Annotated in this window: 48 protein-coding genes (1 of these 48 running past the window's edge); 20 read left to right on the top strand and 28 right to left on the bottom strand. The window is 71.9% G+C overall.

The window, feature by feature from the left end; translation table 11 throughout:
* A protein-coding gene (locus tag NYZ98_RS21150) for an NAD-dependent epimerase/dehydratase family protein (protein WP_262844571.1) crosses the window boundary here: on the top strand, positions 1–907 show its 3' portion. 107 nt of this gene lie to the left of the window's left edge; 907 of the gene's 1,014 nt are visible here — the last part of the coding sequence; the start codon falls outside the window, past its left edge; its stop codon occupies positions 905–907.
* Positions 908–971: 64 nt separating this feature from the next.
* Here the strand turns inward: NYZ98_RS21150 and NYZ98_RS21145 are convergent, their stop codons facing one another.
* Positions 972–1,703: a class I SAM-dependent methyltransferase gene (locus NYZ98_RS21145; RefSeq protein ID WP_262844570.1), complete on the bottom strand. Its 732-nt coding sequence runs from the start codon at positions 1,701–1,703 to the stop codon at positions 972–974.
* Between the two features lie 238 nt (positions 1,704–1,941).
* Here NYZ98_RS21145 and NYZ98_RS21140 point away from each other — a divergent pair, with 238 nt between their 5' ends.
* The 4 genes from NYZ98_RS21140 (at position 1,942) to NYZ98_RS21125 (ending at position 6,936) form a co-directional block, all read left to right on the top strand.
* The gene (locus tag NYZ98_RS21140; RefSeq protein ID WP_316249584.1) at positions 1,942–3,354 is read left to right on the top strand and encodes an activator-dependent family glycosyltransferase; all 1,413 of its coding nucleotides are present in this window, start codon (positions 1,942–1,944) and stop codon (positions 3,352–3,354) included.
* Positions 3,355–3,406: 52 nt separating this feature from the next.
* A complete protein-coding gene (gene rfbA / locus NYZ98_RS21135; RefSeq protein WP_262844568.1) occupies positions 3,407–4,279 on the top strand; it encodes a glucose-1-phosphate thymidylyltransferase RfbA in 873 nt (290 codons plus the stop codon).
* An 84-nt stretch (positions 4,280–4,363) separates the two neighbouring features.
* Positions 4,364–5,440: an NADH:flavin oxidoreductase/NADH oxidase gene (locus NYZ98_RS21130; RefSeq protein WP_262844567.1), complete on the top strand. Its 1,077-nt coding sequence runs from the start codon at positions 4,364–4,366 to the stop codon at positions 5,438–5,440.
* A 257-nt stretch (positions 5,441–5,697) separates the two neighbouring features.
* A complete protein-coding gene (locus NYZ98_RS21125) occupies positions 5,698–6,936 on the top strand; it encodes an acyl-CoA dehydrogenase family protein (protein ID WP_262844566.1) in 1,239 nt (412 codons plus the stop codon).
* Positions 6,937–7,008: 72 nt separating this feature from the next.
* Here the strand turns inward: NYZ98_RS21125 and NYZ98_RS21120 are convergent, their stop codons facing one another.
* The 3 genes from NYZ98_RS21120 to NYZ98_RS21110 all read right to left on the bottom strand — a co-directional run bounded on the left by NYZ98_RS21120 (position 7,009) and on the right by NYZ98_RS21110 (position 11,037).
* Positions 7,009–7,458, bottom strand: coding sequence for a YjfA family protein (locus NYZ98_RS21120; protein ID WP_262844565.1), 450 nt, complete (start codon positions 7,456–7,458; stop codon positions 7,009–7,011).
* A gap of 29 nt (positions 7,459–7,487) precedes the next feature.
* Entirely contained in the window at positions 7,488–10,436 is a 2,949-nt protein-coding gene (locus NYZ98_RS21115; protein WP_262844564.1) for a carbohydrate-binding protein, read from the bottom strand.
* 67 nt (positions 10,437–10,503) lie between these two features.
* Positions 10,504–11,037: a DUF2690 domain-containing protein gene (locus NYZ98_RS21110; RefSeq protein ID WP_262844563.1), complete on the bottom strand. Its 534-nt coding sequence runs from the start codon at positions 11,035–11,037 to the stop codon at positions 10,504–10,506.
* A gap of 292 nt (positions 11,038–11,329) precedes the next feature.
* Here NYZ98_RS21110 and NYZ98_RS21105 point away from each other — a divergent pair, with 292 nt between their 5' ends.
* Positions 11,330–15,241: an nSTAND1 domain-containing NTPase gene (locus tag NYZ98_RS21105; protein WP_323802297.1), complete on the top strand. Its 3,912-nt coding sequence runs from the start codon at positions 11,330–11,332 to the stop codon at positions 15,239–15,241.
* Positions 15,242–15,380: 139 nt separating this feature from the next.
* On the opposite strand, the gene NYZ98_RS21100 is transcribed toward NYZ98_RS21105, so the two are convergent.
* Genes NYZ98_RS21100 through NYZ98_RS21090 form a run of 3 tightly spaced genes read right to left on the bottom strand, consistent with a single transcriptional unit; the run spans position 15,381 to position 18,474 of the window.
* Positions 15,381–16,151 carry a permease-like cell division protein FtsX gene (locus tag NYZ98_RS21100; protein WP_262844561.1) on the bottom strand — a complete coding sequence of 257 codons (771 nt, stop codon included), beginning with the start codon at positions 16,149–16,151 and terminating at the stop codon, positions 15,381–15,383.
* A gap of 8 nt (positions 16,152–16,159) precedes the next feature.
* Positions 16,160–17,335, bottom strand: coding sequence for an acyl-CoA dehydrogenase family protein (locus tag NYZ98_RS21095; RefSeq protein ID WP_262844560.1), 1,176 nt, complete (start codon positions 17,333–17,335; stop codon positions 16,160–16,162).
* Positions 17,336–17,358: 23 nt separating this feature from the next.
* Positions 17,359–18,474 (bottom strand): M24 family metallopeptidase, encoded by a 1,116-nt coding sequence (locus NYZ98_RS21090; RefSeq protein ID WP_262844559.1) that lies wholly within the window; start codon positions 18,472–18,474, stop codon positions 17,359–17,361.
* A 392-nt stretch (positions 18,475–18,866) separates the two neighbouring features.
* Here NYZ98_RS21090 and NYZ98_RS21085 point away from each other — a divergent pair, with 392 nt between their 5' ends.
* Genes NYZ98_RS21085 through NYZ98_RS21075 form a run of 3 tightly spaced genes read left to right on the top strand, consistent with a single transcriptional unit; the run spans position 18,867 to position 22,125 of the window.
* On the top strand, positions 18,867–19,784 hold the full coding sequence (locus NYZ98_RS21085) for a PP2C family protein-serine/threonine phosphatase (RefSeq protein WP_262844558.1): 918 nt from the start codon (positions 18,867–18,869) through the stop codon (positions 19,782–19,784).
* Positions 19,785–19,788: 4 nt separating this feature from the next.
* Positions 19,789–20,694, top strand: a complete 906-nt coding sequence (locus NYZ98_RS21080; protein ID WP_262844557.1) for a 5'-3' exonuclease — start codon at positions 19,789–19,791, stop codon at positions 20,692–20,694.
* 30 nt (positions 20,695–20,724) lie between these two features.
* Complete coding sequence (locus NYZ98_RS21075) at positions 20,725–22,125, top strand: RNB domain-containing ribonuclease (protein ID WP_262844556.1); 1,401 nt, start codon at positions 20,725–20,727, stop codon at positions 22,123–22,125.
* A gap of 36 nt (positions 22,126–22,161) precedes the next feature.
* On the opposite strand, the gene NYZ98_RS21070 is transcribed toward NYZ98_RS21075, so the two are convergent.
* From NYZ98_RS21070 to NYZ98_RS21025, 10 genes are all read right to left on the bottom strand, one after another.
* Positions 22,162–24,912, bottom strand: a complete 2,751-nt coding sequence (locus NYZ98_RS21070) for a DEAD/DEAH box helicase (protein ID WP_262844555.1) — start codon at positions 24,910–24,912, stop codon at positions 22,162–22,164.
* A 102-nt stretch (positions 24,913–25,014) separates the two neighbouring features.
* Positions 25,015–25,479: a MarR family winged helix-turn-helix transcriptional regulator gene (locus NYZ98_RS21065; RefSeq protein ID WP_262844554.1), complete on the bottom strand. Its 465-nt coding sequence runs from the start codon at positions 25,477–25,479 to the stop codon at positions 25,015–25,017.
* 104 nt (positions 25,480–25,583) lie between these two features.
* Positions 25,584–26,063: an SRPBCC family protein gene (locus NYZ98_RS21060; RefSeq protein ID WP_262844553.1), complete on the bottom strand. Its 480-nt coding sequence runs from the start codon at positions 26,061–26,063 to the stop codon at positions 25,584–25,586.
* 74 nt (positions 26,064–26,137) lie between these two features.
* The gene (locus NYZ98_RS21055) at positions 26,138–27,031 is read right to left on the bottom strand and encodes an N-acyl homoserine lactonase family protein (protein ID WP_262844552.1); all 894 of its coding nucleotides are present in this window, start codon (positions 27,029–27,031) and stop codon (positions 26,138–26,140) included.
* 139 nt (positions 27,032–27,170) lie between these two features.
* On the bottom strand, positions 27,171–28,058 hold the full coding sequence (locus NYZ98_RS21050; protein ID WP_262844551.1) for a diacylglycerol/lipid kinase family protein: 888 nt from the start codon (positions 28,056–28,058) through the stop codon (positions 27,171–27,173).
* Positions 28,059–28,130: 72 nt separating this feature from the next.
* Positions 28,131–29,003 (bottom strand): twin-arginine translocase subunit TatC, encoded by an 873-nt coding sequence (tatC, locus tag NYZ98_RS21045; protein ID WP_262844550.1) that lies wholly within the window; start codon positions 29,001–29,003, stop codon positions 28,131–28,133.
* Positions 29,004–29,047: 44 nt separating this feature from the next.
* Positions 29,048–29,410 (bottom strand): Sec-independent protein translocase subunit TatA, encoded by a 363-nt coding sequence (tatA, locus tag NYZ98_RS21040; protein ID WP_262844549.1) that lies wholly within the window; start codon positions 29,408–29,410, stop codon positions 29,048–29,050.
* A 67-nt stretch (positions 29,411–29,477) separates the two neighbouring features.
* Positions 29,478–29,666, bottom strand: coding sequence for a hypothetical protein (locus NYZ98_RS21035; RefSeq protein ID WP_262844548.1), 189 nt, complete (start codon positions 29,664–29,666; stop codon positions 29,478–29,480).
* Between the two features lie 92 nt (positions 29,667–29,758).
* A complete protein-coding gene (locus NYZ98_RS21030; RefSeq protein WP_262844547.1) occupies positions 29,759–30,715 on the bottom strand; it encodes a helix-turn-helix transcriptional regulator in 957 nt (318 codons plus the stop codon).
* Entirely contained in the window at positions 30,712–31,656 is a 945-nt protein-coding gene (locus NYZ98_RS21025) for a helix-turn-helix transcriptional regulator (RefSeq protein ID WP_262844546.1), read from the bottom strand. The genes NYZ98_RS21030 and NYZ98_RS21025 overlap by 4 nt, the downstream gene beginning before the upstream one ends.
* A 37-nt stretch (positions 31,657–31,693) precedes the next feature.
* Between NYZ98_RS21025 and NYZ98_RS21020 the strand changes: the two genes are divergently transcribed.
* Positions 31,694–32,767, top strand: a complete 1,074-nt coding sequence (locus NYZ98_RS21020) for a DUF3866 family protein (RefSeq protein ID WP_262844545.1) — start codon at positions 31,694–31,696, stop codon at positions 32,765–32,767.
* 10 nt (positions 32,768–32,777) lie between these two features.
* On the opposite strand, the gene NYZ98_RS21015 is transcribed toward NYZ98_RS21020, so the two are convergent.
* From NYZ98_RS21015 to prcB, 6 genes are all read right to left on the bottom strand, one after another.
* Positions 32,778–33,239, bottom strand: a complete 462-nt coding sequence (locus NYZ98_RS21015; RefSeq protein ID WP_262844544.1) for a DUF3291 domain-containing protein — start codon at positions 33,237–33,239, stop codon at positions 32,778–32,780.
* A gap of 32 nt (positions 33,240–33,271) precedes the next feature.
* Complete coding sequence (locus tag NYZ98_RS21010) at positions 33,272–33,907, bottom strand: helix-turn-helix transcriptional regulator (protein ID WP_262844543.1); 636 nt, start codon at positions 33,905–33,907, stop codon at positions 33,272–33,274.
* Positions 33,908–34,017: 110 nt separating this feature from the next.
* The gene (locus tag NYZ98_RS21005) at positions 34,018–34,962 is read right to left on the bottom strand and encodes an FKBP-type peptidyl-prolyl cis-trans isomerase (protein WP_262844542.1); all 945 of its coding nucleotides are present in this window, start codon (positions 34,960–34,962) and stop codon (positions 34,018–34,020) included.
* Between the two features lie 205 nt (positions 34,963–35,167).
* The gene (pafA, locus tag NYZ98_RS21000; RefSeq protein ID WP_262844541.1) at positions 35,168–36,526 is read right to left on the bottom strand and encodes a Pup--protein ligase; all 1,359 of its coding nucleotides are present in this window, start codon (positions 36,524–36,526) and stop codon (positions 35,168–35,170) included.
* A gap of 194 nt (positions 36,527–36,720) precedes the next feature.
* Positions 36,721–37,518 (bottom strand): proteasome subunit alpha, encoded by a 798-nt coding sequence (gene prcA, locus NYZ98_RS20995; RefSeq protein WP_262844597.1) that lies wholly within the window; start codon positions 37,516–37,518, stop codon positions 36,721–36,723.
* A gap of 40 nt (positions 37,519–37,558) precedes the next feature.
* Positions 37,559–38,374 (bottom strand): proteasome subunit beta, encoded by an 816-nt coding sequence (gene prcB, locus NYZ98_RS20990; RefSeq protein ID WP_262844596.1) that lies wholly within the window; start codon positions 38,372–38,374, stop codon positions 37,559–37,561.
* A gap of 236 nt (positions 38,375–38,610) precedes the next feature.
* Between prcB and NYZ98_RS20985 the strand changes: the two genes are divergently transcribed.
* The 6 genes from NYZ98_RS20985 (at position 38,611) to NYZ98_RS20960 (ending at position 47,155) form a co-directional block, all read left to right on the top strand.
* Complete coding sequence (locus NYZ98_RS20985) at positions 38,611–39,984, top strand: extracellular solute-binding protein (RefSeq protein WP_262844540.1); 1,374 nt, start codon at positions 38,611–38,613, stop codon at positions 39,982–39,984.
* Between the two features lie 175 nt (positions 39,985–40,159).
* The gene (locus NYZ98_RS20980; protein WP_262844539.1) at positions 40,160–41,044 is read left to right on the top strand and encodes a carbohydrate ABC transporter permease; all 885 of its coding nucleotides are present in this window, start codon (positions 40,160–40,162) and stop codon (positions 41,042–41,044) included.
* A complete protein-coding gene (locus tag NYZ98_RS20975) occupies positions 41,041–41,988 on the top strand; it encodes a carbohydrate ABC transporter permease (protein WP_262844538.1) in 948 nt (315 codons plus the stop codon). Before NYZ98_RS20980 ends, NYZ98_RS20975 begins: the two co-directional genes overlap by 4 nt.
* Entirely contained in the window at positions 41,985–43,049 is a 1,065-nt protein-coding gene (locus NYZ98_RS20970) for an ABC transporter ATP-binding protein (protein ID WP_262844537.1), read from the top strand. Before NYZ98_RS20975 ends, NYZ98_RS20970 begins: the two co-directional genes overlap by 4 nt.
* A complete protein-coding gene (locus NYZ98_RS20965) occupies positions 43,046–44,269 on the top strand; it encodes a CehA/McbA family metallohydrolase (protein ID WP_262844536.1) in 1,224 nt (407 codons plus the stop codon). Before NYZ98_RS20970 ends, NYZ98_RS20965 begins: the two co-directional genes overlap by 4 nt.
* A 60-nt stretch (positions 44,270–44,329) precedes the next feature.
* Complete coding sequence (locus NYZ98_RS20960; RefSeq protein WP_262844535.1) at positions 44,330–47,155, top strand: glycoside hydrolase family 38 N-terminal domain-containing protein; 2,826 nt, start codon at positions 44,330–44,332, stop codon at positions 47,153–47,155.
* A gap of 46 nt (positions 47,156–47,201) precedes the next feature.
* Here the strand turns inward: NYZ98_RS20960 and NYZ98_RS20955 are convergent, their stop codons facing one another.
* Complete coding sequence (locus NYZ98_RS20955; protein WP_262844534.1) at positions 47,202–47,411, bottom strand: ubiquitin-like protein Pup; 210 nt, start codon at positions 47,409–47,411, stop codon at positions 47,202–47,204.
* A gap of 235 nt (positions 47,412–47,646) precedes the next feature.
* Here NYZ98_RS20955 and NYZ98_RS20950 point away from each other — a divergent pair, with 235 nt between their 5' ends.
* Both NYZ98_RS20950 and NYZ98_RS20945 read left to right on the top strand, forming a co-directional pair.
* On the top strand, positions 47,647–48,051 hold the full coding sequence (locus NYZ98_RS20950) for a hypothetical protein (protein ID WP_262844533.1): 405 nt from the start codon (positions 47,647–47,649) through the stop codon (positions 48,049–48,051).
* A 121-nt stretch (positions 48,052–48,172) separates the two neighbouring features.
* Entirely contained in the window at positions 48,173–49,054 is an 882-nt protein-coding gene (locus NYZ98_RS20945) for a serine/threonine-protein kinase (protein WP_262844532.1), read from the top strand.
* Between the two features lie 114 nt (positions 49,055–49,168).
* Here the strand turns inward: NYZ98_RS20945 and dop are convergent, their stop codons facing one another.
* The 3 genes from dop to NYZ98_RS20930 all read right to left on the bottom strand — a co-directional run bounded on the left by dop (position 49,169) and on the right by NYZ98_RS20930 (position 53,713).
* The gene (dop, locus tag NYZ98_RS20940) at positions 49,169–50,686 is read right to left on the bottom strand and encodes a depupylase/deamidase Dop (protein ID WP_380706631.1); all 1,518 of its coding nucleotides are present in this window, start codon (positions 50,684–50,686) and stop codon (positions 49,169–49,171) included.
* 179 nt (positions 50,687–50,865) lie between these two features.
* Positions 50,866–52,629 (bottom strand): proteasome ATPase, encoded by a 1,764-nt coding sequence (gene arc / locus NYZ98_RS20935; protein WP_262844531.1) that lies wholly within the window; start codon positions 52,627–52,629, stop codon positions 50,866–50,868.
* A 223-nt stretch (positions 52,630–52,852) separates the two neighbouring features.
* Positions 52,853–53,713 (bottom strand): tRNA (adenine-N1)-methyltransferase, encoded by an 861-nt coding sequence (locus NYZ98_RS20930; protein ID WP_262844530.1) that lies wholly within the window; start codon positions 53,711–53,713, stop codon positions 52,853–52,855.
* A 117-nt stretch (positions 53,714–53,830) separates the two neighbouring features.
* Here NYZ98_RS20930 and NYZ98_RS20925 point away from each other — a divergent pair, with 117 nt between their 5' ends.
* Positions 53,831–54,928 (top strand): GNAT family N-acetyltransferase, encoded by a 1,098-nt coding sequence (locus NYZ98_RS20925; RefSeq protein ID WP_262844529.1) that lies wholly within the window; start codon positions 53,831–53,833, stop codon positions 54,926–54,928.
* Between the two features lie 42 nt (positions 54,929–54,970).
* Here NYZ98_RS20925 and NYZ98_RS20920 read toward each other — a convergent pair whose 3' ends face one another.
* On the bottom strand, positions 54,971–55,978 hold the full coding sequence (locus NYZ98_RS20920; protein WP_262844528.1) for a YbaK/EbsC family protein: 1,008 nt from the start codon (positions 55,976–55,978) through the stop codon (positions 54,971–54,973).
* A gap of 208 nt (positions 55,979–56,186) precedes the next feature.
* Between NYZ98_RS20920 and NYZ98_RS20915 the strand changes: the two genes are divergently transcribed.
* Positions 56,187–57,671, top strand: a 1,485-nt coding sequence (locus tag NYZ98_RS20915; RefSeq protein WP_262844594.1) for an AAA family ATPase, incomplete at its 3' end; no start/stop codon positions are given.

Below are 57,671 nucleotides of genomic sequence, written 5' to 3'. Positions count from 1 at the left end.
GCCCCCCGACCAGACGCCGCCGCCCTCGGTCCGTTACGTGACCGGTGACATCCGGGACGCCGCACAGCTCGCCGAAGTGATCAAGGACGGCGTGGACACCGTCTACCACTTCGCCGCCGTCGTCGGGGTCGACCGCTATCTCGACCGTCCGCTCGACGTCATCGACATCAACCTGCTCGGCACCCGCAACGCCCTGGACCTCGCCTCGAAGGCGGGCGCGAAGGTCGTCCTCGCGAGCACCAGCGAGGTCTTCGGGAAGAACCCCGCCGTCCCGTGGCGTGAGGACGACGACCGGGTGGTGGGCAGCACCGCCGTGGACCGGTGGTGCTACTCCTCCAGCAAGGCGCTGGGCGAGCACCTCGCCTTCGCCTTCGCCCGAGAGCGCGGGCTCAGGACGGCCATCGTGCGCTTCTTCAACGTGTACGGCCCCCGGCAGCGGCCGGCGTTCGTCGTCAGCAGGACCCTGCACCGGGCCCTGAACGGGGAGCCGCCGGTGGTGTACGACGGCGGCGGCCAGACACGGTGCTTCACCTACGTCCAGGACGCGATCGACGCGACGATCATCGTCGGGACCGACGAGAACGCCGTCGGGGAGTGCTTCAACATCGGCAGCTCGGCCGAGACCACCGTGGCCCGGCTCGGCGCCCTGGTCGCGGAGCTGACCGGCGTCCAGACGAGCGTGCCGATCGAGACGCGGGAAGCCCTCGGCAGCCAGTACCAGGACCTGCGCAGGCGCGTCCCCGACACGACCAAGATCGGAAGGATGCTCGGCTGGCGGTACTCGACGGACCTGCGCGAGGGGCTCATCAGGACGATCGAGTGGGCGCGGGAGAACCCGTGGTGGCTGGCCCAGCCCGACAGCGGCGCCACCCCGGAGCCCGATCTCGCGGCGACCGCGTCCGCCTGAACCGCTCGAAGTGCGCTGAAAGCGCGCCCCGGAACCGTCCCGGGGCGCGCGCGGGCGAGGTGGGTCAGCGGCGGACCGCGACCAGCAGCCCCCTGCCGGACAACCCGTGGCCGTCGTACTCCACCTCGCAGCCCGCCTCGGCGAACGCGGACTCGTACTCCTCGCGCGTGAAGATGCCGAGCACCTGGACGTCGGAGAAGTGCCGGATGCCGCCGGCGTCGGCCACGATGAAGTGCGTGTCCAGGTGGTGCCGGCCGTCCCGGCGCAGGCCGTGCGAGACCCGCGCGATGGTGACGCCGTCGCCGACCTGCACGACGTCGCCGATCACGGTACGGTCCCTGATCTTCTCCGGCAGGTACCACGGCTCGACGACGAGCACCCCTCCGGGGGCGAGGTGCCCCGCCATGCGGGCGACCGCGGCCCTCATCCGCGACAACGGCAGGAAGTTGATCGAGCTCATCAGGCAGACCACGGCGTCGAAGGTGCGGCCGAGCTCGAAGTCGCTCATGTCGCCGGCGTGGATCGGCGTCCCCGGAAGTTTGGCCGCCGCCTGCTCACGCATGGCGGGGGTGAAATCGAGGCCCGCCACGTCGGAGAACAGCCCTTTGAACGCGCGCAGGTGTTCTCCGGTGCCGCAGGCGACGTCCAGCAGCGACCGGGCGTCGGGTTTGCGGTCCCGAATGAGCCGCGTGAGGATTTCGGCCTCGGCGGCGTAATCCTTGCCCCGCGTGGTGTAGACCTGATCGAAAAGCTGGGCGTGTTCGGTGTCGAAGAGCATGACCGGCCCTCTCGTCATGCCGGTTCACCGGCGTCTGGCGATCGTCTTCCTCATAATCGGCCGGGCGCCGCGGGGGGCGCATCCTCGTTCATGCGCATTCGGTGATATCCGCGTTTCCGGTGCCCGCGCATTCCCGGGGTGGTCAAACACGCAATCTGGAAGACGCCGGTGAGGGCGCCTGACGCCATACTGGGTACGAACGCCGACTCGAGTAAGCAGACTTTAACGGCACGAAAAGCCGGCCGGATATCACCCGATGACGTGGCCGTCCGCGGCGCGCGCGTTTCCGGGCGAGCGCGGGGGAATTGCCGCCGGCCACCGCCGAAGCGCGCCGCCCGTCCCGGCCGCCATCGCTCATCATCTAGGAGGAAGGGCTCCGATGCGGATCCTCTTCGTAAGCAACCCTTTCAGATCACACTTGTACGTTCAGGTGCCGATGGCGTGGGCGCTCCGCAACGCGGGACACGAGGTGTGCATCGCCGGGCCGCCGGACATGGCCGACGACATCAAGCACAGCGGGCTGCCCGGCGTGTCGGTCGGCGAGATGCTGCTCCTCGCGGAGAAGGTGGCCAAGGTGCCGCCGATCAAGGAGGCGACCGGCGAGGCCGACCCCCGGGGCAACCGCACCGGCAAGTCCGTGCAGACCGACTTCGGCTGGGGCGATCCCTACGTCGAGTTCAAGGACCTCATCTCCGGCGTCCGCGGGGTGTTCTACCCGGAGTCCACGGTCGAGGACCTGCTGAGCTTCACCCAGACGTGGAAGCCCGACCTGGTGATCTCCGACCCGACCGCCCTGCCCGCCGCGGTCGCGGCCCGCTCGGTCGGCGCGGCGCACGCCCGGATGCTGTTCACCGTCGACCGGATGGCCCAGCTCCGCGCGGCCTGCCGCAACCAGCTCGAGACCGAGGGCGACCCGCTGCGCGACTGGCTGCAGCCGCTCCTCGACCGGTACGGCAGCGAGTTCGACGAGTCGGCGGTGCTCGGGCAGTGGACCCTGTCCCCCATGCCGCTCTACATCTGGCGGCCCCAGGGCGTGCAGTACCTGCCGATGCGCAACGTGCCGTTCAACGGCCCCGCGACGACGCCCACGTGGGTGTACGAGCCGCCGGCCCGCAGGCGGGTCTGCATGACGCTCGGCATCTCCCACCGTGACGCCAACATCGAGGGCACCTCGGCCTCCACCAGTGAGCTCTTCGAGGCGGTGGCCGACCTCGACATCGAGATCGTCGCGACCTTCAACGCCAAGCAGCTCGAGTCGGTGCCGACGCTCCCCGACAACGTGCGCGCCGTCGACTTCATCCCGCTCAACTCGCTGCTGCCCTCGTGCTCGGCGATCGTCCACGAAGGCGGCTGCGGCACCTTCGCGTCGGCGCTGGAAGCGGGCGTCCCGCAGGTCATCGTGCCCAACGACTTCAAGGTGGAGAAGTGGTGGGGGTCGGTGGCCATGGCGAACGCGGTGGAGGACCGCGGCGCCGGGATCTACGCGGTCAACGCCGGCCGGCTGACCGCCGACGTGCTGCGCGACAGCCTCAAGCAGGTCCTGGAGGACCCCTCGTACGCGGCGAGCGCCGCCAGGATGCGCGCCGAGGTGCGGGCGATGCCGACCGCGAACGACGTCGTCCCGGCGCTGGAGAAGCTGACCGCCGAGTACCGCACGTCGCGTCCCTGACGGGCCGTTCGATCCTGTTCACTGACCCGCGAACCGAAGAACGGACCGGATGATGAAGGGAATCGTTCTCGCCGGCGGCGACGGCACACGCCTGTTCCCGCTGACCTTGGCGACGTCCAAGCAGCTGCTCGCGATCTACAACAAGCCGATGGTCTACTACCCGCTCTCGGTGCTGATGCTGGCCGGGATCAGGGACATCCTGATCATCTCCACGCCGTCCGCCGTCCCGATCATGCGGAGCCTGCTCGGCGACGGCTCCAAGCTCGGCCTGAACCTGTCCTACGCGGTGCAGGACGAGCCGCGCGGCATCGCCGAGGCGTTCCTGATCGGCGCCGACCACATCGGCGGCGACAGCTCGGCGCTGATCCTCGGGGACAACGTCTTCCACGGCGCCGGGTTCCCCGAGCTGCTGCGCCGCACCCGTGACACCCTCGACGGCTGCACCCTGTTCGGCTACTCCGTGGCCGACCCCGAGCGGTACGGCATCGGCGAGGTCGACGCCGAGGGCATGCTGGTCTCCATCGAGGAGAAGCCGGCGCGCCCCCGCTCCAACAACGCGATCACGGGCTTGTACTTCTACGACGAGCAGGCCGTCGAGATCGCCCGGGGGCTCACGCCCTCGGCGCGCGGCGAGCTGGAGATCACCGACCTCAACCTCGCGTACCTGCGGCAGGGCCGGGCCAAGCTGGTCGAGCTGAGCGGCGCCTTCAACTGGTTCGACTGCGGCACCCACGACTCCCTGCTGGCCGCCAGCCAGTTCGTGCAGTTCATCGAGAAGCACCAGGGCGAGCGGGTGGGCTACCTGGAGGAGATCGCCCTGCGCATGGGCTTCATCGACGCCGAGGCCTGCTACCAGCTCGGCGCCGGGATGCGGCAGTCGAACTACGGCCGCTACCTCACGGAGATCGCCTATGCGCTGGACTGATCCGTCCCCGCGATCCGGGTCCGGCCGTGGTGCCGGGTCCGGCCGCACCGCCCAGGCTTCATAAGGGGCGAATGAGGAGATCCCATGCTTTTCACGCCCCTCACCCTGCGGTCGCTGACCATCCCCCACCGCGTCTGGATGGCACCGATGTGCCAGTACTCGGCCGCCACCGACGGCCCCCTGACCGGAGCACCGCATGACTGGCACTTCGCCCACCTCGCGACCCGGGCCGTGGGCGGCGCCGGGCTGATCCTGACCGAGGCCACCGCCGTGTCCCCCGAGGGCCGGATCAGCCCCGCCGACCTCGGGCTGTGGAACGACCGCCAGCAGGAGGCGTTCGCCCGGATCACCGGCTTCCTGTCCCGGCACGGCACCGTGCCCGGCATCCAGCTCACGCACGCCGGCCGCAAGGCCTCCGCCGCCGAGCCGTGGCGGGGCGGCGCCCCCCTCGGCGCCGGGGAGGGCGGCTGGCGGGCGGTCGCGCCCAGCCCGGTCCCCTTCGCCGACCGCTACCCGGCGCCCGAGGAGCTGCCGGTCGACCGGATCCGCCGCGTCGTCGCCGACTTCGCCGCCGCGGCCGAGCGCGCGCTGCGGGCGGGCTTCCAGGTCGTGGAGATCCACGGCGCGCACGGCTACCTGATCGACGAGTTCCTCTCCCCGCACAGCAACCACCGCGCCGACGCCTACGGCGGCCCGTTCGAGAACCGCGCCCGCCTGGCCCTGGAGGTCGTCGACGCCGTACGCGCCGTCTGGCCCGAGGAGCTGCCGGTGTTCTTCCGGGTCTCGGCCACCGACTGGCTCCCCGACGGCCAGGGCTGGAGCGTGGACGACACCGTGCGCCTGGCCAAGGAGCTGTTCGCCCACGGCGTCGACCTGGTGGACGTCTCCAGCGGCGGCAACGCCTCGGGCGTGAAGATCCTCACCGGCCCCGGGTACCAGGTGCCGTTCGCGGCCCGGGTGCGCGAGGAGACCGGCGGGCCGGTGGCCGCGGTCGGCCAGATCGTCGACCCGCACCAGGCCGAGTCGATCGTCGCCTCCGGCCGGTCCGACGCCGTCCTGCTCGGCCGCGAACTGCTGCGCAACCCCTACTGGCCGCACCAGGCCGCCCGGACGCTGGGCGCCCGGCCGCGCTGGCCCGACCCGTACCTTCGCGCGAGCTGAGCCCCCGGTGCCGGCAGCAGCGCAGCGACGACGCGACGGGACGCGGCCCCCGGCCGCGCGCCCCCTTCCGCCCCATGACCACCTGTTTCTTCGGCGTTGCGCACTTCTCCACCGGTTCCACGCGCGCCCGTCTCCCGTGAATTCGCCGGTGTTACGCTCGAATTCGAGCCGCCGATCCGGTTGTCCGCCGACCTCGAAGGTCGTCATCGCCCCCAGACATCTCGGAGAGTCCCTTGTCGACTTTGAGCACTAGTCGCATGCCCGCCGGACAGCTCGGTACGCCGCTCACGCCGAACGGCCGAGCCCTGCTGACCCTGGTCGAGCAGGATGTCGCGCTGATCCGGGACGGCGCCGCCGCCCACGACCGTTTCGGCGAGTTCCCGGTGGAGACCTTCGAGCGGTTCCTCGACGACGGCGTCATGGCGGGCACCGTCCCGGCCGAGCTCGGCGGCACCGGTGTCTCGTGCCTGGCCGACGTCGCGACGGTGCTGGCCGCCGTCGCCGAGGCCGACGCCTCCACCGCGCTCGCCCTGCACGTCCAGTTCAGCCGCGGCCTGACCTTCGCCTACGAGTGGCGGCACGGCTCCCCGCCGGTGCGGGCGCTGGCCGAGCGGCTGCTCCGGGGCATGGCGTCGTCCCGGCTGGTGGTCTGCGGCGCCGCGAAGGACCACCACACGGCGGTGACCCGGCTGACCCCCGACGGGGACGGCGGCTGGCTGCTGTCCGGCCGCAAGACGCTGGTGACCCTCGCGCCGATCGCCACCCACTTCCTGGTGCACACCCAGAAGGCCGTCGAGGGCGAGCCGGTCACCCTGGCCGCCGCCGTCATCGACCGCTCCTCACCCGGCCTGACCGTCCTGCCCGAGTGGGACGGCCTCGGCATGCGGGCGTCGGGCACCTGCGACATCGTGTTCGAGGACTGCCCGATCGCCGCCGAGGACGTCCTGCAGCGCGAGGTGATCGGCGCCCACAGCGACCGCACCCTGGCCGGGCAGACCGTCAGCTCCATCACCATGCTCGGCATCTACGCCGGCGTCGCGCGCGCCGCCCGCGACATCGCCGTCGCCGCCGCCACCCGCCGCCCGACCGCCCCGCCCGCGGCCGTGCGCGCCCTGGTCGCCGACATCGAGGCCAACCTGTACACCCTCCAGTCCACGGCCGCGGCGGCGCTGGCCAACGCCGACGAGCTCAACAACGACCTCAGCGGCGACCTGGACGAGCGCGGCCGGCGGATGATGGCCCCGTTCCAGTGCGCGAAGCTGGCGGTCAACCGGCTGGCCCGATCGGTCGTCAACGACTGCCTCACCGTCGTCGGCGGCGCCGCCTACGGCGCGGCCCACCCGCTCTCCCGCCTCTACCGCGACGTGTCGGCCGGCTGGTTCATGCAGCCCTACACCTACGTCGACGCCGTCGACTTCCTCAGCGGCCAGGCCCTCGGCATCGACCGCGACAACAACTACCTCAGCTACCGAGCCAACACCGCCGCGGCCCACTGACCCGCCCGACCGGCTCCGGGGCCGCCGTGGGCTCCGGAGCCGATCGCCTCCTACGCGGAGTGATCCGGACGGCTAGTACCTTCCGGTGCACCGGACCTGATGCGTCGCCCCGTCGTCGTTGGAGTAACTGATGCACACCTGGTTGTACAGGTGGTAGTCATCGAGCATCACCGTGGCCGAGCTGTTCGTCGGCGCCCGGTCGCGGGAGGAGGCACGGAGCGCGCCGCCGGTCTTGTTGTAGTAGCTCTGGATCTCGAAATAGTCGACCTGGCAGGAGCAGTCTCCGGAGAATTTGCCCCAGGTCGTCTGGCAAGCGGGGCTGTAGCGCAACTGGAGCCCGGCGACAGGGTTGAGCACGTTGATCGCGCCGCTGGCGCAGTTGTGGAATGTGTTGGGATCCTGCCCGTCGCACACGGGACCGCAGGGGGCCGCGGTCGCGGAGGCCGCCGCCGGTGTGGTGAGCCCGAGCACGCAGATGGCCGGTACGAGGGCTAGGGCGAGCAGTGATTGCCAGATCCTCATCGTTCCTCCGTTGTCGTTGATCTCGCGGATCAGAATGGGTCCCGGCACTGGTGGCCGGTGCCCTGGATCGGGATGAAGGCCATGGCGTCGAAGGCGATGTCGACGGTGCCGTCGGACTGGCCGTCACCGAGGTTGTTCAGCTGCACGCGCGCGCCGGGATAAAGGTCGTAGTTGCCGAGATACACCCATTTGTCCTCGCCCTGCTCGTCGAAGATGCTGCCGGTGCCCTGGTCGATCTCGCAGGTGCCAGGGGTGCCCTGCGTGGTCCGGTCCCGCCAGACGACGTACTCGGCGTTCTCGGTCTCGCCGCCGTGGCTGGGCAGGTGGGCGACGATGTCGTAGCGCCGGTGACCCGTGCCTTCCAGGTCGGGAGACCAGGTCGCGGTGACCTGGTGGTTGGCGTTCGAGGTCGCCGGGATGCCGTCGATCGGGCGGTAGACGTGGGTGAACCACATGTGGCCCTTGTAACCGGCGCCGATCTGGTGCAGATCGATCTGGCCGAGGTCGGCGTAGATATCAGGGGGCGAGCCCGTCCGGAGGGTGAACTTCCCGTTCGGGGGGTGCATCGAGCAGCCGAGGGCGTAGTCGCCTGGGTCGTTGAGGTCGTAGACGATCGGTACGAGGCCGGAGGTGATGAACTCGTCGCTGCCGTAGTCCAGGGTGTCGCAGGAACGCGGGTAGACCCGGTCGATCACCGGCTCGCCGCTGCCGGCGGGGTAGGCGAGCCGTTCGGTGGCGCAGTCGCTGGCGCAGGTGGCGATGTCGAGGTGGCCGTGCCACCAGCAGGCGTCGCTCTCGGCCGGACACGGATCGTCGTCGGCCGGGACCTGCCGGTCGCAGGCGTTCGCCGCGGTGCAGAACCAGCGGGGCCACGGTGGCGCCTCGTTGTTCGGCAGGTAGAGCTGATCGTTGGCGGCCGTGCCGAAGGTGGGTGTGGAGTAGGCGTCGTCGCCGCCCTGCCGCTGCGGCACCTCGACCCATCCCATGATCTTCTCCGGGTAGCTCCAATTCCACGGGTGAGCCGCGTCGTCGTAGTCGTCGAGGAACCGGTGCCGGTCGTACGGGTAGATCGGGTTCGCGGGGTTGTTGAACCAGCCGACGCCCCAGTGGCCGTTGTTCGCGCCCGCCTCACCGCTGGGGTGGAAGCCGCTGTTGTAGGCCCAGATGGCCAGGTACCAGTTCTCGATGTAGCGGGGTGAACCATCGTTGAGCCAGGTGCGCCCGCCGGGGTCGTTGTAGAGCTGGTTCCACTTCTCGATCAGGATGTTGAGCGAGGCGGCGATGTTGGCCGCGTAGTCGGTGGCGATCGCGATCTGCTGGTTGTGCGTGAACGTGGTCTCGCCGACGGCCATTCCGGTGGTGACCTGGCCGATGCCGTAGCCGCAGTCGGCACCGGGATAGTTGATGACGTCGATGTCGCTGCTGCCGTCGGTCCTGCGGTTGCCGTAGTAGTCGGACACGAGCGGGTTGCCGGTGTCGCCGGGCACCGCGTGCCAGCTGGCCTCGGCCAGGTTCGTCTCCTGCGCCAGGATGGCGAGCAGCAACTGCGCCGGTACCGTGCCGCCGCCGGCCAGTGCCCGCAGCGGGAAGAGCCCCTGCGGGGAGTACGCCGGCAGGCCGGTCCTGAGGTGATTGGCCGGTCGGCCCACGGTGAGGCGCCCGTGTACGGCCTGGTCGGCCGCCCACTCGACCATGTTCGCGCTGGGCTGAAGAGCCTGGATCCGCGGGTCGTTCCGGCCGACCGCGCACCTCGGCGTCCCCTCGTCGTCCAGCGGCGCCACACGGGCCTGGCCGGTGCCGGCCGGTTTTCCGGTGACCGGTATGGCGTCCAGGGTCGGTGCCCGGCCGGTGGCGATCGTGCCGGTCGAGACCCGTCCGGAGCCGGTGGCACGCACCGTGACGTCGACCGGCGCGACCTGCCCGCCGGTCGCGGTGCGGGAGGCGCCGGTGGCACCGCGCGGCACCGCGCGGCTCAGCACGCGTTCGGCGACCAGGTGGCCCTGCGTGGAGATCGCCTCGACCTGCCGGTCCGCCGGCACCGTGGTCAGCTCCGCCGCGCGGCCGACGGCGCCGGTGGCGCCGACCAGCGCACTGCGTCCGCCGGGCAGCCCGAAGAGCTGCAGCCTGCCCACGGCGGCGGACCCCAGCGGGCGCAGGCTCCCCGCCGACCACCGCTCGGCGTACGCCTGCCCTCCCTTGCCGGACAGCAGGTCGATGCCGTTGTGCGCGGTGGCGACGACGGCGTAGGGCCGGCCGCTCGGCCGCGCCACCTGGCGCAGCGAGCCGGTGACCGTGACCCGCACCAGGCTGCCGTTCACGATGCCGTAGTCGCCGTCCGGCGCGGGCGCCGGGGTGGTGAGCTGCGCGTGGATCCGGCGGGTGCCGGTGACGGTCGCCGACACCGCGTCACCGGCCAGCAGGTCGGTCTCCCGTCCGTCCGCACCGATCGCCCGGGTCAGCAGGACCCGGTCGCCAGGGCCGCAGGCGGGGTTGAAGTACGCCAGCTGGACCCCGGTGGCGAGGGTGCGGGCCGTGCCGGTGGCGATGTCCACCACCGCGGCCAGCCCGCCGCCGTTGCGAAGGGAAGGCTTGTTCGCCGCCATGGCCGGCGCGTAGACCGCCACCGCGTAGCGCCCGGAGCCGGTGACGCACACCTGCCCGGCCCAGACGCCCAGGTCCAGCGCGGACGACCGCAACGTGGCCAGTGTCGACCAGGCGTACGCGTCCTTCTCCCGCGCCACGTACAGATGGAAACCGGTCGCGTCACCGGCGCCGGTCACCAGCACATCGGACGACTTCCGCCACCCGGCGCCGAGCGCCGCGTCCGGGTCGGCGACCGCGGCCCGGCCGGCGTCGGCCTGGGGAGGCTTCGCCGACGGTGTCGCGAACGTCGGCGGGGCCGCGAGACCGACGGTGGCCAATGCCAGGCACACCGCCGCCAGCCGCGCCACCAGCCGGGATTTTCGCCACAGTGTCATGAACAACCGCCTCCTGGAGCCGTAACGAGGGGAAAGCCGGATGATCCCGGCCTGGGCCGCGCGGATGTCAGCGCCAGCCGGAGCAGCGCAAGCCGGTGTGGAGCATGTCGGAGTCGATACAGACCTGGATGGAGTTGTGCCAGCTCACCATCGGGGTCGGGTGGTTGCCGGGGTCGGTGATGCTCTCGTTCTCGAACTGCTCCGCACCCCGGCCGTACTCGTCGATCCAGCTGAAGTTCAGGTAGTCGGGACTGTCGTTGTGGGTGCTCAGGTCGAGCTCGGCCCATGCGGAGTTGCATTCCGGCGAGTGCCACAGCGTGATGTTGAGCTCGGCCTCCCGGCCGTCGTCACTCGCGGACCGGGTGAAACCGCCCACCTGAACGCGATCGGCCTGGCATCCTTGGGCCGCGGCCATCTTGCCCTGGCAGCCGTCCCCGGAACAGCTCGCGAGCAGATGTGCCTCTGGGCGGGTGACCGCGGCCTGATGGACGGTCTCCAGCGGCTTCGCGGCGACTCGCGGGGTGATGACCGGCATGGCCGGGCCGGCGATCAGCCCGGCGACGGCGGCTGTGACGAGCGGGCCAATCCAGGTTCGTATCATCGGACCTCCTGGGAAGACGGCATGCGGTGCCCGGACACGTCGGCCCTCATTTCGACGTGGACATGGCCGATGCCGGAGCGGCGAGGAGCGATCTTCGTCGCCACGGCAGAAAGTGACGGCCTGGATCGCTTCCCCGGTTCGATGAGCGGGTCCGCGCGTCGCCTTCGGTCTGCCGTGCGCGACTCGGCCGGCGCTTGCCGGCCACCTTGCGCCCCCAAAACACCACATCTACGGTGGTGCCGGAAGGCTTGTTGGATGGCCCGTACAAGTCCATACAGTTTTCAGGAGCCACATGGGCGACGACCCTGGCAGCGCGGACCCGTCGAGCGTTCTGACGAAAAAGGGTTTCGGCATCTTGCTGACGGCCACACGCGAAGCCGCGGGTCTGACCGTGAGGGATCTCGCCCGGAAGGCCCAGGTGCCGTCCGGGACGGTGAGTGGCTGGGGCACCGGCCGCCACCTGCCGACCCTGTCGCAGAAGGCGTTGTTCCTGCGCCTGCTCGCGGAGTGTGGTGTGACCGAGGACGCCCGTGTGCGGATGTGGGTGGACTGCTGGCTGCGCCTGCGACGTCCGCTGGGGCAACGGCGAACGGAACTCTCCACCCCGTACCGTGGGCTGGAACCGTTTCAGGCCGAGCACGCCGAGTGGTTCTTCGGCCGGTCGGGACTGACCGAGAGGCTGCTCAAGCGCGTTTCCGATGTGTCCGGGTCACCGGGCCTGGTGATGGTCGTGGGCCCGTCGGGTTCGGGGAAGTCGTCGGTGCTGCGCGCGGGGCTTGTCGCCACGTTGTGCGCGGACACGCGGGACGGTGACCGGCCATGGCAGAGCGTGGTGCTGACGCCGGGCGAGCATCCCGTCTCGGCGCTGGCGGCCCAGCTCGCGGTGCTGGGCGAGGTCCCGTTGGACGTGGTCGAGGCGGAGCTGTGGACCCGGCCCGCGCTCACCGCGCGGCGGATACGGCGGTCGGCGACCGGTCACCTGATCATCGTGGTCGATCAGTTCGAGGAGATCTTCACCGTCTGCGCCGACACGGCCGAGCAGGGCGCGTTCCTCGCCGCGCTGCGGGCGTTGTGGGTGCCGGCCGGAGACCCCGGGGAGCCGGAGGCCGAGCTGCGGGTGGTGGCCGGCATGCGGGCGGACTTCTATCCGGACGCGCTCCGCTGGCCGCTCCTGGCGCTGGCTCTGCAGGACAACCAGGTGACGGTCGGACCCATGACCGAGGATGAGCTGCGGCAGGCCATCGCCGAGCCGGCCCGCCTCGCCGGCATGGAATTCGACGACGGGCTGATGCACCTTCTGCTCCGCGAACTCGCGCCGGCCGACGCCGCCCGCGGCGCCCATGACATCGGGGCCCTGCCGCTGCTGTCCCATGCCCTGCTGGTCACCTGGGAACAGCGCCACCATCCGACGATGACCGTCGCGGACTACACCGAGACGGGAGGGATCCGCGGGGCCATCGCGCAGACGGCGGAGGCGGTCTACGCCGACCTCACCGGCTCGCAGCAGGACCTGGCACGGCGGCTGTTCCTCCGGCTGGTACAGGTGGGTGACGACACACCCGACACCCACCGCCGGGTCCGCCTTGAGGAACTCACCGGCGGCCCGCAGGACGATCTCTACGCCGAAACACGCCAGGTGCTCGGGCGTTACGTCGACCAGCGACTCGTCACCGCCGACGCCGACGGCGTGGAGATCAGCCACGAGGCGCTGCTGCGGGCCTGGCCGCGACTGCGGGAGTGGATCGACACCGACCGCACCGGCCACCGTCTGCACCGGCAGTTGACCGACGCCGCCCGAAGCTGGCAGGACACCGACCGCGACCCGACGGCCTTGTACCGCGGCGTACGGCTGGACGCGGTGCTCGACTGGGTCGGCAGACCAGACCACCACGATGTGCTCAACCACCTGGAACAGCGGTTCGTCGACGCCAGCGTCCAGGTCAGCCGGGCAGAACGCCTGCGCGAACGTGCCCGGACGCGACGACTGCGCTGGCTGGCGGCGGCGCTCGCCACGCTGCTGGTCCTTTCCGGGGTCACCGCGGCCTACTCGGTCCAGCAACGGGCCGCCGCCGAGCGGGAACGCAACTCCGCGATCTCGCGGCAGGTCGCGGGCACGGCGAACCGGTTACGCGACAGCGATCCCGCGTTGGCCGCGCAGCTGGCGGTCGCGGCGTACCGGATCGCCGCCACGGTCGAGGCCCGTTCCAGCCTGATCGCCTCATCCGCCGGGCCGGCGGTGACGTGCATGCTGCGTCCGGGCGGTGCGCGGCAAGCCGTCGCCGTCGATCCGGCGGGAACCCTGGTCGCGGCGGCCGGCGCGACCGAGTCCGACACCAAGATCCTGCTGTGGGACCTGCGCCGGCCCGACCGGCCCGTGCTCCTCGGCTCTCCGCTGGCCGGGCACACCGCACCGATCTACGCCGTGGCGTTCTCCCCCGACGGCCGTACGCTGGCGACCGGATCGGCCGACACGACGGTGCGGCTGTGGAACGTCGCCGACCCGGCGCACCCCGGCGTGCTCGGCCTGCCCCTCACCGGGCCCCGCGACGAGGTCCTCTCGGTCGAGTTCAGCCCCGACGGCACCACCCTGGCGGCGGGAAGCCGCGACAAGACCGTCCGGCTCTGGGATGTGCGCGACCCTGGACATCCGGTCGTGATCGGCCCGGCGCTCACCGGATCGGCAGACGCCGTGCAGTCCACCGCCTTCACACCCGACGGGAAACTGCTGGCCGCCGCGGACGCGGGCAGGGCCGTGCGCGTCTGGGACGTCGCCGGCCCACGGCATCGGCCGCTGGGACGACCCCTGGTGCTGCCCAGCCGCGTCAACGCCGTCGCCTTCAGCCCTGACGGCACGACCCTCGCCGCGGGGAGCAACGACGGCATGGTGCGCCTCTGGACGATGAGCGACCCCGGCCGGCCGGCCCCGGCCGGGACGCTCACCGGAGCGGCAGGCTGGATCAACGCGATCGCGTTCAGCGCGGACGGGGGCCGGCTTGCCGTCGCCGACTCCGACGCCAAGGTCCGGATCTGGGACATGACGCGCCACGAGCTGCTCCTGGAACTCCCCCACGCGGAGCCGGTCACGGCCGTCGCCTTCCGCGACCACGATCACGTTCTGTACACCAACAGCACCGACGGGATCGCCCGCCTGTGGAGAGTGCCCGGCCCCTCCCTGCCGACAGCGGGCCGATCCATCACCGCGCTGGTCTTCCACCCCGGCCGTCCGCTGCTGGTCGACGGGGGGACCGATCTGCGGATCTGGGACCTGACCAGCCGGGACCGGCCGTCACCCGTCGGGCGGCCCCTGACCGCACCGGCCGGCTCCGACCGCATGACCGGCACCGTCGCCCTGAGCCCAGATGGCCGCACCCTCGCTTCGGGAACCCGCACGGGGAACACCGTCCTGCTGTGGGACATCACCGTCCCGGACCATCCCCGGCGACCCGTCAGCCTCCCCGGCCACACCGCGCTGATCGAGAACGTCACCTTCAGCGATGATGGGCACCTCCTCGCCAGCACCGGCGATGACGGCACGGTACGCCTGTGGAACACCACCGACACGCGCGGTCCAACGGCCCTGGCCACCCTCAGTCCCCACGTGGGATTCATCTACGCCGCCGTGTTCAGCCCCGACGGACACACCCTCGCCGCCGCGACGCAGAACGGCTATCTGGTGCTGTGGGACGTCCGCGACCCACACCACCCCACGGCGATCCGCCGGCCGATCGCCGTGGCCCCCGATGACGCGCTCTCGCTCGCGATCAGTCCGGACGGCGCCACCGTCGCCGTGGGAATCGCGGACGGCACCGTGCACCTCCTGGACATCACCAGAACCTCCGCACCGGCCACGCTGGGACAACCGATCACCGGACCCGACGGTTTCCTGCACGCCTTGGCGTTCGACCCCGACGGGTCGAGGCTCGCGGGAGGCAGCGGCACCGGGCAGACGTGGATATGGGAGATCACCGATCGCCGCCACCCTCATCCATTGGCCATCCTCCAATCACCGAAGGAAGCCACCTGGAGCCTGCGTTTCAGCCCGGACGGGCAGATCCTCGCCGCCGCGACCGGCGACATCAAGCTCTGGACCACCGACCCCGACCGCGTCATCCGCCAAATCTGCGCGAACGCGGGAGACCACATCACCGCCACCGAATGGGCCAAACACATACCAGGCACGACATATCAGCCAATTTGCCGCTGATTTATGATCACCGTGAAGAAGGTCGAGGGCACCTCATCAGTGCCGATGATCCGCTGCGGCACGCTGGACGCCGGCCTGCCGGACGCACAGGAGATCACGCCATGGCCAACGCGTGGTCCATTGGCCGGTGGACCTCATGTCAGAGGCGTTCTTCGTCGACGGTGTTCACGCCGGGCAGTTCGCCGGCCGCGCGTCTGACGCGGGCGGCGGCGTCGGGAGCGTCGAGGACCAGGTGGAAGCACTCCGGGACGGACGCGTGGGGCTCCGGGGTTTCCGGCGAGGTGGCGGACGACGTCCACCGGGCGTCCTTGGTGGCGTGCCCCCGATCTTCGAGGTAGATGTCGCCAACACCGTCCAGGGCGCGCAGGGCCTGGTAGACGGCCGCCTTCTCGGTCGCGGTGGCCGCGCCGCGTCCGGCGCACCGCGTGTCCCTGTCCAGAGGGTCCGGCGGGCAGAGCCGGACGGCCACGTCGGTCCTGCCGGCCCAGAAGCTCGTCCCGCTCACGAAGACGTTCGCGACTCCGGGCAGCGTCTCCGTCTTCGGCAGGAATCCACCCGTCGTCGCCAGGTCCACGCGGAACGACTCCGGCACATCCGATTCGCGGAGATTGTCGCTGAACGAGTCGTAGGCGGTGGTCAGTTCCTTCAGCGTCTCCGCACGGGACACGAACCGGACGGCGGTCACCTCGGGCAGGCCCCGGAGGGTGCGTTCGACCGTCAGGCGCTGCGCGGCGGTGATCGCACGGTCGCCGCAGTTCTCGTACGCGCTGTCGTTCTCGCACAGGAACACCGACGCCTTCCCCGTCGCCGGCCAGGGGACCGCGGGCGGTGGCAACGGCCCGGCCGGCGTGCGGAACAGGATCCACGCGCCCGCGCCGAGTGCGGCGAGCAGGGCCGTCGCCGCCGCCACCCGCCGGGTCATTCCTTGGTGAGGGCGCGGGAGATGACCAGGCGTTGGATCTGGTTGGTGCCTTCGACTATTTGGAGGACCTTGGCTTCGCGCATGAGGCGTTCGGCGGGGAAGTCCTCTACGTAGCCGTAGCCGCCGAGGACCTGGACGGCGTCGGTGGTGATCTTCATGGCCGCGTCGGTGGCGAACAGTTTGGCCATCGCGGCGCGGGTGCCGTACGGGCGGCCGGCGTCGCGCAGGCGGGCGGCGTCGAGGTACAGGGCGCGGGCGGCGGCGATCTGGGTGGCCATGTCGGCGAGCATGAAGCCGAGCCCCTGGAAGTCGGCGATGCGCGAGCCGAACTGGCGGCGCTCGCGCGCGTAGCCCGTGGCGGTGTCGAGGGCGGCCTGGGCCACGCCGACGGCGCACGCGGCGATGCCGAGCCGGCCACCGTCCAGGGCCGCCATCGCGATGCGGAACCCCTCACCCTCGGCGCCCACCAGCGCGTCCGGCGCGAGCCTGACCGCGTCCAGGCGTACCTGCGCGGTCGGGGAGGACCGCATGCCCATCTTGCGTTCCGGCCGGCCGAAGGACAGGCCCGGCGAGGAGGCCGGGGTGTGGAAGCAGGAGATGCCCCGGGCGCCGCTCCCGGAGGTGCGCGCCATCACGGTGTAGAAGTCCGCCACGCCGCCGTGCGTCGTCCACGCCTTGACGCCGTCCACGACCCAGCCGGCCGCCTCGCCGTCGCCCGCCACCGCGGCCTGGGTGGTGAGGGCGGCGGCGTCCGAGCCGGACTGCGGCTCCGACAGGCAGTACGCGCCGAGGAGCTCGCCGCCGATCATGTCAGGCAGCAGCGCCGCCCGCAGGTCGTCGGTGCCGTACGCGGCGACCGGGAAGCAGGACAGGGTGTGCACCGACAGGCCGAGCCCGACGGCCAGGAACGCGCCCGCGAGCTCCTCGACGACCTGGAGGTACACCTCGTAGGGCTGCGCCGCGCCGCCGTACTCCTCGGGGTAGGGAAGGCCGAGCAGGCCCGCGCGGCCCAGGGTGGTGAACACCTCACGGGGGAAGCGGCCCTCGGCCTCGTCGCCGGCCGCGCGGGGCGCGACCTCCTTGGCGATCAGGTCCCGTACCAGGTCGAGCAGGTCGTGGGCCTCCGGCGTGGGCAGGGATCGGTCGACGGCGGCCGAGGGGGTCCGGGTCACAGAAGTAGCCTCTTCCGTACGAATCAGGCGACGACCAGGTCGCGGGGCCGGTTGTTGAGGCGTTCGTGGCCGGTGTCGGTGCAGACGACGATGTCCTCGATGCGCGCGCCGTGCCGGCCCGGCAGGTAGATGCCCGGTTCGACGGAGAACGCGAACCCGGGGGCGAGCGGCTCGGTGTTGCCCGACACGATGTAGGGCTCCTCGTGGGTCTCCAGGCCGATGCCGTGGCCGGTGCGGTGGATGAAGTGGTCGCCGTGACCCGCCTCGGCGATCACGTCCCTGGCGGCGGCGTCGACCGCCTCGCACGACACCCCGGGGCGCACGGCCGCGCAGGCCGCGTCCTGGGCGCGGCGCAGCACCTCGTAGTACTCCGCGAACCCGGCGGGCGGCTCGCCCACGCTGTAGACGCGGGTGGAGTCGGAGCAGTACCCGCTGGGCATCTGGCCGCCGATGTCGACGACCACCGGGTCGCCCGCCTGGATGACGCGGTCGGACAGCTCGTGGTGGGGGCTGGCGCCGTTCGGGCCCGAACCGACGATGACGAAGTCGACGGTGGCGTGCCCGGCCGCGAGGATCGCCTCGGCGATGTCCCTGCCCACCTCGCGCTCGGTGCGGCCCGCCTTCAGCAGGTCGGGGACCTGGGCGTGCACGGCGTCGATGGCCGCGCCCGCCTCGCGCAGCGCGGCGATCTCGCCGGCGCTCTTGCGCATGCGCAGCCCGCGCAGCACCGACCCGGCGAGCACCTGCCCGGCGCCGGGCATCGCGGCGCGGAAGCGCAGCGACTGCATCGCCCACATGCGGTCGGCCAGCCCGACGGTCGCGACCGGCCCGACGCGGCCGGCGACCAGCGCGTACGGGTCGGCGGTCTCGTCCCAGGGGACGAACTCCACGCCGAGCCGCGCGGCGGGCGAGTGCTCGGCGGCGGGGAGCTCCAGGCGGGGCACCACCATGAAGGGGTCGCCGTCGGCGGGGACCACCAGGCAGGTGAGCCGTTCCAGGGCCAGGGCGTCGTACCCGGTGACGTAGCGGAGGTCGGGGCCCGGGGTGAGCAGCAGGGCGCCGACGCCCGCGGCGGCGGTGGCCTCACGCACGTCCGCCAGGCGGGTCACGGGATAGAGGTCTGAGGACGTCGTTGTCACACCGCCCAATCTATTCCACCGCCGCTCGAACGACGGCACCCGCCCACGGCCCCGCCCCGTCCCCGCGATCCCCGGTTCTCCCCCACCCGGCCCGCCCCTCGTATCCCCACGACCCACCCCCGACCGGCCCGTTGCGTGCACGTGTGGACCTCGTCGCCGCCCCGCCGCCGTGGCGTGTCCGGCTTGTCCGGGTGCGGTCGGGGCTGTCGGGGTCTGGGCGGCCGGCGCGGGAGGCCGGTGCCGGGTGGTGGCGGGGTTCGCGGGTGGGGGGGCCTCCCACCATGGGAAACGCCTCTCATCGGCCGGGCGACGTGGCTACTATTCGCATAGGGGCGATCACGATCCGCTCCTTAATATTCCAACTACACGGTGTTTTGAGAGCGAGCTGCTACATGGTCGGCGTAGTGGGCGGCTCACCGCCACCCCTCCCCACACCGAACCACCGAGAGGCTGCACTCCCCGACGGCCCCGCGCCGCTGACGACCGCCGAGACGATCCTGCGGCTGCGCGCGCGTCTCGCGCACGCGCAGCGGATCATGTGGGAGTTCCGGAGGCAGCTCCTGGACGCGCGCGAGCGGGCCGCCGAGGCGCGGCACGTCTCGCTGGCGTTGCGCGACGCGATCCTGCCGGACCCTGGCGGGTCGATCCGGCTGCCCAGCGCGCACATCGCCGTGCGCTACGTCCCGGCGGAGAAGGCCTCCAGCCTGGGCGGCGACTGGTACGAGGCGACGGCCCTGCCCGACGGCGAGGTGCTGCTGGCGATCGGCGACGTCGCCGGTCACGGGCTGCCCGCCATCGCCCAGATGGCGCAGCTCCGCCACGCCCTGGTGGGCCTGGCGATGACCGGGGAACGAGCGGACCGGCTGCTGGCCTGGCTGAACGGCCTGGTGTGCCACCGCATGGGCGAGGAGGGCACCGCGACGGCGGTCATCGGCCACCTCGAGCCGGTGTCCGGGCTGTTCACCTGGGCGCAGGCAGGACACCTGCCGCCGATCCTGGTCAGGGACGGCGTCGCGAGGCAGCTCAGCCCGCCCGACGGTGTCCTGCTCGGCACCACCCTGGACCTGCCGTACGCGCTGAGCAGCCTCAGCCTGCGTCCGGGCGACCTGCTCCTGCTGTTCACCGACGGCCTGGTGGAGCGGCGCGGGCGCGACATCGACGAGGGCCTGGCGCTCACGGTCGCCGCCGCGGAGACGCTCGCGTGGGACGCGTGCCTTGAGTCCAAGCTCGACACGCTGGTGGAGTCGGTGGGCGGTCCCAACCCCGAGGACGATATCTGCCTGCTCGCCGTCGGAGTGCTGGAAGGATAGGCCCATGCCAGGGCTGATGCTTCTCGACACCCCATCGCTGTACTTCCGGGCCTACTACGGGGTCCCCGAGTCGATGACCGCGCCTGACGGCATGCCGGTCAACGCCGTCAGGGGGCTGATCGACATGATCGCCACCCTGGTCCGCGCGAACTCCCCCGACGAGATCGTGGCGTGCATGGACGCCGACTGGCGGCCGGCCTTCCGGGTGGCGGCCATCCCCTCCTACAAGGCCCACCGGGTGGCGACCGGGCACGAGGAGGAGATCCCCGACACCCTGTCCCCGCAGGTCCCGGTGATCGAGCAGGTGCTCGACGCCGTGGGCATCGCCAGGGTCGGCGTCGAGGGGTACGAGGCGGACGACGTCATCGGCACCTACGCGACCCGCGCGCCGGGCGAGGTCGAGATCGTCACCGGCGACCGCGACCTGTTCCAGCTCGTCAACGACGATCAGCCGTGCCGCGTCCTTTACACCATAAAGGGAATTCGCAACCTCCAGGTGATCGACGAGGCGGGGGTGACGTCCAGGTACGGCATCCCCGGCCGCGCGTACGCCGACTTCGCGACGCTGCGCGGCGACCCGAGCGACGGCCTGCCCGGGGTCCCCGGGGTCGGCGACAAGACGGCGGCGGCGCTCATCACCCGGTTCGGCTCGCTGCGGGCCATCCTCGACGCGCTCGACGGCGGGGTCACCGACGGGTTCCCGGCCGGCAGCCGGCTGAAGCTCGGCAAGGCCCGCGACTACCTCGCCGTCGCCCCCGCCGTGGTCAAGGTCGCCGGCGACGCGCCGCTGCCCGACGTCGCGATCGCCCGCCCGACGGGGGCGCGCGACCCCGAGGCGCTGGTCACGCTGGCCGACCGCTACGGGCTCGACGGCCCCTTGAACCGCCTGCTCGCCGTGCTGGCCCCCTAAGATCCTGGTGTGCGCCCCAAAACGATAGATGTGACCGAAGCTCCGCGGCTCTCCGAGGGGTTCGATCGCATCCGCGGTGAGCTGGAGCTCCCCCTGGAGTTTCCCCGGCCCGTGCTGGAGGAGGCCGAGCGGGTGGCCTCGGCCGCCCTGCCCGCCCTTCCCGACCGCACGGACCTGCCGCTGCTGACGGTCGACCCCCGAGGGTCGATGGACCTCGACCAGGCCCTGTGCATCGAGGAACGGCCCGGCGGCTACCGCGTGTGGTACGCCATCGCCGACGTCGGCTCGTTCGTCGTCCCTGGGGGCGTGATCGACGCCGAGGCCAGACGGCGCGGCGAGACCGTGTACATGCCGGACGCGCGCGTCCCGCTGCATCCCGCCGTGCTGTCGGAGGGGGCGGCCAGCCTGCTGCCCGGGGTGGTCAGGCCGGCCGCGCTGTGGTGCCTGGACCTGGACGAAGGCGGCCGGACGGTGGGGGCCGACGTCGGCCGGGCGCTGGTGCGCAGCCGCGAGCGGCTCGACTACGACTACGTGCAGGCGGCGGTCGACACCGGCACCGCCGACGGCACGCTGCGCCTGCTGCCCGTCATCGGGAAGCTGCGCCTGGACCTGGAACGGGCGCGCGGCGGGGTGAGCCTGCCCACGCCCGAGCAGGAGGTCGTCCCCCACTCCGACGGCTACCGCGTCGAGTTCCGCTCGCCGCTGCCCGCCGAGGAGTGGAACGCGCAGATCTCACTGATGACCGGCATGGCGGCGGCCACGATGATGCTCGACGCCGAGATGGGCGTGCTGCGCACGCTCCCGCCCGCCCCACGGGACACGGTCGCGCGGGTGCGCAGGATGGCCATGGCGCTCGGGGTGTCCTGGCCCGAGGGCACGTCGTTCGGCGAGGTCGTGCGCGCGCTCGACCCGAGGACTCCCGGCAACGCCGCGTTCCTGAAGGAGGCCACGGTGCTGCTGCGCGGCGCCGGGTACACCGCGTTCAACGGCGAGCCGCCGAGGGACGCCACCCACGCCGCCGTCGCCGCGCCGTACGCCCACGTGACCGCCCCGCTGCGCCGCCTGGTCGACCGGTACGGCACCGAGCTGTGCCTGGCGGTGGCCGAGGGCGTGCCGGTGCCCGAGCCGGTCCAGGAGGCCCTTGAGGTGCTGCCCGCGCTGATGACGGGCACCGGGCGCCGGGCCGCCGCCGTCGAGCGCGCCTGCGTGGACCTGGTGGAGGCGTTCGTGCTGCGCGACCGGGTGGGTCAGGCCTTCGACGCGGTCGTGGTCGACGTCGAGGAGGGCAGACCGGGCGGGATCGTGCAGCTCACCGACCCCGCCGTGGTGGCCCGTTGCGACGGCGCGGACCTGCCACTGGGCGAGCGCGTCCAGGTGCGCCTGGCCCGCGCCGACCTGCTCACCAGGGAAGTCCGCTTCACCCACACCTGACCGCGCCGGGCGTCAGGTCCGCCCCGGCCCGCCGGGTCAGGCGACCGAGGAGTAGGCGACGACGCCGCGGCGCAGGGCGTCGATGGCCTTGGCGGTGTTCTGCTTGACCTTGCTGTTCGGCGGGGCGGCCTTGCCGACCTGGTCGAGCAGATCGAGAAGCTGCTTGACCCACCGCACGAAGTCCCCGGCGGCCAGGTCGCCGTCGGTGAGCACCGCGTCCAGGGTGTGGCCCTTGGCCCAGCGGAAGGCCGCCCAGGCGAACCCGAAGTCGGGCTCCCTGATGAACGACAGCCCGTGGTCGCGCTCGATGTCCTCCAGCTCGACGAAGATCCGCACCGTGGCCGCGAGCGCCTCCTTGGCCCCGCCCGCGGGGATCTTCGGCTGCCGCGCGTCGTCGGCCTGCCGGGACTCGAACACCAGGGACGACACGCACGCGGCCAGCTCGGCCGGGTCCAGCTCCTCCCAGATGCCGGCCCGCAGGCACTCGGCGGTGAGCAGGTCGAGCTCGGTGTAGAGCTGGGCCAGGCGGCGGCCCTCGGGCGTGACGGCCTCCCCGTCCAGGTAGCCGAGCTGGTCGAGGACGCCGCAGACCCGGTCGAAGGTGCGGGCGATGACGTGGGACCGGCTCTCCACCCGCCGCCGCAGCCCCTCGGTCTCGCGCAGCAGCTTGTAGTAGCGCTCGGCCCAGCGGGCGTGGTCCTCACGCTCGTCGCAGCCGTGGCAGGGGTGGGCGCGCAGCTCGCGGCGCAGCTCGGCGATCTCCCACTCGGGGGTGCCGGGGGTGCCGCCCCGGGTCTGCATGCTGTCGGTCTCGTGGTCCCTGGCCCGGACCGGGCGGCCCAGGTCGCGGTCACCGATCTTGGCGTGCAGGGTCGCGACGAGGTTGGCACGGTCCTTGGGCGCCCGCGGGTTGAACCCCTTGGGGATGCGCAGGCGCTCCACCGGCTCGACCGGGACGGGGAAGTCGGCCGCCGACAGCCGCTTGACCTGTTTGCCGATGGTCAGCACCAGCGGGGAGGGGCCTTCGGTGCGCATGGTCAGCCCGGGGTCCAGGATGACCGCCAGGCCCGCGCGCCTGCCCCCCGGGACGCGGATGACGTCGCCGGGCTTCAGCGCCTCCAGGGAGCGCACGGCCTGCGCGCGGCGGACCGTGCCCCGCTGGCGCGACAGGTCGGCCTCCTTGTCGGACAGCTCCCTGCGCATGCGGGCGTACTCCTGGAAGTCGCCGAGGTGGCAGGTCATGGCCTCGGAGTAGCCTTCGAGCGCCTCCTCGGCCCGCCGCACCTGCTTGGCGATGCCGACCACCGCGCGGTCGGCCTGGAACTGGGCGAACGAGGCCTCCAGCAGGGTGCGGGCCCGCTCGCGGCCGACCTGGCCGACCAGGTTGACCGCCATGTTGTACGAGGGACGGAAGCTGGAGCGCAGCGGGTAGGTGCGGGTGCTGGCCAGGCCCGCGACGGCGACCGGGTCCATGCCGGGCTGCCAGGCGACCACGGCGTGGCCCTCGACGTCGATGCCGCGCCGCCCGGCACGCCCGGTGAGCTGGGTGTACTCCCCCGGGGTGAGGTCGGCGTGGGTCTCGCCGTTCCACTTGTCGAGCTTCTCGATGACGACGGACCTGGCGGGCATGTTGATGCCCAGGGCCAGGGTCTCGGTGGCGAACACCGCCTTGACCAGGCCGCGGGTGAACAGCTCCTCGACGACCTCCTTGAAGGCCGGGAGCATGCCGGCGTGGTGGGCGGCCAGGCCGCGCTCCAGGCAGTCGCGCCATTCGAGGTAGCCGAGGACGGCCAGGTCCTCGTCGGGCAGGTGGGAGGTGCGCTCGTCGACGATCTGCCGGATCTCGTGGCGGTCGCTGTCGGTGGTCAGCCGGATCCCGGCGTGCAGGCACTGCAGGACGGCGGCGTCGCACCCGGCCCGGGAGAAGATGAAGGTGATCGCGGGCAGCAGGCCCTCGGAGTCAAGCTTCTCGATGGCGTCGGAGCGGCCGGCGCCGCCTGCGGAGCGGCGCGGGCGCGAGTAGCCGCGCCGCCCGCGCGCCTGGGCCAGGCGCTGCTCGTCCCGGGAGATCCGCATGAGGCTGGGGTTGATGCGGGGCCGGTTGTCCTCGTCCACGAACAGGTCGTACAGCTTGTCGCCGACCAGCATGTGCTGCCACAGCGGCACCGGGCGGTGCTCGTCGACGATCACCGTGGTGTCGCCGCGCACCTCGCCGAGCCACTCGCCGAACTCCTCGGCGTTGCTGACGGTCGCCGACAGGGCCACGACGCGCACCGACTCGGGCAGGTGGATGATCACCTCTTCCCACACAGCGCCGCGGAAGCGGTCGGCGAGGTAGTGGACCTCGTCCATGACCACGTGGCTCAGGCCGGTGAGGGTCGTGGAGCCGGCGTAGAGCATGTTGCGCAGCACTTCGGTGGTCATGACCACGATCGGCGCCTCACCGTTGACGCTGTTGTCGCCGGTGAGCAGCCCGACGTTCCCGGCCCCGTGCCGGCGGGCGAGATCGTTGTACTTCTGGTTGGACAGCGCCTTGATCGGCGTGGTGTAGAAGCACTTGCTGCCCTGCTCGAGGGCCAGGTGCACGGCGAACTCGCCCACGACGGTCTTGCCGGAACCGGTGGGGGCCGCCACCAGCACGCCGTCGCCGGCCTCCAGCGCGCTGCAGGCGTCGATCTGGAACGGGTCCAGCTCGAAATCGTACAGACCCTGGAAGGAGGTGAGCGCGGGCCCGCTGGCGGCATGCTTCTCACGGAAGGCGGCGTAGCGTTCCGCAGGCGTCGTCATGCACTTCACCCTACCGATAACCGTATTCCGGTCCGGCTGGCTCCGCCGCGCTTTCGGGTACTCCCGGCCGCGCGGGCCCTCCCCTTACGGACCGGGGCCCGCCTAGCGGACCGGGGCCTGCTTGCGCCGCCGTACGGTCTCGCCGGCCGGGAAGTGGGCGGCCACGGCCCGGAGCGTGGTCAGCGTGGGCGCGACGGGCTGGCCGGTCAGCATCTCCTCCAGCGCGCCGTTCAGGCCGTCCTGGACCACCTGGACGCGTTCGGCCAGCTCCCGGCCGGCCGGCGTGAGGCTCAGGGTGACGTTCCGCCGGTCGGTGGTGGCGGTCACCCGCTCGACGATCCCCGCGGTCACGAGCCGGTCGACCAGCCTGCTCGGATTGGCCCCCGTCTCGCAGACCAGCAGCTCGCCGAGCCCGGAGAGGGTGAGGGGCCCCCGGTCGTCGAGGACGCTCACCACCTCGCCCTGGGACGGCGTCAGGCCGAGCGGGCGGAGCGCGGCGGCGAGCAGGCGGTTGCCCTCGCGCTGCACCGCGAGGATCAGGTAGCGGAACTCTTCGGCGTCCCTCACCGGCGCGGTTCCTTTCTCAGCGGGAGACTCTCGGGCGGAGCGCGCCCCTCGGGCGCCGCTCCCGTACGTCCTCGCGTGTGCATGCTACGGCAGATGATGTCGTGTCATCGTCCGGTCGGCGAGGTCTCCAGGATGTCCTTCAGGACGCGGAGGTTCTTGGCGACGGCGCCGGCCATGCCGCGGGCCACCAGGCCGCTCGGCGCGTGCAGGGTCTCCGCGACCAGTTCGAACTCGTTGACCAGGTCGGTCGCGGTGCCCGACCCCGTGAGGTCGTAGGTCGCGCGTCCCTGGAAGGGGCCGAAGCCGCCTTCCATCACCAGGCGGCGGTCCGGCTCGAACTCGACGATCTCAAGCCGTTCCCGCATGATCCGGGGCAGGCTGCGGGTCTGCTCGTAGACGCTTCCCCTGCGGGCGGGTCCCGGCGTGACCGGCAGGGTCTCGCGGATGGCGTAGTTCCAGGCGGGAAGGTTGCGCAGGTCGGCCAGGTAGCCGAAGACGACGCCGGCCGGGCGCTCGACGCGCAGGGTGTTGGTGAAGCGGATGGTCTTGCCGGTCCGCGAGGATCCGAAGAATTCCTTGATCATGATCTGTTCCTTGAACGAGTCTCGGGTGGTGGGCCGGGCCGGACACCGGGATCCGGCGGGGAGGGCTCCGGTGCTCACGCGCTCCGCGGCTCGCCGAGCGTCTCGGCGAGCCGGCCGGCCGCCCCGGGGTCGTGGGCCGCGAGGACCGTCAGGCCGGGCAGCTTGGCCCGCAGGGCGTTGACCTTGCCCACGGCGTCACGCATCTGCTTCTTGTCGCCCACGCCGGGCAGCGAGCCGGCGGCCAGCAGGTCGGCGTCGTAGGTGAGGTCGCCCACCATCAGCAGCGGCGGGCGGCCGGGGCGGCGGACCAGCATGGACAGCGACCCGGGGGTGTGCCCGGGGGTGGGGAGCAGCAGGAGGCTCCCGTCGCCGAACAGGTCGTGGCCGGTGGTGAACGGTGCCACCTCCGGGTCTCCGAGCGGTTCGGGGGTGACCCGCCGCCACTTCAGCCCCGGCAGGTCGATGTGCGAGGGCATCAGGCCGCGCGCCTCGGGGAACGGCCCGTGCAGGGACGCCCACTCGGCCTGGCTGGTGATGACCTCGGCGCCGCCGAGCAGCGGCAGCCCGCCGATGTGGTCCTGGTGCAGGTGGGAGATCACCGCGGTGTCCACGTCGCCGATGCCGTACCCGAGCCGGGACAGGCCGGTGGTGAGCGTCTGGTCGGGCTCGATGGCGAACTTCGCGAGGCGCGAGTAGACCAGCCCGTTGAGCCCGCCGGGGAAGTAGCCCGGATCGGTCACCGACGCGCGGTCCTGCCCGGTGTCGAAGAGCACCACGCCGTCGCGGTGCTCGATCACGTACACGTTGATCGGCCGGGGTGCGGTCCAGCGTGTCGAGGTGAACAGCCAGAAGTACATGTTCTTCCAGGTCGGCCCGACGTGCTCGGGCCGGATGGCCACCGTGCCCGTGCTGATGACCGATACGCGCTTGATCGGATCCGCCGAGGCGTCGTCCGCGTGAATATTCATTCGAGATCCCCCAAGAGATTGTATGTCGCGTCATTAAATTACGCGACATACAAAAAATCGTCAAGGGGTCCTCATGGACGACCTCGGATCGAGGCGGGGACGGTGCCGCCCCCGGTCCCTGGGCGGCGGGTGATGGGGGTCAGGCGCCGCCGGGGGCGAGCACGCGGAGGGCGCCGGGCTGGACGGCGCAGGTCAGCGGGAGGGGGGCGATGCGCTCGCCGTCGGCGTAGGCGACGGTGCCGGGGGCGTCCAGCGTCACCACGCGGCCGCGGTGGGTGGAGATGGCGGGGTGGCCGAGATGGGTGCCCCGGTAGACGCGGGGGAAGGTCCGCAGGAAGGCCGCCTTGGGGATCTCCCCGACCACCAGGACGTCGAGCAGCCCGTCGTCGGGCTCGGCCTGCGGGCAGACCCGCATGCCGGCCCCGTAGGTGCCGGTGTTGCCGACGGCGACCATCATGGCGTCCTGCCGGATCACCACGCCGTCGACGGTGATGGTGAAGGGGATGGGCGTGAACGAGCGCAGCTCCTGGACCATGGCGACCAGGTACCTGGCCATGCCCGGCGGGCTGGTCATCTGGTTGGCCCGCTCGTTGACCTTGGAGTCGAACCCGCAGGCCACCACCCCGGCGAACCACTCGTCCTCGCCGATCCTGGCCGCGTCCACGACGCGGACCCGGCCCTCGGTCACGATGGCGGCGGCGGCGAGCGGATCGCGCCTGGGGATGCCGAGGGCGCCGGCGATGTCGTTCCCGGTGCCGGCCGGGATGATCCCGAGGGGCACGTCGGTGCCGGCCACGGCCTGGACCGCGAGATGCACCAGCCCGTCGCCCCCGAAGGCCACCAGGGCCTCCGGGCCCTCGGCGACGGCCGTGCAGGCCCGTTCCAGGGCGTCCTGGGCGGAGGTGCCGACGATCACCGAGACCGGCCGGTCCCCGGCACGCAGGCGGCGCACGACAGGATCGAGGAAGCGGAGGGTGCGGCCGCCACGGGCCGCGGGGTTCACGAGGACTACCAGCTCACCTGCCACAGCCGGAACCTATCCGTACCGGCCCGGCCGATCCAGGGGTCTGGCTTGATCACGATCGGCGACCCGGCGATCTCACTCGTCGGTGGTGGCGGCGGCGGTGCCGTCGAGCTCCTCTTCCAGCTCGCGCTGGCGTTGCGCCTCCAGCTCGTCCTTCTTGCGGTCGTGGAAGTACATGATGACCTCGGCCACCAGGAACATGCCGACCATGGGGAGCGCCAGCGCCAGCATGGTGATCGGGTCCTGGCTCGGCGTGGCGACGGCCGCGAACACGAACATCAGGAAGATGACCATGCGCTGGTGCTTGCTGACCAGGCGGAACGGCAGGACGCCGATGAGGTTCAGGAAGACCAGCAGCAGCGGTAGCTCGAACGACAGACCGAAGATCACCAGCATGGCCATCATGAACCCGACGTACTGGTCCATGCTGATCAGCGGGATCACGTTGCCCGGGGCGAACCCGAGGAGCAGCGACAGGCCCTTGTCCATCGTGAGGTACGCCAGGGCGGCGCCCGCGGCGAACAGCGGGACCGACAGGGCGATGAACGACAGCGAGTAGCGCCGCTCGTTGCGGTACAGACCAGGGGTGACGAACGCCCAGATCTGGTACAGCCAGATCGGCGCGGCGACCACCGCCCCGAACATCAGGGCGACCTGGAGGTTGACCATGAAGCCCTCGAACACCCCCTGGACCACCAGGGTGCACTCGCCGTCCTTGAGCTTGTGGGCGGCGGGCAGCCGGCAGTAGGGGCCGGTCATGAACACCCAGAGCCGGTCGAAGAAGGCGAAACCGATCGCGGTGCCCACGGTCAGGCCCAGGATCGCCTTGACCAGACGGTTGCGCAGCTCACGGAGATGATCCATGAGCGACATGCGCCCATCGGCCTCGGAGTCGGAGGCGGCGGCCGGGTCGTCGTCGGCCGGGCTTGACCGTTTCAGCAGCGCCATCGGGCATCCTGATCTAGCGGGCGGTCAGGTCAGCGGGCCTCCGGTCAGAGGGAGCCCTGGTCTTTCTGTGCCTGCGAGAGCGGGACCCCGTTCGGGGGCGCGTCGCTGGGGTGTGCCTGGGCGGTGCGGAGCCGGGCGTTCTCCTCCTCGAGCAGCCGCAGGCGCTCCTCGACCGAGGGCGTCACGGGCGGGAGGGACTGCTGCGGGGCGGCCGCCGGCTGGGCGGTCGCGGCGGCGGACTGGGCGGCCCGCGCCTCGTCCTCCTCGCGCAGCGTGGTGGTCTCCTTCTTGAACAGGCGAAGCGACTGGCCCAGCGCCTTGGCGGTGTCCGGAAGCTTCTTGGCGCCGAAAAGCAGGACCAGGACCAGGAGAATGAGGATCCATTCCATGGGACCAAGTGATGGCATGACACATCCTTACGCCGAGGCGACGTGCAATCTCAAGCTCGATCGTACGCTGCCGTCACCACTTCATTCACCCCTCCCGCCGCCTGGATGCCGCGACGGCGGCGTTCAGGCGTGCCTGGACGGGTTCCAGACGGGTGGTGGCCCGCTCGATTTCACTCGCCAGCCCCCGCATGGCCGCCACCACGCGGACCCCGAGCACCACCAGCGGCACCAGGCCCGCGACGGCCACGCCCACGGCGGCATACGTCCAGATCATGCCGCCGCACTTTACCGAAGGCGGTCGCGCCGCACGAGCGGGGTGGACCGACATCCCACCCGGGAACGGAAATATCCCCCGAAGGACGGCACTCAGCCGACCGACTCGTACCGGGACAGCGCCGCCGAGGCCTCCTCGCGCACCCGGCCGGCCAGCGAGGCCGGGGACAGCACCCGGCCGCTGTCGCCCAGGCGCAGCGCCAATCGCACGAGCCACCCCTGGTCGCGGGCGCGCAGGGTGACCCGCAGGCGGCCCTCCCCCAGCTCGGTGACCTCCTCGCACGGGTAGTACTCCGACACCCAGCGGCCGGCCGGGGTCAGCTCCAGCACCACCAGCTCGTCGGTCGGCGAGGGCCGGAACACCCCGTCGGTCACGTCGATCGGCTCGGCGCCGTCGGGCGGGCTCGCGGCCACCTCCAGCGCCTCCACGCTGACCATGCGGTCCAGCCGGAACAGCCGCATGCCGTCGGCGCGGTAGCACCAGCCCTCCAGGTAGGACCGGCCGTCGGCCATCACCAGCCGCGTCGGGTCCACCTCCCGGGGGGTGATCTCGTCGCGGCCCGGCACGTAGTAGCTCAGCGACAGCCGCCGGCCGGCGCGCAGCGCGGACCTGACCGTGGCCATCGCGTCGGGGGCGGCGTCCAGGTCGAAGGCGACCTGGCTGCTGACCGCGGACGCGCCCTCGCCTGCGGCGCCCTCCAGCTTGGCGATCACCCGGGCCAGGGTGTCGCCCTCGCCGAACTCGGGGAGCTCGGCCAGCATGCGCAGCGCCACCAGCAGGGCGCTGGCCTCGTCGATGCCGAGGCGCAGCGGCCGGGCGATGGTGTCGGCGTTGTCGATGAGGATCTCGCCGCCGTCCCAGGAGACGTCGATGAGGTCGCCGGGGGTGTGGCCGGGCAGGCCGCACATCCACACGAGCTGCAGGTCGTCGACGAGCTGCTTCTCGGTGAGCCCGAACAGCCTGGCCACCTCGGGCACCTGGGCGCCGGGGTGGGACATGAGGTAGGGCACCAGCGCGAGGAGCCTGGGCAACCGGTCGGCCGTGCTCACGCCAGCGCTCCCTTCAGCCGCCGGATGACCGCGTCGCGGACGTCCGGGGGGTCCAGTACCTCCGCGTCGGCGGCGAAGGCGACGATCGACCCGGCGATCCACTCCGGATCGGCGAAGTCCACGGTGACCACGTCCCAGCCGTCCCGCCCGGGGAGCACCGAGCCCTCCTGGCGCAGCCACTGGCAGGTGCCCTGCCGGACGCGGACGGTCGCGGACCGCTCGGGCAGGAGGCTGTCGCGGTGGCCGACCATCGAGCGGATGTCGACCCCGGCGGGCACGACGACCGCGCCCGGGCGGCCCGCGGGGGTGACGGTCCCGCTGATGCGGCTGAGGCGGAAGACGCGGGGCGCGTCGCGCTCGCGGTCGTGACCGACGACGTACCAGCGGCCCCGGCGGCTGACCACGCCCCACGGCTCGACGGTGCGGGTCAGCAGGACCTCGCTGCCGGCGGCGCGGTAGTCGAACCGGACGACCCTGCGGTCGCGCACCGCCTCCCACAGCGCGGGGAAGGCCGGGTCGCGGGTGTCGACCCGCAGCTCCAGCGGCCCGGCGGCGGACTCGTCGGTCTGCACCCCGGCGGCGCGGAGCTTCAGCAGCGCGCCGCTCGCGGCCTCGGCGAGGTTGGCCCGCTGCCACACCTGGGCGGCCAGACCGAGCACGGCGGCCTCGTCGGCCTCCAGGGTGATCTCCGGCAGCTCGTAGGCCTGCCGCACGATGCGGTAGCCGGGCTCGTCGTCCCAGGGGTCCCTGTGCACCTCGACCGGGATCCCGATCTCGCGCAGCTCGGTCTTGTCGCGCTCGAACATGCGCTGGAAGGCCTCGTCGTTGCCGGCGTCGTAACCCGGGACGGCGTGGCGGATCTGCTCGGCGCTGAGCGGGCGCCGGGTGGCGAGCAGGCAGATGACGAGATTCAGCAGCCGCTCGGTCTTCCGCCGGGACATCGGGCCTCCCTTCCCAAGGTGACGCTACCCTTGCGGCGTGATCAGGTGGCGCAAGGGCGAGGTGCTGTCGGTCCGGCGCGAGTGGCCGGGGGCGCTGGAACTGGACGTGGCCCTCCCGGAGGGGGAATGCCGGGCGCTGGCCTACCCGTCGCTGGTGGGCCGTCCCGAACCCGGCGACGCGGTGCTGCTGAACACGACCGCGCTCGCCATGGGCCTTGGTACGGGAGGTTACGCCATGGTAGTGGCCGTGCCGGACCGTTTGCCCGAAGATCCTCAAGGTCCCGGTCACCTGGTCAAGGCCCGGTACACCCCGCTCCAGGCGACCGTGCTCGGCGCCGACGAGCAGGACTCGCCCTTCCACGAGGCGCTGCGGGAAGCCGACTCGGTCGACGGCATGCCGGTGGTGGTCGCCGACCTGCACTCCGCGCTGCCGGCGATCCTCTGCGGCCTGTTCGGCTCGGTGCCCGCGGCGGCCCCCCGGGTGGCGTACGTGATGCTCGACGGGGGGGCGCTCCCGGGCTGGTTCTCCATGTCGGCCGCGCGGCTGCGCGAGATCGGGTGGCTGTGCGGGGTCGTCACGACCGGGCAGTCCTTCGGCGGCGACGTGGAGACGGTGACCGTGCACACCGGGCTGCTGGCGGCCCGGCACGTGCTGGACGCCGACGTCGCGGTCGTGACGCAGGGGCCGGGCAACCTCGGGACCGGCACCCGGTGGGGTTTCTCTGGGGTCTCGGCGGGCGAGGCGCTGAACGCCGCGGCGGTGCTGGGCGGGCGTCCGGTGGGGGCGCTGCGCGTCAGCGAGGGCGACGCGCGCGAGCGCCACATCGGGGTCTCCCACCATTCGCTGACCGCCTACGGGCGGGTGGCGCTCGCGCGGGCGCAGGTGGTGGTGCCGGAGCTGCCGGGGGCGTTCGGCGAGCGGGTGGCGGCGCAGGTTGCGGAGCTGGCGGCGCTGCACGAACTGGTCGGGGTGCCGGTGGACGGGCTCGCGGAGATGCTGCGCGACAGCCCGGTGCGGCTGTCGACGATGGGCCGCGGGCTGGACCAGGACCTGGCGGGTTTCCTGGCCTCGGCCGCCGCCGGACGGCACGCCGCCTCCCTGCTCGCCTGACCCCGCACGCTCAGGCGGGCCGCCCGGCGGGAGCGGGGGCCGGGTCGCGGAAGTCGGCGAAGGTGAAGGCGTCCGGTCCCGGGCCGCCGGCCCGCAGCCGCTCCAGCCGGGCCATGCCCTCCTCCAGCGTCGGGACGTGCCCCTCGGGGATCCACCACATCACCGAGTACGGCTCGGCGACGCGCACGAACCACTCGCGGCGGCGGCGCAGCATGTCCAGGTGGACGCTGCGGTAGACGTAGTTCCACAGCGCGTCGCGCGAGGCCCACACCGAGAAGTTGATGAGCAGCAGGTCACCGTACCGGTGGGACACGGTGTCGGTGGGACCCTCGCCGCCCTTGAGCCGCCAGACGAATCCGGGGTCGGCCTCGGCGAGGTCGTTCAGGGGTTCGAGCCCGGCCACGAAGTCGGCGAGCTCGGGAGAGTCCTTGGGGGCGCGCATGTGAGCGACGTTGAGCTGGGCGAGATGCATGCGATCAGCAGACCACGCCGCGAACTTCTATGTCAATCTTCATTGGTTTTAGAAAATGTCACGCAGCACTCCCCCGGTCTCGGGTCCATCCGCGCGGTGTGCCGGTCGCCGGGCAGGGCCGACAGCAGGCCCTGGCACAGGGCGAGGTTCATCGCGCAGACCAGCACCGGGCGCTCCTCGGCCAGCACGTGGAAGGGGCAGTTGCGCAGGCGGATGCGGCCGTCGTCGTCGTAGGGCTCGTAGCCGCGCTCGGTGAGGGCCTCGCGCAGCCCGGGGGCGCTCACCCGCTCCCCCGCACGGCGGGCCGCGGCCTCGGCCGCCTCCTCGCCGCCGAGCGCCTCGACGGCCTCGGCGAGCACCAGGGCCAGGGTGCGGTAGTCGCGCGGCGGCAGGCTGACCTGGTGCTCGGCCGCCGAGCGCCGGTAGACCTTGGCGGGGCGCCCGCTGCCCGGCCCGGTGCGGCCGGACAGGCGCCGGAAGGCCTGGTCCAGCAGGCCGGCCTCGACGAGCTTGTCCAGATGGAAGGCGGCGAGCGTGCGCTGGACCCCGGCCGCCTCCGCGGCCTCGTCCCTGCTCACGTCCCGGCCCTGCGCGGCGACGTAGTCGTACAGCACGCGCCGCACCGGTTCGCGCAGGACACCGAGGATGCCGAGATCGTCGCCGCTCACAGCGGCGAGTCTAGGCGCGCGGGCACGGCGGCGACCCCGGACGGCACGGCGGCGTCAGAGCGGGACGGAGCGGGACGGAGCGGGACGGAGCGGCGGGGTCCGGGCGGGCGTCAGTAGGCGCCGAGGACGTCGACGACGAAGACGAGGGTGTCGGTGCCCTTGATCTTCTCGCCCGAGCCGGCCTTGCCGTACCCGAGGTCCGGCGGGATCGTCACCAGCAGCCGGCTGCCGAGCGGCACGCCGACCAGGCTCTGGTCCCAGCCCTTGATGACCTTGCCGACGCCGATCGGGAACATCACCGGCTCGCCCCGGCTCCAGCTGCTGTCGAACTCGCTGTCGGTGCCCCAGATCTTGCCGGTGTAGTGCACGAGGATCGTCTGCCCGGTCTTGACCACCGGGCCGGTGCCCTTGATCACGGTCTTGCTGACGAGGTTCTTGGGCGCCGACTCGCTGGTCTTGGTGGTCAGCTTGGGCGCCTGGTCGCCGCCGGGGTTCTCCAGCTTGACACCCTTGACTCCGGGGTCGACCGCGGTGCCCTGGGCGGCCTTTGCCGTGGGCACGCCCATGACGTCGACGACGTAGACGCTGGCGATGGAGGTGTCGGCGCCCTGCGACTTGGCCTGCTCGACCTGGTCGGCCGTCAGGCTGTCCTTGGCGACCACGGCGAGGAACCGGCCGCCGGGCTTGCTGTCCTGGAACGCCTTGTGCACCACCGAGGGGAGCTTGGCGTCGACCTTGATGAGCTGCGGCGCGCCGTCGTCGTAGGTGGAACCCGAGGCGGCGTTCGCCTTGCCGTCCCAGCTGTAGGCCGTCAGGTTGGCCACCACCGAGTCGCCGTCCTTGACCGGCGCGCCCTTGCCCTCGGCGATCGTCTGCGTCGAGGAGGTGGCGGGCGGCTTACCCGCCGGGAAGGTGACCTGGGGTTTCTTCCCGAACTCTCCCGCCACCTTCACGCCGGTGGCCGTGGCCCCGGGCTTCGCGGCGACGTCGCCGTTGTTACCGCAGGCGGCGGCGAGAAGCAACGGCAGGGCGGCGAGAATGGCCAGTCGGCGCATGGGTATCCCTTGGAAAGACGTCACGTTCGCGTAACACTACCCGAACGCCATGACCGCGCGAGTCAGCACAACTCGATCTTGCCGAAGTGTGACCTTGGCTTCGGAAGCCGTTACTGTCACGAGGCTCGCGCGCCGGGGGCGCCCCCGGCGGCTCCCCGTGAGGAGCCCGCCGGGGGGCCGTGCCGCCGTCCTCCCCCAGGGAAGATCACATTCCGGCGATCAGCTTGTCCACCCTCTCGTCGACGCTGCGGAAGGGGTCCTTGCACAGGACGGTGCGCTGGGCCTGGTCGTTCAGCTTGAGGTGCACCCAGTCGACGGTGAAGTCGCGCCGCTTCTCCTGCGCCTTGCGGATGAACTCCCCGCGCAGCCGGGCCCGCGTGGTCTGCGGCGGCACCGACTTGGCCTCGAAGATCTTCAGGTCGGAGGCCACCCGCTCCACGGCGCCGCGCTTCTGGAGCAGGTAGAACAGCCCGCGCTTGCGGTGCACGTCGTGGTAGGCGAGGTCGAGCTGCGCCACCCGGGGAGAGGACAGCGGCAGGTCGTACTTGTTGCGGTACCGCTCGATGAGCTGGTACTTGGTCACCCAGTCGATCTCGCGGGACACCAGGTCCAGGTCACCGGTCTCCACGGCGCGCAAAGTGCGCTCCCAGAGCTCCAGGACCCTGCGGGTGATGGCGTCGCCGCCCCGGCGGTCGACGAAGTCGCGTGCCTTGGAGAGGTACTCCTGCTGGATCTCCAGCGAGGACGCCTCCCGCCCGTTGGCCAGGCGCACGCGCCTGCGGCCGGTCATGTCGTGGGAGACCTCCCGGATGGCCCTTATGGGGTTCTCCAGGCTCAGGTCGCGCATGACGGTGCCGGCCTCGACCATGCGCAGCACCAGGTCGGTGGCGCCGACCTTGAGCAGCATGGTGGACTCGCTCATGTTGGAGTCGCCGACGATGACGTGCAGGCGCCGGAAGCGCTCGGCGTCGGCGTGCGGCTCGTCGCGGGTGTTGATGATCGGGCGCGACCGGGTGGTGGCGCTGGAGACGCCCTCCCAGATGTGCTCGGCCCGCTGGGACACGCAGTAGACCGCTCCACGCGGGGTCTGCAGGACCTTGCCGGCCCCGCAGATGATCTGGCGGGTGACCAGGAACGGGATCAGGACGTCGGCCAGCCGGCCGAACTCGCCGTGCCTGCCGACGAGATAGTTCTCGTGGCAACCATAGGAGTTGCCCGCCGAGTCGGTGTTGTTCTTGAAAAGGTAGATGTCTCCGGCGATGCCCTCCTCGCGCAACCGCTTCTCGGCGTCGACGAGCAGGCCTTCAAGGATCCGCTCCCCCGCCTTGTCGTGGGTGACGAGCTCCACGACGTTGTCACACTCGGGGGTGGCGTACTCGGGGTGACTGCCTACGTCGAGATACAGGCGGGCACCGTTGCGGAGGAACACGTTGCTCGATCGGCCCCAGGACACGACTCTGCGGAAAAGGTACCGCGCCACCTCGTCGGGGGACAGCCTGCGCTGGCCCCTGAACGTGCAGGTGACGCCGTATTCGTTCTCCAAGCCGAAGATGCGACGATCCATCACCTCACACTATGTCCCCGGGGCGCCGGTGGGGAGGGATCTTCCATGGGTTTCCGGGCGGCCCGCCCCTGCCATCGACCTCCGGTGACGTCCGGCCCACCTCGCGACGGGTGAAACTTGACGAATCGGGCCGCGGACGGCTCGTCCCGGCCTCCCTGGTCGGGCGGCCGGGACGGGTGGAGCGGGACGGCGCCTCAGGCGCCGGAGCCGTCGTCGATGTCGCCGTCGGGAGCGGTGGCGGGCGACTCACCGGGCGGCCCCGACAGGGCGCCCGAGACGTCGGGGGCGGCCGTCTCCGGCGCGTCGTCGGCGCCGGTGGCGATCAGCCGCTCCAGGCGCGGGCCGGCCAGCCGCTGGAACTTGCGGTGTTCCCTGTTGCGGTCGAGCACCGCGACCTCGAGCTGGGAGACCGGCGGGCGCTCGCCACCGGGCTCGGTGAGCGCCGCCAGGGCGGCGTCCAGGGCGTCGGTGAGCGGCATGGCGTCGCGGATGCGGTCCTTCAGGCGGCCGGCGACCGCCTCGGCCACGCCGCCCATGACCACGAACCCGTGCTCGTCGGCGACCGACCCGTCGAAGGTGAGCCGGTAGATCTGGTCCTCTTCGGGCGCGTCGCCGACCTCGGCGACGACGATCTCCACCTCGTACGGCTTGCGCGACTCGGTGAAGACCATGCCGAGCGACTGGGCGTACAGGTTGGCCAGCCCCCTGGCCGTGACGTCGCTGCGGTCGTAGGTGTAGCCGTTGATGTCGGCGTAGCGGATGCCGCCCAGCCTCAGCGACTCGAACTCGTTGTACTTGCCGACGGCGGCGAACCCGATGCGGTCGTAGATCTCACTGATCTTGTGCAGCGCCCTGGAGGCGTTCGGAGCGACGAACAGAATGCCGTTCTCGTACTGCAGCACCACGACGCTGCGGCCGCGCGCGATGCCCTTCCGCGCGAAATCGGCCTTGTCCCGCATCTCCTGTTCGGGGGACACATATCCAAAGGGCATGGACACCGGTGGTGATCCTCTCGTGGGCCGTGGGTGGTGACTAGCGCAGCGGGGCGGTGGGCCCGTCGGGATCGGCCATGCGCAGGTCGAGCACCTGCCGGACGTACCCCTCGACCTCTTCGTCTGACAGGCGGCGGTACCCCTCGTCGGTGATCACCGAGATCAGGGGCCAGATCTTGCGGCTCACGTCGGGGCCGCCGGTCGCAGAGTCGTCGTCGGCCGCGTCGTACAGCGCGTGGACGCAGGACAGGACGATGTCCTCCAGCGGGGCGTTCTCGCGGTAGAGCTTCTTCAGCGCACCGCGCGCGAACAGCGAGCCGGAGCCGATCGAGGCGTAGCCGCTCTGCTCGTAGGGGCCGCCGCCCACGTCGTAGGAGAAGATGCGCCCGGCGTCGCGGTTGTCGTCGTAGGCGGCGAACAGCGGCACCACGACCATGCCCTGCATGGCCATCGGCAGGTTGCCCCTGACCATGTTGGCCAGGCGGTTGGCCTTGCCCTCGACCGAGAGCTCGCGGCCCTCGCGCTTCTCGTAGTGCTCCAGCTCCACCTGGTAGACGCGGGCCATCTCGATGCCGGTGCTCGCGGTGCCCGCGATGCCCATGCAGGAGTAGTCGTCGGTGCGGAAGACCTTCTCCATGTCCTTCTGGGAGATGTAGTTCCCCGCGGTGGCCCGCCGGTCGCCCGCCATGACCACGCCGCCCGCGAACGTCGCCGCGACGATCGTGGTCGCGTGCGGGATCTGGTCGGTGACGGGTGTGGCCAGCGACTCGAATCTCCCCGGGAGGAGCCCTGGCGCGTAGGACCGGACGAACTCGGTGAACGACGTCGACCCCGTGTCCAGGAACAGGTGATTCATCCAGTCCCGCTGTGCTGCCACGCGACTCCCTCCCACTGCTTTCGACTACTACGCCGACCCTACTCGTGGTGCTGTCGTGGTTGCACTTCCCACGATCAGCTCAGCGCGAACCGCTTTCGCCCATCCAGCATCATCTTCCCCAAAAATAATCTTTACGGATGAGACCGCTCGTGTAATTGTCGAGTTGTCGTGACATTCAAACAGGTATGCCTCCATCCCCAAGGGGAGGTCCTCCCGTGAGACCCGCACGAACTCTCGCCGCACTGGCCGCCGCCGCGCTGTCCCTCTCCGCGTGCGGCTCCGGAGGCCCCTCCGGAGACGGCGGCACCACCCTGACGATCACCGCCAACGCCATCTCGGGCGGCAAGAACGCCGCGACCGCCGACTGGACCAAGAACTGGCTGATCCCCCGCTTCGAAGAAGCGCAGAAGGCCCAGGGCAAGATCGTACACGTGCTGTTCCAGCCGAACGGCGTGGACGACGAGCAGTACAAGACCAAGATCGCGCTGGACCTGAAGTCGCACGCGGGCGCCGACGTGATCGACCTGGACGGCATCTGGGTCGGCGAGTTCGCCCAGGCCGGGTACATCAAGCCGCTGGACCAGACCGCCGGCCCCGAGGCCGGGCAGTGGGAGGGCTGGAGCCAGATCCCCCCGGCGGTCCAGAGCCTCGGCGTGTTCGACGGCAAGAAGTACGGCCTGCCGCAGGGCACCGACGGCCGCGTCCTGTTCTACAACAAGACCCTGTTCGCCAAGGCGGGGCTGCCCGCGTCCTGGCAGCCCAAGAGCTGGCAGGAGATCCTCGACGCCGGCGCGGCGCTCAAGAAGGCCGGGGTGCCGGTCCCCCTGCAGATCAACGCGGGCACCGCCATGGGCGAGGCCACCGCCATGCAGGGCGCGCTTCCGCTGCTGGTGGGCACCGGCTCGGAGATCTTCTCGGGCGGCAAGTGGACCGGGGCGTCGCAGGCCGTCAAGGACGTGCTCGGCTTCTACCGGCAGGTGTACACGACCGGGCTCGGCGACCCCCGGCTGCAACAGGAGGCCAAGGGGCGCGACAAGTCCTTCCAGGAGTTCGCCGACGGCAAGATCGGCGTCCTGGCGGAGGGCGACTACTTCTGGCGCTCCGTCGTCGAACCCAAGGCCGGGGTCGCGCCCATGCCCGACCGCGACAAGGCCGTCGGGTACGCACTGATCCCCTCGCGGCGGCCCGGGGCGGGGGTGCGGGGCCAGGACTTCGTCAGCATGTCCGGCGGCGCCGTGCGCGTGCTCAACCCCAACTCCCCGAACGCCAAGCTGGCCTGGCAGCTGCTGTCGTTCATGCACTCGGCCGAGGCGACCAAGGCCGGGCTCGCGGGCGAGGCCAGGATCACCTCGCGCACCGACGTGAACGAGGAGGTGCTGGCGTCCGACCCGATGCTGGGCTTCGTCTCGGAGAAGGTCCTGCCCATCACCTCCTACCGGCCGGGGCTCGCGGTGTACCCGCAGGTCTCGGTCGCCCTGCAGGAGGCGACCGCCGACATCGTCTCCGGCAAGAGCGTCGAGGAGGCCGCCGCCTCCTACGAGCGGAAACTCGAGGGCCTGGTCGGCGGCGCCGCCAACATCGCCCGATGAACACGCGACACGCCGGCGCGCGCCGGCGACGGGGGCGGCGGGCGGGCGCGGGTGTGCGACACGCGTGGGTGAGGCCGTGTGAAAGACGCGCGTGGGTGAGGCCGTGTCAGGGACGCGCACGGGTTGGGTCGTGCGAAGGACGTGTACGCGAGCGGGCGCGGGCGAAGCGGGCGCCGTGAACACCGACGCGGCGGGGCTGGGCAGGGCACGGGCGTTCGGGTTCGTCCTGCCCGCCCTGGTCCTGGTCGGGGTGTTCCTGATCTTCCCGGCCCTGTGGACCATCTACCTCGGCCTCACCGACTTCCGGCTCACCGGCCTCGCGGCGGCGAACCCGAGCCTCGTCGGCGCCGACAACTACCTCACGGCGCTCGGCGACGAGCGGTTCCACACCTCGCTGTGGCTGACCGTCCAGTTCGTGCTCGGCTCTGCCGTCATCGGCCAGGCCGGGCTCGGGTTCGCCATCGCCTGGGCGCTGCGCAACCGCACCGGCCCGGTCAAGCGGACGGTCGAGGGCCTGGTGCTGCTCGCCTGGATCCTGCCCTCCTCGGTGGTGGCGTTCCTGTGGATCGCCCTGCTCGACCGCGACCAGGGCACCCTGAACGCGTTCCTGCACACCCCGGGATTCGCCTGGCTGCTGGACCACCCGATGGCGTCGATCATCGTCTTCAACACCTGGCGCGGCACCGCGTTCTCGATGATGCTGTACGGCGCGGCGCTGGAGAACGTGCCGCCGTCCCACCTGGAGACCGCGCGGCTGGCCGGCGCCTCGACCTTCCAGCAGCTGCGCGACGTGGTGTTCCCGAGGATCACGGGGCACATGCTGACCAACCTGCTGCTGATCAGCCTGTGGACGTTCAACGACTTCACCAGCTTCCAGATCACCGCGGGCGGGCCGGAGGGGCGGTCGGAGATCCTGCCGGTCTACATCTACAACGTGGCGGTCAGCGGCGGCAGGCTCGGCTTCGGCGCCGCGGTGTCGTTCCTGGTCCTGCTGATCAACCTGGTCCTGGCCCTGGTGTACCTGCGGCTGCTGCGCGGCCGGCGCGGGGTGGCCACGTGACCGGGGGCGACATGACCGGGGACGGCGTGACCCGGGACAGCGTGACCGGGGGCGGTACGACCGGGGACGGTGTGACCCGGGGCGGTACGGCCGGGGGCGGCCGGGTCGTCACGGTGGAGACCGACCGGGTGCGGCACGCGGTGGCCGTACTCGGGCGGGCCACCTTCCTGGCCGCCGTGGCGGGGTTCTTCGCGCTGCCGCTGCTGTGGCTGGCCACCGCGCCGTTCGACGCCCACCCGACGATCACCGCGTCGGTCCCGGAGTTCACGCTGCGCAACTTCAGGGCGCTGCTGGACAACCCCTACGTCCTCAGCTCGCTCGGCAACTCGGTCATCCAGGCGGCGGCCAGCGCCGCCCTGGTGGTGGTGCTGGCCGCGCTCGCCGCCTACGCGCTGTCGCGGGTGCGGGTGCCCGGCAGGGACGCCCTGCTGTACGTCCTGCTGCTGCTGTCCTCGGTGGTCACCGGCACCGCCGCCATGGTGCCGATCTTCGAGCTCGCCACCCGGCTCGACCTGATCGACACCCACCTCGGCGTCATCCTGACCCTCTCGGGCGGGCTGCTCCCGGCCGCGATCTTCATACTGAAGGACTTCATGGACGGCACGCCGACCTCATACGAGGAGTCCGCGCGCGTGTTCGGGGCGAGCCCCCTGCAGATCCTGCGGCACATCGTGATCCCGGTGATCCGCCCCGGGCTGGCCACGATCGCGGTCTGGGCGGTCGCCTCGGTGTGGGGCAGCTTCCTGACGCCGTTCATCCTGCTGCGCGACCCCGCCAAGGCGCCGGGCGCGGTGATCCTCTACACGCTCTACACCGAGGGCGGCTCGCCGCGCCTGGACCTGATCTCGACCTTCTCCCTGCTCTACTCCCTCCCCGTCGTCCTCATGTACGTCTTCGTCAGCCGCAGATACGGCTTCCGCTTCCACGGAGGGATCAAACGGTGATCTCGCTGCACGGCCTGACCAAGGAGTTCCCCGGCGGCGTCCGGGCGGTCGACGGGCTGGACCTCGCGATCGCCGACGGCGAGTTCTTCGCGCTGCTCGGCCCCTCGGGATGCGGGAAGACCACCCTGCTGCGGACGATCGCCGGCCTGGAGGCCCCCACGTCGGGGCGCGTGGTGATCGGCGACGCGGACGTGACGGCGCTGCCGCCCGGGCGGCGCGACGTCGCCATGGTGTTCCAGGACTACGCCCTGTTCCCGCACATGGACGTCACCGCCAACATCGCCTATCCGCTGCGCGTCAAGAAGGTGCCGCGCGCCGAACGCGAGGCCAAGGCGGCCGAGACGGCGGCGAGGCTCAGCCTGTCGGAGCTGCTGGCCCGCCGGCCCGCCCAGCTGTCCGGCGGCCAGCAGCAGCGGGTGGCGCTGGCCCGCGCCATCGCCTGCCACCCGGCGGTGTTCCTGTTCGACGAACCGCTGTCCAACCTGGACGCCCGGATGCGCCTGGAGGCCAGGACGTTCCTCAAGCGCCTCCAGCGGGAGCTCGCGGTCACCACGGTCTTCGTCACCCACGACCAGGGCGAGGCGCTGGCGATGGCCGACCGCATCGCCGTCATGTCCGCCGGGCGGATCATGCAGGTCGGCACGCCCTCGGAGGTGTTCCAGCGGCCGGCCAACACCTTCGTCGCCTCGTTCATCGGCTCCACGCCGATGAACCTGCTGCCCGGCGTGGCCGAGGACGACGGCCTGCACGTAGCCGGGGCCGTCCTGCCCCCGGCGCCGGGCGTCGCCGGCGGCGAGGAGATCGTGTACGGGCTGCGCCCGGAGTACATGGACCTGGCGGACGCGGCCAGGAAGGACGCCTTCGCCGGGCAGGTCTCGGTGGTGGAGAATCTGGGCACCTCCTTCCTGGTGACGCTCGAAGTGACCTCGCCCTCGGGCGACCACCTGGTCCAGGCCGTCGTGCCCGAGGACGCCGAGCCGCCGCCCGGCGCGCGGGCGTGGGCCGTCCCGCGCCACCCCCGCGCCCTGGTCTACCGCCACGGCGCGCTGGTGGTCCCGTGAGCGTCCCGGGGCCCGTCACGCTCAGCGGGCGCTGGACGCTGGACGACCGGCTCCGCGCGCCGGTACACGCGCTGCCCGTCGAGCTTCCCCCCGGCACCGCCGCGTTCACCGTGGAACTGTCGTACGACCGTTCCTCAGGGGTGCTGGACCTCGGGTGCGAGGGTCCCGCGGGATTCCGCGGCTGGTCGGGCGGTGCCCGCTCCCGGTACACGATCGCGCCCGGGTGGGCCACCCCCGGCTACCTGCCGGGCGAGCTTGAGCAAGGCGTGTGGCGGGTGCTGACCGGGCTGTACCGCGTCCCGTTCGCGGGCCTGCCGTACCAGGTCACGGTGACCCCGCACGCCGATCCCCCGCCGCCGCCCGTCCCGCCCGCCGCTCCCCCGCCCTCCGGCGTCGTGCCCGCCTCGGCGCGCCGCCGGCTGCCGGAGCTGGACGGCCTGCGCTGGCGGGCCGGCGACCTGCACGCCCACACCGTGCACTCCGACGGTTCGCTGACCGTGGCCGAGCTGGCCGCGCTGGCCCGGTCGTCGGGGCTGGACTTCCTGGCGGTCACCGACCACAACACCGTCAGCCACCACGCCGAACTGCCCGGCGTCGCCTCGGCGGCCGGGATCACGCTGGTCCCCGGCCAGGAGGTCACCACCGACCTCGGGCACGCCAACGCCTTCGGCGACATCGGCTGGGTCGACTTCCGCGAGCCCGCCGACTCCTGGGCGCGCGCCGCGCGCGAGCGGGGCGGGCTGCTGTCGGTCAACCACCCGCTGGCCGCCGACTGCGCGTGGCGCCACCCGTTCACCGAGCGGCCCCGCACGGCGGAGATCTGGCATTCGGGCTGGTGGGACCGCACGTGGGGGGCGCCGCTCGCCTGGGCGCAGGCCTGGCGCGACGATTTGGTGCTGGTCGGCGGCGGCGACTTCCACCGTCCCGGCGAGAACCACCCGCCCGGCATGCCCACGACCTGGGTGCTCGCCGGCGGCGAGGGGCCCGGGCCGGTCGTCGCGGGCGTGCGCGCCGGGCGGACCGCCGTGTCCGCCGGCCCGGACGCGCCCCTGCTGCTGCGGCACGGCGGGGAGTTCCTGGTGCTGGACGCCGACGGGCTCGTGCTGTGGGGCCCCGAGCACCGTTCGGTGGTCAGGGGCGACCGCGTGACCCTGCCCGCCCTGCCGGGCCCGCACCGGCTGGAGACCCCGCGCAACGAGGTCATGGCCCTGTGCACCTGACCTCGGGCCGCCGGGCCCGTGCCCTGTCCACCACCGCACCACACCCGGAAGGCGAGCGCGTTGAGTGAGATCGTGGTCGTTCCCCACACCCACTGGGACCGCGAGTGGTATCTGCCCTTCCAGCGTTTCCGCATGGGGCTGGTCCGCATGCTCGACGAGGTGCTCGACACCATGGCCGCCGACCCGCTCTACCGGTTCACCATGGACGGGCAGCTCGCGGCCGTGCAGGACTACCTGGAGATCCGGCCCGAGCGCCGCGCCGACGTCGCCGGGTTCGTCGCCGAGGGCCGGTTCGCGGCCGGGCCCTGGACGATCCTGGCCGACGAGTTCCTGTGCTCGGGCGAGACCCTGATCCGCAACCTGGAGTACGGCCTGCGGGGCGCCCGCGAGCTGGGCGGGGCCATGGAGGTCGGCTACCTGCCCGACCAGTTCGGGCACTGCGCCCAGATGCCGCAGATCCTCGCCCTGGCCGGGCTGCCGGTCGCCTGCCTGTGGCGCGGGGTCCCCGCGTCCGTCGAGCGCGACGCGTTCGACTGGAAGGGCGCCGACGGCACGGTGATCCCCGCCCAGTACCTGCCGGGCGGGTACGGCAACGCCGTGGCCCTGTTCTCCGGCCCGCCGGAAGGGCTCCCCGACCGCCTGGAGTCCTTCACCGCCACCATGCGCCCGTGGCACCCCGAGGGCCCGCTGCTGGCGATGTACGGCGCCGACCACTCCGCGCCCTCCGGCGACATCACCGCCGCCGGCCTGCGCCTGGCCACGCTCGGCGAGTACCTCGCCCTGGCGCCGCCCGCCGGGGGGCCGGCGGTCGTGGAGGGCGAGCTGCGCTCCCACGCGCGGGCCAACATCCTGCCCGGCGTCATCTCCGCCCGGATCCCGCTGAAGCAGGTCATGGGGCGCGCAGAGCGCGTCGTCACCCGGTACGCCGAGCCGCTGGCGGCCCTGTGGCTGAGCGAGCGGCACGGGGACGCGCAGGATCCCGCCGGCCGTGAGCGGCGCGCGGCCGACCGCACGGCCGCGCGCCGGCTGATCGAGCTGGCCTGGCGCGGCCTCATCGCGTGCAGCGGGCACGACTCCATCACCGGGTGCGGTGCCGACGAGACCGCCCAGCAGGTCGAGGCGCGCGTCGCCGAGGCCGAGCAGATCGGGCAGGCGGTGGTCGACATGGTGAACTCCTCGCTGGCCGCGACCGCCGGGCGGGACCAGATCGTCGTCGTCAACCCCTCGCCGTTCGCCAGGACCGCGCTGGTGCTCGCCGACCTGCCGCTGGAGCGGTCGCGCCTGACCGCCCCCGGCGGCTCGCCCGTGCCCGCGCAGGCGCTGCGGCACGCCCCCACCCTGCTGGACGAGTCCACGATGGAGGACCTGTCGCGGCTGCTCGGGCGCGTCCACGAGCGCGAGCTGTTCGGCCACGAGATCATCTCCTGGTCGGCCGAACAGGACGTGTTCACGGTCGTGGTGGGCCGCCACGCGACCACCGGCTACCGGTACGCCGACCTCAAGGACGCCATCCTCGGCGCGGCGGCGGCCAGGCCGGGGCCGTGGCGGGTGCGCACCGTGGCCGAGCCGGTGGTCACGGTCGCGGCGCGCGTGGAGGTCCCGGCGATGGGCCGCACGGTCCTGACCTCGGTGCCGCACGACGCTCCCCCGGCCGAGGCGGACGCGGGCCTTCCCCCGGCCGAAGCGGACGCGGGCGCTCCCCCGGCCGAGGCGGACGCCCTTCCGGCCGAGGCGGGCGCGGGCGCCCCTCCCGCCGGGACGGGCGCCGGGGCCCTGCCCGAGGGCGTCCTGGACAACGGCCTGCTGCGGGTGACGGTGGACGGCGACGGGACCCTGTCGCTGCGCACCCCCTCGGGCGCGCACGTCTCGGGGGTGGGACGGATCGTCGACGGCGGGGACGACGGCGACACCTACAACCACGCGCCGCCGGCCGGCGACCGCCTGGTGGAGGTCCCGGACACCGTGAAGGTCACCGCGGTGTGCGCCGGGCCGCTGGTCTCGGTGCTGGAGGTGGCCCGGGGGTACCGCTGGCCGGGCCACGCGGCGGGCGGCGCGCGCTCGGCCGAGGAGGCCGAGGTGACCGTCACCACCCGCGTGGAGCTCAGGGCGGGCGAGCCGTTCGCGCGCCTGGCGACCACGTTCGGCAATCCCTGCCGCGACCACCGCGTGCGCTGGCACGCGCCGCTGCCGCGCGAGGCCGCGGAGTCGTTCGCCGCCGGGCAGTACGCGGTCGTGCGCCGGGGGACCTCGGCCGAGGGCGGGGGCGGCGAGGAACCGCTGCCCACCTTTCCCGCGTCCGGCTTCGTGGCCGCCGGGGGCCTCGCGGTCCTGCTGGACCACGTCTGCGAGTACGAGCTGGTGTGCCCGCCGGGAGCGGGCGCGGGGGGCGAGCTGGCCGTGACGCTGCTGCGGGCGGTGGGCCACCTGTCGCGCAACGACAACGCGATGCGGGACGAGCCGGCGGGCCCGCAGATCGCGACGCCGGGGGCGCAGTGCCCCGGGATGATCACCGTGCGCTTCGCCGTGCACCTGTACGAGGGGACCTGGGACCGGGCGGGGCTCGTGCGCCTGGCCGAGGAATACCACCATGAGCTGCTGGCGGCGCCCGGCTCGGCGGCCGATGCCGCCCGCACCATGCCCGTCTCCCCACTGGAGGTGGGCGGTGACGGGGTGGTGCTCGGCGCCCTGCGCGAGCGGGACGGGTGGCTGGAGGCCCGCCTGGTGGCCCTGCACCCGGCGGCCACCGAGGCGGTCGTCCGGGGGCCGTTCACCAGGGCCCGGCTGGCGGACACCTCGGGCCGTCCGGTCCGCCCGCTCGATGCCGCGGGTGGTGTCGTGCGGCTACCGCTCCGCCCCTTCGAGATCGCGACGCTTCACATGGCCTGACCGGCGCGCCTGCGTCCGAGGGCGGAGCGGGTGGACCCTCGGCCCCTTACTGACCACCCTTTTGCACGTAGCTGCGGACGAACTCCTCGGCGTTCTCCTCCAGCACCTCGTCGATCTCGTCGAGGATCGCGTCGACGTCGTCGGTCAGCTTCTCCTGACGCTCCTGGACGTCCGGTGACGCCTGTGCCTCGGTCTCCTCGACCTCGGTCTCCTGCCGGCTGGTCTGCTTCTGTCCGCCGGTGTCCTTAGTCGCCATGTGGTACCTCCGCTTGGGGGACGCATCTGATTCATATCTTCCCCGAACCGGACGACATTTCGCGCGGATCGTCCTGTGATCTACGCGAGACCGTCTGGAGGAGGGCCTTCTCGTCAGACAACCTCCCCGCAAGGGTCTATGGCAAATCAGTTGAATTGGCACGATTTGGGTGCGTTGGACAGTAGAGCTATCCAATGGTTGGATAGGGACACTGTCCAACTCTTGGGAGGGCCCGATGTCCCCGGCATCACTCAGCACCGCGGGCGTGCTGCTGATCACCGTCCCCGCCGTCGCCTTCGGCGGCGCCTCGCTGCTCACCTTCATCGGCCGGCGCACCCCCGGCTACCTCGACAACCCGGTCCGGCGCGGCCTGTGGCGGGCCGGCCACGCCCACGCGGGCGTCCTGGTGCTGCTGGCCCTGGTGGCCATGCTCTACGTCGACCAGGCACACCTCTCCGACGGCCTCAAAGGGCTCGTACGCGGGCTGGTGACCGCCGCCCCGATCCTGATGCCCCTGGGGTTCTTCCTGTCGGTCGTACGTCCCAGCGACACCCGGCCCAGCAGGCTAATATGGCTGACCGGGATCGGCGGCGTCTGCCTGGCGGCCGGCACCCTCATCCTGGGGGTCGGCCTGGTGTAAATCAGATTGTTACCCCGCACCGTATGGCATTCTGTGGTGATCCACCCATAGGCATCCCGTTCCGACCGGAAAATGGAACGGCCTTGGGGGCAGGGCACGATGCCAACTGTGAACGGGTGACATGAGAGCGGATCACGCACAGCTCCTCGGAGATCGGTACCGTCTGATCTCGCCGCTGGGTCAAGGGGGGATGGGCATCGTCTGGCGCGCGCACGACCGCCGGCTCGCCCGCGACGTCGCGATCAAGGAGCTGCGGCCCGCCCGCCACGACGACGAACTCGACGTGCACACCGCCCGGCGCCACGCCCTGCGCGAGGCCCGGTCGGCCGCCAGGCTCAGCCACCCGGCCATCGTCACCGTCCACGACCTGCTGGAGGAGGACAACCGGCTCTGGATCGTCATGGAGCTGGTGGAGGCCCTGACCCTGCAGGCGACGGCGTGGCACCTCGGCCGCCTGCCGGTCCACTGGACCGCCTGGATCGGCTTCCACCTCCTCAGCGGCCTGCGGCACGCGCACGCCGCCGGGGTGCTGCACCGCGACATCAAACCGGGCAACGTGCTGCTCACCGGCGAGCGCGTGGTCCTCAGCGACTTCGGCATCGCGGTGCTCCAGGGCGAGTCCTCCCACACCAACACCTCGCCGATCGTGGGCTCGCCCGGGTACATCGCGCCGGAGCGGCTGCGCGGCCACCCCGCGACCCAGGCCGCCGACCTGTGGTCGTTCGGCGCCACGCTCTACTTCTCGGTGGAGGGCAGGCCGCCCGCCGTCGAGACCGGGGACATCCTGGCCGACCGGGCCCCCGGGGAGACCAGGATCCCCAAACGCGCCGGCGCGCTAGGGGCGCTGCTCAAGGGGCTGCTCGTGTCCGACCCGGCGGAGCGGCTCACCAGCGACCAGGCCGCGATGGTGCTGTCGGACATCCTGCGCAAGGAGGGCATCGCGGTGCCCCCCATGCGGCTGACCGGCAGCGGGCTGTTCCCGCCCGGTGCCTTTACAATGTAGATCACAATCGCTCGGACGGCTCCGGCCAGGGCGGGTCGCGCCGGTCCGGTGCCACCCGGCCGGTGTCACCGCGCGGCCGGGCGGTAGGCGGGCGGGCCCGCGGGCCCGCCCGGCTCAGCGTTCGCCGGTGAGGGCGCTGACCAGCTCGGCGGCGGTGCGGCAGCGGTCGAGCAGCTCCCCCACGTGGGCCTTGGTCCCGCGCAGCGGCTCCAGGGTCGGCACCCGCTGCAGCGACTCCCGGCCGGGGATGTCGAAGATGACCGAGTCCCACGAGGCCGCCGCGACCGACTCGCTGTACTGGCGCAGGCAACGCCCCCGGAAGTAGGCCCGGGTGTCGTTGGGCGGCAGCTCGATCGCCCGCTGGACGTCCTCCTCGGTCACCAGCCGCTGCATGCGGTCGCGCGCCACCAGGCGGTTGTACAGGCCGCGGTCGGGACGGATGTCGGAGTACTGCAGGTCGACGAGCTGGAGCCGGGGGTGCGACCAGGCCAGGCCGTCCCGCGAGCGGTAGCCCTCCAGGATCTCCAGCTTGGCCACCCAGTCGAGCTCACGGGAGAGCTGCATGGGGTCCTCGGCGAGCCGGGTGAGCACCGACTCCCAGCGGTTGAGCACGTCCTTGGTCAGGTCGTCCACGGCGGCGCCGAAGCGGTCCTCGACGTACTTGCGGGCCTGCTCCAGGTACTCCATCTGGAGCTGGACGGCGGTCATCTTGCGGCCGTCCCGCAGGGTCATCTCGTACTTGCAGGTCGGGTCGTGGGAGACGGCTCGGAGCGCCGCCACCGGGCTCTCGACCGACAGGTCGCCGGTCAGGAACCCGTCCTCGATCATCGCCAGCACCAGCGCCGTGGCGCCGAGCTTCAGGTAGGTGGAGATCTCGGACATGTTCGCGTCGCCGATGATGACGTGCAGCCGGCGGTACTTCTCGGGGTCGGCGTGCGGCTCGTCGCGGGTGTTGATGATCGGCCGCTTCAGCGTGGTCTCCAGCCCGACCTCGACCTCGAAGAAGTCGGCGCGCTGGCTGATCTGGAACCCCTCGCCGCGCGAGTCCTGCCCGATGCCCACCCGGCCGGCCCCGCACACCACCTGGCGGGAGACGAAGAACGGCGTCAGGTGCCTGACGATGTCGGCGAAGGGCGTGGCCCGCCGCATGAGGTAGTTCTCATGGCAGCCGTAGGAGGCGCCCTTGTTGTCGGTGTTGTTCTTGTAGAGCTGGATGGGGGCGTTGCCCGGCATGCCCGAGGCGCGGACCGCCGCGTCGTGCATGACGCGCTCGCCCGCCTTGTCCCAGATCACCGCCGCGCGGGGGTTGGTGCACTCGGGCGTGGAGTACTCCGGATGGGCGTGGTCGACGTAGAGCCGCGCGCCGTTGGTGAGGATGACGTTGGCCAGCCCCAGGTCCTCGTCGGTGAGCTGGGTGGGATCGGCGATCTCACGGGCCAGGTCGAAGCCCCGGGCGTCGCGAAGTGGATTCTCCTCCTCGAAGTCCCATCTGGCGCGGCGCGCCCGGGCGGCCGAGGCCGCCAGGTAGGCGTTGACCACCTGTGAGGAGGTCACCATCGCGTTAGCGCCCGGCTGCCCGGGTACGGAAATGCCGTACTCGGTCTCGATGCCCATGACCCGCCGTACCGTCACGCTCTCAGCCCTTCATCTGTGCTTCGCACCCGGACCTCCGCCGTCGCACCGCCCGTCACCACCGAGCCTAGACCGTCGCACGGCCGCGACGGCCCTAAGGTCCGCTGCCCGAGGGCCCTGGCGGGAAACGGCGACGGCGCGGCTCCGGGAGGAACCACGCCGTCGCATGCCGGTTTCAATCAGAGGTACTGGCCGGTGTTGGCGACCGTGTCGATCGACCGCCCGGCCTCTGTGCCCTGCTTGCCGGACACAAGAGTGCGGATGTAGACGATGCGCTCGCCCTTCTTTCCGGAGATGCGGGCCCAGTCGTCGGGGTTGGTGGTGTTGGGCAGATCCTCGTTCTCACTGAACTCGTCCACGCAGGCGGCCAGCAGATGCTGGATCCGCAGGCCCTTCTGCTTGGTCTCGAGGAACGCCTTGATGGCCATCTTCTTGCCCCGGTCCACGATGTTCTGGATCATGGCGCCGGAGTTGAAGTCCTTGAAGTACAGGACCTCCTTGTCGCCGTTGGCGTAGGTCACCTCGAGGAAGCGGTTCTCCTCGCTCTCGGTGTACATGCGCTCGACGACCCGCTGGATCATGCCGGCGACGGTGGCCTCGCGAGAGGAGCTGTGCTCGCCGAGGTCCTCGTCGTGCAGCGGGAGTTCGGTGGTGATGTACTTCGAGAAGATGTCCTTGGCCGCCTCCGCGTCCGGCCGCTCGATCTTGATCTTGACGTCCAGGCGGCCGGGCCGCAGGATCGCCGGGTCGATCATGTCCTCGCGGTTGGACGCGCCGATGACGATGACGTTCTCGAGGCCCTCGACACCGTCGATCTCCGACAGCAGCTGGGGAACGATGGTGTTCTCGACGTCGGAGGAGACGCCGGAGCCACGTGTGCGGAAGATCGAGTCCATCTCGTCGAAGAACACGATCACCGGGGTGCCCTCTGAGGCCTTCTCCCTGGCCCGCTGGAAGACCAGGCGGATGTGCCGCTCGGTCTCGCCCACGTACTTGTTGAGCAGCTCCGGGCCCTTGATGTTGAGGAAGAAGCTCTTGCCGGACTGGCCGGTCTTCTCCGCGACCTGCTTGGCCAGGGAGTTGGCGACGGCCTTGGCGATGAGCGTCTTGCCGCAGCCCGGCGGGCCGTAGAGCAGGACGCCCTTGGGCGGGCGCAGTTTGTGCTCGCGGAACAGGTCGGCGTGCAGGTAGGGAAGCTCGATGGCGTCCCTGATCTGCTCGATCTGCCGCATGAGCCCGCCGATCTCCTCGTAGGAGATGTCGGGCACCTCCTCGAGCACGAGCTCCTCGACCTCGGACTTCGGGATGCGCTCGTAGACGTAGCCGGAGCGCGGCTCCAGCAACAGCGAGTCACCCGCCCGGATCGGCTGGTCGAGCAGCGACTCGGCCAGGCGGACCACGCGCTCCTCGTCGGCGTGGGAGATGACCAGCGCCCGCTGGCCGTCCTCCAGGAGCTCCTTGAGCATCACGATCTCGCCGACGGTCTCGTAGCCGAGCGCCTCGACCACGTTGAGCGCCTCGTTGAGCATGACCTCCTGACCGCGCCTGAGCGCGTCGACGTCGACGGCGGGGCTGACGTTCACCCGGAGCTTGCGCCCGCCGGTGAACACCTCCACGGTGCCGTCGTCACGCGACTCCAGGAACACGCCGAACCCCGATGGCGGCTGGGCCAGGCGGTCGACCTCCTCCTTGAGCGCGACGATCTGGTCTCTCGCCTCTTTGAGGGTGGCCACCAGTCGTTCGTTCTGACCGGTGACGGCGGCCAGGCTGGCCTGCACCTCATGGAGACGTTCTTCCAGGACTCTGGCCTGCCGGGGCGACTCGGCCAGCTTGCGGCGCAACGCGGTGATCTCCTCCTGGAGGAAGGAGACCTGAGTTGTGAGGTCCGCGACCTCTCGTTCGCGCTGGGCGGCTCTAGCCTCAGCGTCCTCGCGAGCTGCCACAGTCACCTCCTTCCCAGTCGAGGGCGACTACTCAAGACCCTACCTATCTCGGGGGCATCCGTAACCTGGCCAGGGAGTGTTCGTGTCATTACATCCAGTGTTCGCTGTTTAATGCTTTTTGGATGGCTCTTTGCTAGTAAGCAGCTACGCACACGTTTCTGTTCCCCCGCTGTGCGTGTCAAAGCATGATTGACCGCCGGACGGAGCGCCAGACTTCGGGGGCTCATGTGGCCGCCTCCTCCCCGTAGGCGCCCTTGGCGGGCCGCCTGCGCCTGGGCGGGGGCGTCACGCCGTCCGCCATGCGACGGGCCGTGACGAGAAAGCCGGTGTGCCCCACCATCCGGTGACCAGGGCGCACGGCGAGCCCTTCGACATGCCAGTCGCGGACCAAGGTTTCCCACGAATGCGGCTCCGTGAAACTTCCGTGATCGCGCAGGGTTTCCACCGTACGGGACAATTGCGTCGTTGTCGCTACATAACAGCAGATAACGCCTCCTGGAGTCAGCGCCTTGGCGGCGGCGTCGGCACATTCCCACGGAGCGAGCATGTCGAGGATCACCCGGTCGACGTCGACCTCGTCGAGGGAGGCGACCAGGTCGCCCACCACCAGCCTCCACTGCTCCATGGGCCCGTCGTAGAACTTCTCGACGTTCTTGCGGGCGACCGCGGCGAAGTCCTCGCGCCGCTCGTAGGAGGTGACCCGCCCGTTCTCCCCGACCGCCCGCAGCAGGAAGCACGTGAGCGCCCCGGACCCGACGCCGGCCTCCACCACGCGCGCCCCGGGGAAGATGTCCGCCATCGCGACGATCTGCGCGGCGTCCTTGGGATAGACCACCGCCGCGCCGCGCGGCATCGACACCGCGTAGTCCTGGAGCAGGTGGCGGAAGGCGAGGTAGGATGTGCCGCCCGAGGAGCGGACCACCGACCCCTCGGGCTGCCCGATCAGGTCATCGTGAGGTATGGATCCCTTGTGGGTATGGAAGACCGCGCCCTCGCGCAAGGTCACCGTGTGACGCTTGTCCTTGGGGTCGGTGAGCTGGACCTGATCACCGGGCCGGAACGGCCCGTGCCTGCGAAAACCCATGCGCGCAAGGCTATATGCGACCGCCCCCCACTCGTGGCCCCCAGACCCTGGTCGGGGGTCGGATAAGGGTGCGGAAACCGTTCGACCCATGCCCCCGAAGCTGGTAGCACTTGAGGCATGTTTCCCCGTGAACCGATCCCCGCCGGCGACGTCGTCCTGCGCGAGCTCCTCAAGACGGACGCCGAGGCGATCGCGCGCGGGTGCCAGGACCCCGACATCATCAGGTACATCCCGACCGTGCCCGTGCCCTACGGCCTCGACGACGCGCTCACCTACGTCGGCGAGCTGGCCCCCGCGGACTGGAACCGGGGCGGCGCGTCGTTCGCCATCGCCGACGCCGCGACCGGCGACTGGCTCGGCAACATCGGGATCAAGCCGCTCGGCGTGCGCGGCGCCGGGGAGATCGGCTACCTGCTCGCCCCCTGGGCGCGCGGGCGCGGCGTGGCCGCGGCGGCGGCCCGCGCGCTGACCGAGTGGGCGTTCGCCCAGGGGGTCCACCGCGTGGAGCTGGTCGCCAACGTGGAGAACGTCGCGAGCCAGCGGGTGGCGATGGCCGCCGGCTTCCGGCGCGAGGGCGTCCAGCGCGGCGCCGACCCCCGGCGCGGCGGCGGGCACGACGACGTGGCGGGCTTCGCGCGTCTGGCCACCGACTCCGGTGAGCCCCAGCGTCCCTACCTGCCCGGCCTGCCGGGCGGCTCGCTCTCCGACGGCGTCGTGCGGCTCGCGCCGCTCACCCTGGACGACGCCGGCGCCTACCAGGAATTGATGAGCGAGCCCGAGGTCCTGCGCTACGGCGTGCCGCCGGAGGCCCCTCTCATGGAGGACACCCTGTCGCGCTGCCGGTACACCGCGATGTGGTGGCTGTCGGGCGAGCGGGCCGAGCTCGGCGTGCGCGACGCGGTCACCGGCGAGTTCGCCGGCCACATCCAGCTCACGAACATCGCCCAGCCGCTCGGCCAGGCCATGGTCGGCTACAGCCTGGCGCGGCGCTTCCGCGGCCGGGGCCTGATGACCAGGGCGGTCGTCCTGCTGGCCGACTGGGCGTTCACGAGCACGCCCCTGTTCCGGCTGGTCGCCGGCACCGCGCCGGAGAACGTCCCGTCCCACCGCGTGCTCGAACGCGCCGGGTTCACGCGCGAGGCGCTGATCAGGTCGCTGCTCCCGGGTCCCGGCGGCACCCGTCTCGACGACCTCCAGTGGGCCCGGACGCGCTGAACGGCTCAGGAGGACGCCGAGCGGGTCAAGGGGGGCGGCGGCTCAGGAGGGCGGCGGGCCGGGGGGCGGGGCGATGGGGGCGACCCGGGCGCCGATCACCCTGACGAGCGCGGCGGGCTCCAGCTCCAGCTCCAGGCCGTGCCGGCCGCTGGCGACGTAGACCGTGCGGTGCCGCAGGACGCTCGCGTCGGCCACCGCGGGCACCCTCAGCGGCACCCCGAGCGGGCTGACCACGTCGGTGCCGAGCAGGGACACCTCCGCCGCCGGCGCCACGCGCGCGACGCGCCCGCCGAAGGCCGCGGCGAGGGCCGCCAGGTCGACCGGCCCGCCGACCGGCGCCACCGCCAGCACGACGTGCCCGTCGACGTAGGCGACGACCGCCTTCAGCAGCCGGTCGTGGCCCACCCCCAGCTCGTCGGCGATCGATCTCCTGGATCGGGCGCGGGAGGGGTCGTGCGAATACGAATGCGTGGAGAACCGCACCTTGGACCGCCGCAGGGTCCGGATCGACAGGGTGTCGGGAAGTCTCTCGCGCGCCGGGACGGGAAATCGGGTCCCCGCCGCCTCACGCCGTTTTCTGAAGTCACGATATTTCGGGGTAAATACGTACAAATAATCGAGCAGTGCCTCGGCGAGCACCACCGCGTCCCTGGCGTCCTCCGCGGGAATGCGCCCGGCGCGGATATGCGCCGCCTCGTTGCCGATGAGCCGCAGATCCTCGGCCCACACCAGCAGCCTGCCCTCGATCAGCCCGCGCCGGCTCAGCACCTTCAGCGCCTGCGACAGCGGGGCCGCGGTCACCCCGTGGTCGGCGCAGACGCCCTCGAGCAGCCGTCTGACCATCACCACCGCCGAGGAGTGCGCGCCCGCGCGCAGGCAGTCCTTGGCCTCGCGCAACTCCGCGCGCAGACGCTCGGGGATCTCCGGCCCCTCCGGCCGCCCCGCAACGGGCCACAGGACGCGGACCTGGCGCGGCGGCCCCCACGCGTCCGTCCCGTCCGGCTCCGATCCCTCGCCGGAGGCGTCCGTCGCCAGTAAAAGGACGTGCATGCACACCTGACACACCGATAATGAATAAGGAGCCAGCAAAGACGGCAGAAAGGATCGGTGCGGGCCGTCCGGTTCGCGCGCGAGGGTGTCCCGTTCGCAGTGCGGGCATTCGACCAGATATCTGGCTCCCCAGCGTTCCACAAGCGGACGATAGACGATCCGAAACAGGCCGGACAACACGAACATGGGCGGGAGGCGGCCGGTGGCGATGTGGCCGTTCGCGGGGCGGCGGGAGGATCTCGCCCGTCTCGTGCGGCTGGCGCACGACGGGGCGGCGCACGGCGTCGTCATCGCCGGGCCCGCCGGGGTGGGCAAGAGCAGGCTGGCCACCGAAGTGCTGCGCACGTTCGCCTCCCCCGCCCACACCGTCATCCCGATCAGGGCGACCCGCGCGGCGGGCGGCATCCCGTACGGCGCGCTGGCCAGGCTGCTGCCGCCCGAGGCGCCGCCCGGGCTGGTCAACCCGCTGCGGTGGGCGGCCGACGCCGTGCGCGCCCACGCGGGGGGCCGCAGGCCCGTCCTCGCCGTCGACGACGCCCACCTTCTCGACGGCCCCTCGGCCGCCGCCGTGCACCACCTCGTGACCGTGGAAGGCGCCCTCATCGTCGCGACCCTGCGCACGGGCGAGCCCGCGCCCGACAGCGTCACCGCCCTGTGGCGGGACGGCCTGGCGGCGCGGGCCGACGTCGGGCCGCTCACCCTCGCCGACAGCGCCGCCGTCCTCACCGCCGCACTCGGCGGCCGGCCCGACGACGCCACCGTCCGGCGGCTCGCCGTCGCGACCGAAGGCAACGCGCTGCTGCTGCACGAACTCGTCGGCGCGGCCCGAGACGCCGGCACGCTGCGCCAGGTCAGGGGCATGTGGCAGCTCACGGGCGAGCCGCCCATGGCCCCGCGCCTCACCGAACTGGTCGGCGAGCGCATCGGCGCGCTGTCCCCCGAGACCGCGGCCGTGCTGGAGCTGACCGCCTTCGGCGAGCCCGTCGGGCTGGCCGCCCTGCTGGAGCTGACCCCGCCCGGGGCCGTCGAGCGTGCCGAGGAGCGCGGCCTGGTCCGCATGACCCGCGACGGCCGGCGGATGCTCGTCCGCCTCGGGCATCCCCTTTACGGGGAGGTGGCGCGGGCCGGGTGCCCGCCGCTGCGCCGCCGCAACCGGTACGCCGCGCTGGCCGGCGCGCTGGAGCGCAGCGGCGCCCGGCGGCGTGACGACCTGCTCAGGCTGACCGTGTGGCAGCTCGAAAGCGGCACGCAGGCGGCGCCGGGGCCGCTGCTGTCGGCGTGCGGGCTCGCGTGGTCGGCCCACGACTACACCCTGGCCATCCGGCTCGGCCGCGCCGCGCTGGCTGCGGGCGGCGGGGTGGACGCGGCCATCCTGCTGGCCACGGTCCTGGACTACGCGCAGTTCCCCGACGAGGCCCACGCCGTGCTCGCCCAGGCCGAGTCCGGCACCACCCCGCCCGCCCACCGGCCCACCGCGCCCGTGACCGGGCCGGATCCGGAGCCGATCGCGGGGGCAGGGGCGGGGTCCGATCCGGGAGCGGGGACGGAGACGGGACCGGAGGCGGAGACGGGAACGGCGGCGGAGACGGGAACGGGGGCGGAGGCCGGCACGGAGGCGGAGACGAGAACGGGGGCGGAGGTCGGCACGGGGGCGGAGGCGGGCACGGGGGCTGAGGCGGGGGCGAGTGCCGGG

Origin of the sequence: Sphaerisporangium corydalis (assembly GCF_025506355.1) — a bacterium.
GTDB lineage: Bacteria > Actinomycetota > Actinomycetes > Streptosporangiales > Streptosporangiaceae > Sphaerisporangium > Sphaerisporangium corydalis.
This window is presented reverse-complemented; position numbering and strand designations above follow the sequence as displayed.

Excerpts from the sequence above, each read along its gene's own strand:
- NYZ98_RS21115 (WP_262844564.1), bottom strand. The coding sequence starts at position 10,436 with ATGACACTGTGGCGAAAATCCCGGCTGGTGGCGCGGCTGGCGGCGGTG.
- NYZ98_RS20930 (WP_262844530.1), bottom strand. The coding sequence starts at position 53,713 with ATGGGTTTTCGCAGGCACGGGCCGTTCCGGCCCGGTGATCAGGTCCAG.
- NYZ98_RS21055 (WP_262844552.1), bottom strand. The coding sequence starts at position 27,031 with ATGAATATTCACGCGGACGACGCCTCGGCGGATCCGATCAAGCGCGTA.
- NYZ98_RS20955 (WP_262844534.1), bottom strand. The coding sequence starts at position 47,411 with ATGGCGACTAAGGACACCGGCGGACAGAAGCAGACCAGCCGGCAGGAG.
- prcB (WP_262844596.1), bottom strand. The coding sequence starts at position 38,374 with ATGAATCACCTGTTCCTGGACACGGGGTCGACGTCGTTCACCGAGTTC.
- NYZ98_RS21005 (WP_262844542.1), bottom strand. The coding sequence starts at position 34,962 with ATGCGCCGACTGGCCATTCTCGCCGCCCTGCCGTTGCTTCTCGCCGCC.
- NYZ98_RS21015 (WP_262844544.1), bottom strand. The coding sequence starts at position 33,239 with ATGCATCTCGCCCAGCTCAACGTCGCTCACATGCGCGCCCCCAAGGAC.
- NYZ98_RS21110 (WP_262844563.1), bottom strand. The coding sequence starts at position 11,037 with ATGATACGAACCTGGATTGGCCCGCTCGTCACAGCCGCCGTCGCCGGG.
- NYZ98_RS21070 (WP_262844555.1), bottom strand. The coding sequence starts at position 24,912 with ATGACGACGCCTGCGGAACGCTACGCCGCCTTCCGTGAGAAGCATGCC.
- NYZ98_RS20920 (WP_262844528.1), bottom strand. The coding sequence starts at position 55,978 with ATGCACGTCCTTTTACTGGCGACGGACGCCTCCGGCGAGGGATCGGAG.
- rfbA (WP_262844568.1), top strand. The coding sequence starts at position 3,407 with ATGAAGGGAATCGTTCTCGCCGGCGGCGACGGCACACGCCTGTTCCCG.
- NYZ98_RS21125 (WP_262844566.1), top strand. The coding sequence starts at position 5,698 with ATGCCCGCCGGACAGCTCGGTACGCCGCTCACGCCGAACGGCCGAGCC.
- NYZ98_RS20945 (WP_262844532.1), top strand. The coding sequence starts at position 48,173 with ATGAGAGCGGATCACGCACAGCTCCTCGGAGATCGGTACCGTCTGATC.
- NYZ98_RS21060 (WP_262844553.1), bottom strand. The coding sequence starts at position 26,063 with ATGATCAAGGAATTCTTCGGATCCTCGCGGACCGGCAAGACCATCCGC.
- tatC (WP_262844550.1), bottom strand. The coding sequence starts at position 29,003 with ATGGCGCTGCTGAAACGGTCAAGCCCGGCCGACGACGACCCGGCCGCC.
- prcA (WP_262844597.1), bottom strand. The coding sequence starts at position 37,518 with ATGCCCTTTGGATATGTGTCCCCCGAACAGGAGATGCGGGACAAGGCC.
- NYZ98_RS21035 (WP_262844548.1), bottom strand. The coding sequence starts at position 29,666 with ATGATCTGGACGTATGCCGCCGTGGGCGTGGCCGTCGCGGGCCTGGTG.
- NYZ98_RS20950 (WP_262844533.1), top strand. The coding sequence starts at position 47,647 with ATGTCCCCGGCATCACTCAGCACCGCGGGCGTGCTGCTGATCACCGTC.
- NYZ98_RS21085 (WP_262844558.1), top strand. The coding sequence starts at position 18,867 with ATGGTCGGCGTAGTGGGCGGCTCACCGCCACCCCTCCCCACACCGAAC.
- NYZ98_RS21130 (WP_262844567.1), top strand. The coding sequence starts at position 4,364 with ATGCTTTTCACGCCCCTCACCCTGCGGTCGCTGACCATCCCCCACCGC.
- NYZ98_RS21025 (WP_262844546.1), bottom strand. The coding sequence starts at position 31,656 with ATGTCCCGGCGGAAGACCGAGCGGCTGCTGAATCTCGTCATCTGCCTG.
- tatA (WP_262844549.1), bottom strand. The coding sequence starts at position 29,410 with ATGCCATCACTTGGTCCCATGGAATGGATCCTCATTCTCCTGGTCCTG.
- NYZ98_RS21080 (WP_262844557.1), top strand. The coding sequence starts at position 19,789 with ATGCCAGGGCTGATGCTTCTCGACACCCCATCGCTGTACTTCCGGGCC.
- NYZ98_RS21140 (WP_316249584.1), top strand. The coding sequence starts at position 1,942 with ATGACGTGGCCGTCCGCGGCGCGCGCGTTTCCGGGCGAGCGCGGGGGA.
- pafA (WP_262844541.1), bottom strand. The coding sequence starts at position 36,526 with ATGGATCGTCGCATCTTCGGCTTGGAGAACGAATACGGCGTCACCTGC.
- NYZ98_RS21120 (WP_262844565.1), bottom strand. The coding sequence starts at position 7,458 with ATGAGGATCTGGCAATCACTGCTCGCCCTAGCCCTCGTACCGGCCATC.
- NYZ98_RS21105 (WP_323802297.1), top strand. The coding sequence starts at position 11,330 with ATGGGCGACGACCCTGGCAGCGCGGACCCGTCGAGCGTTCTGACGAAA.
- NYZ98_RS21145 (WP_262844570.1), bottom strand. The coding sequence starts at position 1,703 with ATGACGAGAGGGCCGGTCATGCTCTTCGACACCGAACACGCCCAGCTT.
- NYZ98_RS20925 (WP_262844529.1), top strand. The coding sequence starts at position 53,831 with ATGTTTCCCCGTGAACCGATCCCCGCCGGCGACGTCGTCCTGCGCGAG.